The 54,564-nt window shown below is 62.3% G+C and carries 44 protein-coding genes; 20 read left to right on the top strand and 24 right to left on the bottom strand.

Features of this window, described 5'->3' with window-relative positions; all coding sequences use genetic code 11:
- From P3T43_RS32470 to P3T43_RS32460, 3 genes are all read left to right on the top strand, one after another.
- A partial coding sequence (locus P3T43_RS32470; RefSeq protein ID WP_429285095.1) for an AAA family ATPase occupies positions 1-1,108 on the top strand: 1,108 nt, incomplete at its 5' end.
- 1,458 nt (positions 1,109-2,566) lie between these two features.
- Complete coding sequence (locus P3T43_RS32465; RefSeq protein WP_429285094.1) at positions 2,567-3,736, top strand: hypothetical protein; 1,170 nt, start codon at positions 2,567-2,569, stop codon at positions 3,734-3,736.
- Positions 3,737-3,886: 150 nt separating this feature from the next.
- Positions 3,887-5,764, top strand: coding sequence for a hypothetical protein (locus P3T43_RS32460; protein WP_429285093.1), 1,878 nt, complete (start codon positions 3,887-3,889; stop codon positions 5,762-5,764).
- 1,473 nt (positions 5,765-7,237) lie between these two features.
- Here the strand turns inward: P3T43_RS32460 and P3T43_RS32455 are convergent.
- From P3T43_RS32455 to P3T43_RS32445, 3 genes are all read right to left on the bottom strand, one after another.
- Positions 7,238-7,516, bottom strand: coding sequence for a hypothetical protein (locus tag P3T43_RS32455; protein WP_429285092.1), 279 nt, complete (start codon positions 7,514-7,516; stop codon positions 7,238-7,240).
- A 68-nt stretch (positions 7,517-7,584) separates the two neighbouring features.
- Entirely contained in the window at positions 7,585-8,031 is a 447-nt protein-coding gene (locus P3T43_RS32450) for an Ohr family peroxiredoxin (protein ID WP_429285091.1), read from the bottom strand.
- A 491-nt stretch (positions 8,032-8,522) separates the two neighbouring features.
- Positions 8,523-9,335, bottom strand: coding sequence for a mechanosensitive ion channel family protein (locus P3T43_RS32445; protein ID WP_429285090.1), 813 nt, complete (start codon positions 9,333-9,335; stop codon positions 8,523-8,525).
- A 328-nt stretch (positions 9,336-9,663) separates the two neighbouring features.
- Between P3T43_RS32445 and P3T43_RS32440 the strand changes: the two genes are divergently transcribed.
- From P3T43_RS32440 to P3T43_RS32430, 3 genes are read left to right on the top strand one after another with little or no spacing between them, the layout of a single operon-like run.
- The gene (locus P3T43_RS32440) at positions 9,664-10,008 is read left to right on the top strand and encodes a DUF190 domain-containing protein (RefSeq protein ID WP_429285089.1); all 345 of its coding nucleotides are present in this window, start codon (positions 9,664-9,666) and stop codon (positions 10,006-10,008) included.
- The gene (locus P3T43_RS32435) at positions 10,005-10,397 is read left to right on the top strand and encodes a hypothetical protein (RefSeq protein WP_429285088.1); all 393 of its coding nucleotides are present in this window, start codon (positions 10,005-10,007) and stop codon (positions 10,395-10,397) included. The genes P3T43_RS32440 and P3T43_RS32435 overlap by 4 nt, the downstream gene beginning before the upstream one ends.
- 41 nt (positions 10,398-10,438) lie before the next feature.
- Positions 10,439-10,828, top strand: coding sequence for a DUF190 domain-containing protein (locus P3T43_RS32430; RefSeq protein WP_429285087.1), 390 nt, complete (start codon positions 10,439-10,441; stop codon positions 10,826-10,828).
- Between the two features lie 20 nt (positions 10,829-10,848).
- Here P3T43_RS32430 and P3T43_RS32425 read toward each other — a convergent pair whose 3' ends face one another.
- Entirely contained in the window at positions 10,849-12,510 is a 1,662-nt protein-coding gene (locus P3T43_RS32425; RefSeq protein WP_429285086.1) for a hypothetical protein, read from the bottom strand.
- Between P3T43_RS32425 and P3T43_RS32420 the strand changes: the two genes are divergently transcribed.
- The 6 genes from P3T43_RS32420 to P3T43_RS32395 all read left to right on the top strand — a co-directional run bounded on the left by P3T43_RS32420 (position 12,509) and on the right by P3T43_RS32395 (position 20,514).
- Positions 12,509-13,189 carry a hypothetical protein gene (locus P3T43_RS32420; RefSeq protein WP_429285085.1) on the top strand — a complete coding sequence of 227 codons (681 nt, stop codon included), beginning with the start codon at positions 12,509-12,511 and terminating at the stop codon, positions 13,187-13,189. The genes P3T43_RS32425 and P3T43_RS32420 overlap by 2 nt on opposite strands.
- Before the next feature lie 337 nt (positions 13,190-13,526).
- Positions 13,527-14,102 (top strand): TetR/AcrR family transcriptional regulator, encoded by a 576-nt coding sequence (locus P3T43_RS32415; RefSeq protein WP_429285084.1) that lies wholly within the window; start codon positions 13,527-13,529, stop codon positions 14,100-14,102.
- A gap of 59 nt (positions 14,103-14,161) precedes the next feature.
- Positions 14,162-15,028 carry an oxidoreductase gene (locus P3T43_RS32410; RefSeq protein WP_429285083.1) on the top strand — a complete coding sequence of 289 codons (867 nt, stop codon included), beginning with the start codon at positions 14,162-14,164 and terminating at the stop codon, positions 15,026-15,028.
- Positions 15,029-15,487: 459 nt separating this feature from the next.
- Positions 15,488-16,999, top strand: a complete 1,512-nt coding sequence (locus P3T43_RS32405) for a sensor domain-containing diguanylate cyclase (RefSeq protein WP_429285098.1) — start codon at positions 15,488-15,490, stop codon at positions 16,997-16,999.
- 436 nt (positions 17,000-17,435) lie between these two features.
- Positions 17,436-18,986, top strand: coding sequence for a methyl-accepting chemotaxis protein (locus tag P3T43_RS32400; protein ID WP_429285082.1), 1,551 nt, complete (start codon positions 17,436-17,438; stop codon positions 18,984-18,986).
- 220 nt (positions 18,987-19,206) lie between these two features.
- The gene (locus tag P3T43_RS32395) at positions 19,207-20,514 is read left to right on the top strand and encodes a solute carrier family 23 protein (protein ID WP_429285081.1); all 1,308 of its coding nucleotides are present in this window, start codon (positions 19,207-19,209) and stop codon (positions 20,512-20,514) included.
- A gap of 108 nt (positions 20,515-20,622) precedes the next feature.
- Here the strand turns inward: P3T43_RS32395 and P3T43_RS32390 are convergent, their stop codons facing one another.
- Entirely contained in the window at positions 20,623-22,290 is a 1,668-nt protein-coding gene (locus P3T43_RS32390; protein WP_429285080.1) for a Na+/H+ antiporter, read from the bottom strand.
- A 373-nt stretch (positions 22,291-22,663) separates the two neighbouring features.
- On the opposite strand from P3T43_RS32390, the gene P3T43_RS32385 reads away from it, so the two are divergent.
- The gene (locus P3T43_RS32385) at positions 22,664-23,941 is read left to right on the top strand and encodes a sensor domain-containing phosphodiesterase (protein ID WP_429285079.1); all 1,278 of its coding nucleotides are present in this window, start codon (positions 22,664-22,666) and stop codon (positions 23,939-23,941) included.
- A 112-nt stretch (positions 23,942-24,053) separates the two neighbouring features.
- Positions 24,054-24,752 carry a copper homeostasis protein CutC gene (locus P3T43_RS32380; RefSeq protein ID WP_429285078.1) on the top strand — a complete coding sequence of 233 codons (699 nt, stop codon included), beginning with the start codon at positions 24,054-24,056 and terminating at the stop codon, positions 24,750-24,752.
- A 59-nt stretch (positions 24,753-24,811) separates the two neighbouring features.
- Here P3T43_RS32380 and P3T43_RS32375 read toward each other — a convergent pair whose 3' ends face one another.
- From P3T43_RS32375 to P3T43_RS32345, 7 genes are all read right to left on the bottom strand, one after another.
- Positions 24,812-28,405: an indolepyruvate ferredoxin oxidoreductase family protein gene (locus tag P3T43_RS32375; RefSeq protein WP_429285077.1), complete on the bottom strand. Its 3,594-nt coding sequence runs from the start codon at positions 28,403-28,405 to the stop codon at positions 24,812-24,814.
- Positions 28,406-28,603: 198 nt separating this feature from the next.
- A complete protein-coding gene (locus P3T43_RS32370; RefSeq protein ID WP_429285076.1) occupies positions 28,604-29,614 on the bottom strand; it encodes an ion channel in 1,011 nt (336 codons plus the stop codon).
- Between the two features lie 108 nt (positions 29,615-29,722).
- A complete protein-coding gene (locus P3T43_RS32365; RefSeq protein ID WP_429285075.1) occupies positions 29,723-29,944 on the bottom strand; it encodes a hypothetical protein in 222 nt (73 codons plus the stop codon).
- Between the two features lie 77 nt (positions 29,945-30,021).
- Positions 30,022-30,933: a carbohydrate kinase family protein gene (locus P3T43_RS32360; RefSeq protein ID WP_429285074.1), complete on the bottom strand. Its 912-nt coding sequence runs from the start codon at positions 30,931-30,933 to the stop codon at positions 30,022-30,024.
- Positions 30,934-30,938: 5 nt separating this feature from the next.
- Positions 30,939-32,213: an AGE family epimerase/isomerase gene (locus tag P3T43_RS32355; RefSeq protein ID WP_429285073.1), complete on the bottom strand. Its 1,275-nt coding sequence runs from the start codon at positions 32,211-32,213 to the stop codon at positions 30,939-30,941.
- The gene (locus tag P3T43_RS32350) at positions 32,185-33,204 is read right to left on the bottom strand and encodes a LacI family DNA-binding transcriptional regulator (RefSeq protein ID WP_429285072.1); all 1,020 of its coding nucleotides are present in this window, start codon (positions 33,202-33,204) and stop codon (positions 32,185-32,187) included. Before P3T43_RS32350 ends, P3T43_RS32355 begins: the two co-directional genes overlap by 29 nt.
- 189 nt (positions 33,205-33,393) lie before the next feature.
- Positions 33,394-35,241 (bottom strand): EAL domain-containing protein, encoded by a 1,848-nt coding sequence (locus P3T43_RS32345; protein ID WP_429285071.1) that lies wholly within the window; start codon positions 35,239-35,241, stop codon positions 33,394-33,396.
- A 424-nt stretch (positions 35,242-35,665) separates the two neighbouring features.
- Between P3T43_RS32345 and P3T43_RS32340 the strand changes: the two genes are divergently transcribed.
- Entirely contained in the window at positions 35,666-36,685 is a 1,020-nt protein-coding gene (locus tag P3T43_RS32340; RefSeq protein WP_429285070.1) for an IS110 family transposase, read from the top strand.
- A gap of 319 nt (positions 36,686-37,004) precedes the next feature.
- On the opposite strand, the gene P3T43_RS32335 is transcribed toward P3T43_RS32340, so the two are convergent.
- Positions 37,005-38,030 (bottom strand): bile acid:sodium symporter family protein, encoded by a 1,026-nt coding sequence (locus tag P3T43_RS32335; RefSeq protein ID WP_429285069.1) that lies wholly within the window; start codon positions 38,028-38,030, stop codon positions 37,005-37,007.
- A 597-nt stretch (positions 38,031-38,627) separates the two neighbouring features.
- On the opposite strand from P3T43_RS32335, the gene P3T43_RS32330 reads away from it, so the two are divergent.
- From P3T43_RS32330 to P3T43_RS32320, 3 genes are all read left to right on the top strand, one after another.
- Positions 38,628-39,128, top strand: coding sequence for a hypothetical protein (locus tag P3T43_RS32330; RefSeq protein ID WP_429285068.1), 501 nt, complete (start codon positions 38,628-38,630; stop codon positions 39,126-39,128).
- A 568-nt stretch (positions 39,129-39,696) separates the two neighbouring features.
- Entirely contained in the window at positions 39,697-40,788 is a 1,092-nt protein-coding gene (locus P3T43_RS32325; protein ID WP_429285067.1) for a porin, read from the top strand.
- A gap of 164 nt (positions 40,789-40,952) precedes the next feature.
- Complete coding sequence (locus P3T43_RS32320) at positions 40,953-41,891, top strand: LysR family transcriptional regulator (RefSeq protein WP_429285066.1); 939 nt, start codon at positions 40,953-40,955, stop codon at positions 41,889-41,891.
- Positions 41,892-41,937: 46 nt separating this feature from the next.
- Here P3T43_RS32320 and P3T43_RS32315 read toward each other — a convergent pair whose 3' ends face one another.
- Positions 41,938-42,897: an NAD(P)H-dependent flavin oxidoreductase gene (locus P3T43_RS32315; protein ID WP_429285065.1), complete on the bottom strand. Its 960-nt coding sequence runs from the start codon at positions 42,895-42,897 to the stop codon at positions 41,938-41,940.
- A gap of 288 nt (positions 42,898-43,185) precedes the next feature.
- Between P3T43_RS32315 and P3T43_RS32310 the strand changes: the two genes are divergently transcribed.
- Complete coding sequence (locus P3T43_RS32310; RefSeq protein ID WP_429285064.1) at positions 43,186-44,076, top strand: alpha/beta fold hydrolase; 891 nt, start codon at positions 43,186-43,188, stop codon at positions 44,074-44,076.
- Positions 44,077-44,396: 320 nt separating this feature from the next.
- Here the strand turns inward: P3T43_RS32310 and P3T43_RS32305 are convergent, their stop codons facing one another.
- From P3T43_RS32305 to P3T43_RS32280, 6 genes are all read right to left on the bottom strand, one after another.
- A complete protein-coding gene (locus tag P3T43_RS32305) occupies positions 44,397-45,311 on the bottom strand; it encodes an MBL fold metallo-hydrolase (RefSeq protein ID WP_429285097.1) in 915 nt (304 codons plus the stop codon).
- Positions 45,312-45,425: 114 nt separating this feature from the next.
- The gene (locus P3T43_RS32300; RefSeq protein WP_429285063.1) at positions 45,426-45,662 is read right to left on the bottom strand and encodes a DUF1289 domain-containing protein; all 237 of its coding nucleotides are present in this window, start codon (positions 45,660-45,662) and stop codon (positions 45,426-45,428) included.
- Positions 45,659-46,183 (bottom strand): YbaK/EbsC family protein, encoded by a 525-nt coding sequence (locus P3T43_RS32295; protein WP_429285062.1) that lies wholly within the window; start codon positions 46,181-46,183, stop codon positions 45,659-45,661. Before P3T43_RS32295 ends, P3T43_RS32300 begins: the two co-directional genes overlap by 4 nt.
- 25 nt (positions 46,184-46,208) lie before the next feature.
- The gene (locus tag P3T43_RS32290) at positions 46,209-47,135 is read right to left on the bottom strand and encodes a hydroxymethylglutaryl-CoA lyase (RefSeq protein WP_429285061.1); all 927 of its coding nucleotides are present in this window, start codon (positions 47,133-47,135) and stop codon (positions 46,209-46,211) included.
- Between the two features lie 93 nt (positions 47,136-47,228).
- Positions 47,229-48,170, bottom strand: a complete 942-nt coding sequence (locus P3T43_RS32285; RefSeq protein WP_429285060.1) for a 2-hydroxyacid dehydrogenase — start codon at positions 48,168-48,170, stop codon at positions 47,229-47,231.
- A gap of 16 nt (positions 48,171-48,186) precedes the next feature.
- A complete protein-coding gene (locus P3T43_RS32280) occupies positions 48,187-48,633 on the bottom strand; it encodes a VOC family protein (RefSeq protein WP_429285059.1) in 447 nt (148 codons plus the stop codon).
- Positions 48,634-48,863: 230 nt separating this feature from the next.
- Between P3T43_RS32280 and P3T43_RS32275 the strand changes: the two genes are divergently transcribed.
- Positions 48,864-49,469, top strand: a complete 606-nt coding sequence (locus P3T43_RS32275; protein WP_429285058.1) for an RBBP9/YdeN family alpha/beta hydrolase — start codon at positions 48,864-48,866, stop codon at positions 49,467-49,469.
- Between the two features lie 108 nt (positions 49,470-49,577).
- Here the strand turns inward: P3T43_RS32275 and bioB are convergent, their stop codons facing one another.
- From bioB to bioA, 4 genes are read right to left on the bottom strand one after another with little or no spacing between them, the layout of a single operon-like run.
- Positions 49,578-50,660 carry a biotin synthase BioB gene (gene bioB, locus P3T43_RS32270; protein ID WP_429285057.1) on the bottom strand — a complete coding sequence of 361 codons (1,083 nt, stop codon included), beginning with the start codon at positions 50,658-50,660 and terminating at the stop codon, positions 49,578-49,580.
- A 33-nt stretch (positions 50,661-50,693) separates the two neighbouring features.
- A complete protein-coding gene (gene bioD / locus P3T43_RS32265; RefSeq protein ID WP_429285056.1) occupies positions 50,694-51,413 on the bottom strand; it encodes a dethiobiotin synthase in 720 nt (239 codons plus the stop codon).
- Positions 51,410-52,594, bottom strand: a complete 1,185-nt coding sequence (gene bioF / locus P3T43_RS32260; protein ID WP_429285096.1) for an 8-amino-7-oxononanoate synthase — start codon at positions 52,592-52,594, stop codon at positions 51,410-51,412. Before bioF ends, bioD begins: the two co-directional genes overlap by 4 nt.
- Positions 52,594-53,961, bottom strand: a complete 1,368-nt coding sequence (gene bioA, locus P3T43_RS32255; protein ID WP_429285055.1) for an adenosylmethionine--8-amino-7-oxononanoate transaminase — start codon at positions 53,959-53,961, stop codon at positions 52,594-52,596. The genes bioF and bioA overlap by 1 nt, the downstream gene beginning before the upstream one ends.
- Positions 53,962-54,564: the final 603 nt, after the last annotated feature.

Genomic DNA, 54,564 nt, shown 5'->3' with positions numbered 1-54,564 from the left:
CATGAAACGTCCCAGAGTCGCCGGGCTGAACAGCAATCGCGTCGCACGGCTGTCCGACGCCGCCATCCAATGTCGGATTTCGACCGCCATTCACAAGCGGGACCGGCCTTTGAAATACAAGAACGAGAATCGCACCTATGTGCTCGCTTATGGTTCGAGCCGACTCCTCGCGACGCCGAAGCACCGACCCAAACCCGGATTTGTACAGGCGAAAATTGACAACCTGTTTGACCCGTTTTTACCGGTCGGTGATGCTGAGGCGTGGCTTGCTTCAGTGTCTGACGAAGTGTTCGACGATGCGGCAATGACTCTGCGAAGTCTGATGCCTGTTGGCGATGACGTGAGACTGTTGCGCCCAGAAGGACAAGATACCCGTGTTTTGGCGAGCGTCGGTGGGAGCGATTTCCGCACGTTTGCGCAATTGAGTGACGGCTACCAGTCCCTTCTCGGGATTGCGGCCGACATCATGGAGATGATGCATCGCGCAGGCTATCAGTCGATGCAGTCGGCGCAAGGCATCGTGTTGATAGACGAGCTTGGAAACCATTTTCATCCGGCGTGGCGCATGCAGATTGTGACGGCGCTCCGTTCCGCCTTTCCGAGCGTCCAGTTCATTTTCAGCACGCATGAGCCTCTTTGCCTGCGTGGACTCGAACAGAATGAAGTGGCTGCGCTTCGCCGGGACGTCCATAGCCGCGTATATGCACTCGTTGACTTGCCTGACGTGAGCCAGCTTCGGGTCGACCAGCTACTGGCGTCGGAGCATTTCGGGTTGGAGAGTACGGTCGACCCCGACCTGGATGTGGCGATGCGCCGGTACCAGGCCCTCGTGGTCAAACCGTTTCGCACTGAGGACGAGGGACGGGAGCTTGAGCGGCTTCGTTCGGAGCTGACAGGTTCGGCGCTGCTCGGACTGAATCGTCGCGAGCGAATGCTGCTGGAACTGCTTGCCTTTGACGAGGCGAACTTCCCTGCGCCGGAAATACCGTCGGTCAGCGCTGACGTGCTGTCGCAGAATTCCGTCAATCGCATCAAGGAAATCATGACCATCGTGTCGGGTCCTCGTGATACGCCACGCGGCGACGCTGACTCCCAGCGGCGCAATTGACTCCCCTGGCCAACTAGATACCCAATGATTAAAGTCAGTAGAACTTCTGTGCTGACCCCCGGACATCTGGCGGGAGAGGAGAGTCCTGGGTACACCGAAACTCAAGCGAATCTGACCGCTATTGCGGAAGGGCGAAAGCCCAAATTTGCTGCCTACAAGCATGACTCCGTCAAGTCCGCACTGAATGCGCTGTTTGGACGAAAGTGCGCCTACTGCGAGTCGCTGACTCCGGCCAGTGTTGGCCCGCTGCACACATCCACCCGACGCGACTATGACCTACTATCTGCCCAAGTCTTCCCCAAACCGACGGCTAGTGCAGAACTCGGTATCGTTTTACAAGTCGTCGAATCGCAAGGTAGTCTGTCTTGCACTTTCTACTCCACGGCGTAGTAGCGGACTTAGGTTGTGGGCTCTTCAGTCTATATTTCCGCACTAGACTTACGCTCTTTCGAATCAGACCCGGCATCACTGCGTTCGACGAACTATCGCAAAAGTCGGTCGCATTGCGACGTATTGCTTCTGTGGATGAGGCTCTCCGAGTCGTGGGGCGCGACCAGGATGGACGGTTCAGCGGCATGCGTCGGCACGGACCGTAGACTCCCGCAGAAGCAGACCGGGCCTGTTTGCTCAACAACAATATGCCCAAACCCCGGACCCATTTCGTTGCCGCCTGATGAATTTTCCGTCAATAACGAGTCCGCCTCCGATGCCAGAGGAGGGACGACATACGGGAAGCAATCCGAACCGCGTCCTGCGCCCTAGGTCCTCTCGGCAAGCGCGGCCCGTTCGGCGTCGTTTTGGACGGTGACCTGGAGCTCAAGTCGCGCCTTAAGGACCTGTGCGTCAGGCGCGTTTCGCCAAACCCGCGTCCGGCCCGCCGCCCATGGCGCGATGGCGCCGGACAAGCTCTCAACCGGGGGGCATTAGCGATGGACCGCGATTTTTGGGGACTTCCGTGCCAGCCGCGCCATGCAAAATGATTGTCACTACCGTTTACGCTGTGGCCCTATCGTGATGCTCTAGGCTATGTGCGGAGCCGCACATTTGCCCGCTCACGGATTTGGATTCAACCTATAGTCGCACTAAATTGTATGAAAGAAGCCTCGTTATTACGGCTCGCTAGCTCATTACTTCTTAAGTTAAGAAGACACTGAGCCGACGAGCTCCCTACCTATTCCAAGGACGCAGCCAGTGTCGATTATCTCTTCGAGTCTGACTGCGGCTTTGATAGTCTAAGTTTATATGTAATCCTAACAATAAGAATGAAAGGAATCGGGGTAGGAGGTTGGTACTATGCCGTTGTACTTTGCATATTGCACGGGGATAAATGGCTCCGTGGAACCTGATTCGAATCACGAAAGTCAAGCGACCGCTGTGACCGTCGAGCCCATCGGTTACGCCCGTCTCCCGAATGCCGCTCTTGTCTTTCGGAGGTCCAGTGCCCAACGTGAACAACCAGTGCCCGACATTGCGGATGCACCCGGACAATCAGTGTGGGGCGTTCTTCTATGGCTGTCCGACGACGCAATGGCGCGTCTTGGTGAAACGTGGGGGAAGTCACGCGTCCGGGCAGAACGGTCAGTTATTGTTCAATCGGCCCGCCTGCCAAACCCCGAGGAGTCGTGTGTTCCTGCACTCGCGTCCGGCGTGAACGCGGACGTTGTTTGCTTTCTCGCAAAAGACCAAGGCGCGCCACTCGCGCGTCCAGACGAAACAGCGCTTCGCGATTTACTAACGGCAGCCTTGCAGTTTCAATTTCCACTGTCGTACGTGCGGTCCATCGCTTCGGTCGGCCAACAGGGCATATTGTCCGTGGACGATATTCGTGTTGGCGCGATAGATATCTCGGAAAAGAAAATTGATGAGGTTTATTATAAATCGCCGTCCTCATTTGCGGTTTACCGAGCAGGAACTCGCGTACTAATTCAGTACGCCGACGATGCGGCAATTGCCGGCACTCAAAGAGCGAACGTTGCGGAGCTCAATCTTGTTCGAAGCAGGATATCAGCGACTCTTGATTCGTGGAGCCGAGCAATGTGGGAAAGAAAGAAAAGACTAACAACTAACTACCAAAATGATGTCGCAGCTGCTCTAAATCAGTGCCTCGAAGGTGATGCAGACAATGCGCTCAAGTCCTTGAACGAAATTTTAGGCGATATGGCGAAGGAGCGGTCGTCAATGGCGCGATTTAACTATCTATGGCTAACTTTGCTCGTAACCGTTATCTACGTGCTCGTCTTGTTGCTTCTGAAAGTTCTGTTTACTCGGTTGCCCCCAACGCTAGACATCGCCGGGAGCCCGCTATTACTAGCTGCGGGTGCGGGCTCGATTGGCGCATTCTTTTCCATCGCGATTGGGATGCGGCAACGGACCGTTTTGACAGACCTGTCTCTGCTGGACATTCTCGGCGACATATCACTTCGCGTAACAATAGGCGTGATTTCAGCCGGCATACTTCTTTTGTGTTTACGGACGGGCCTGGTACCTGCGATAAAACTCGACGTCGTTTCTTCGGGAGTAGGGTCTCCATCGTTAGATGCGGTAATGCTGTTGGGAATCGTAGCTGGTTTCTTTGAACGATTGGTGCCGGACTTGCTTAGTAAGACGGTTAAGGCAGCAGTTGCTTAGGCCCACGTCCAAGTTGGCCGACCTTTTCTCGAAGTAAAGGAGCTACTCGCTTGCCACTGAAGCGTTGTTATGGTGCGCGTCAGTGACCGCCGAGATGTGGTCGAGGTACCTCCCGAAACCTGACCAGAGAACTCACCATTGGAGATTGCCGTGGCTGATGTGAACACTCCTGCGGAGCAGACACAAGCTTTGCCTCAAAACTGGCCCGTCGCACAAGGACGCCCAGAAGACTATTTTCCGACGCCCAGCGACGAAGCCGGCATATTTGAGCTCGGTCTTGTGCTCGGCGGCACGGTTTCGGCCGGCACCTTCACGGCGGGCGTACTGGACTTCCTGTTCGAGGCGCTTGACGCATGGGATGAGGCGCGCCTGCTGGAGGAGGCGGATAAGCCTTACGACGATGATGACAATCGACCTGTTCCCAAGCACCACGTGCGCATTCGCATCATGACAGGGGCATCTGGAGGCGGCATCAATGCTCTGCTGATGGCGCGCGCTCTGCACTACCGATTCCCTCATGTAACAATGGGTTCTGCGGCAGCGATGTCGACACCCTCGCCCAATCCGTTCTATGAGGTCTGGGTCAATGACATCGACATCACTGGTTTGCTGGACGTGAGCGACCTCGACACGAATCAGCAGATTGTGTCCCTGCTCAATGGAAATATCCTCCAGAGCATTGCCGACGGCGCCTTGCAGTACCCATCTGAGGCTCAAAATGCAGCTGGGAACATAGTCGATTCAGCTTCCAGAAGCTGGATTTATAACCCACTTACTATCGTCGTCACCCACACCAACCTGGCCGGTATTCCGTATGCGCAGGTATTCTCGGGTGTGGGGGTCACCGATGAATATTTCACGAACCACGCGGACTATGCCCGGGTATATGCGGGCTATTCGGCTCCCCCCGGAGCCGCTCCGCTGACTATCAAGTACCTTCCGGACGCAGTGTTTCTGAATGTGCCGGCAACGTTCACGTTGGCCCCCGCCCGTGTTATCGAAGGTCCGACAGTCATTCAGTGGGAAGCTGTTGCCCAGAACGCGCTTGGCACCTCAGCGTTTCCAATCGGTTTGCCGGCACGCGTCATCCAGCGCGGGGCAGCAACCTACGCATACCGGTTCGTATGGAACAACCAGACGGGCAAGTATGACTGGATTGTCCCGAAGTGGGAAAAGATTGCGCCGGACGCCACCGCGTTGCAGCAGTATGCATTTACCTCCCTTGACGGCGGTTGCACGGACAATGAACCTATCATGCTGGCTTCCCAAACCCTGGAGGGGCTGGAGACACAACAGCATGTAAAGTCCGCTGACACGAGTGGAGCATCTGCCCATCGCGCAATTGTGCTCGTGGACCCGCTCTGTGACCCTCCACCTCAGGCTGCACCAAGTGCGGTGCTCGCGTTACAGGCGCTTCTCGGACCCACAATACATATGCTGGTCGGTGCCAACCGTTTTGCTACTGCCGACATGGCTGATTTCCTGAGTCCGAACGTGTACACGCGGTTTCTTATTGCCCCCAAGCGCATAACGGGGATGAACACCATCGCTGGTGGCCAGGCACTGTGCAGCGAGGGCCTCGGGGCGTTTCTGGGTTTCATGAGCAGGAGCTTCAGGGACCATGATTTCATGCTCGGCCGTAGGAACTGCCAGGCGTTTCTGACGGGAACCTTTACCCTATCGCAAAGCAACAAGGGTGTCTTCATCGGCCCCTTTCCACAATTGCCAGGCGGCTATCAAGGACCCACGCCTCGCCCGGGGGAGTGTCCTATCATCCCGCTCTATGGCAGTGCGAAAACCGTGCAACCGCAACCGCCTTGGCCTGTAGGGAAATTCAATCCTGATTCGCTAAACGATGCCCTGATAAGCCGAATTGCCCTCATGCTGGAGCGGTTAGGTGGTTTCCTGGACATGAGCTGGATTGATTCGGAACTCATCACCCCGTTGGCCCGGCATATTGTCGCTCCGAATATGGCAAGGAAAATCATCTCTGTCATCAACAATGAATTGAAACGCAAGCAACTCTGAACCACAAGGTGCTGGCAGTGAAGGACGAAGTGCGAACGTCTCGCGAATGCTGAGTTTTTCAGTGTCAAGGTGCCCTATCGAAGGAGTTCTTATCAGCGGTATTGCTGGAGAGCGTGTCGATGCCCTCCAGTTGCTGACCCTGAGGTTCCGCCAGTTCGCTTTGGTACTTTTGTTGCGGGCGAGTTGATGCGCCGACGCTGTCTCGATTCTTATATTGCTCGCTTTCGGAACGAGGGCTTGCGAGTACCTCCGTCGGCCCCTCTTTGGGGGGGGGCGCCGCACGTATCTCGGGTAGTTTCCCCACAGCCGCCAGCAATCCCGCAACCTCATTAGCCGGCGTAGGTGGTTACGCCCCCTCCTCATCGGCAGGATATGCGTCCTCTGGCACCTAGTCCCGGGCGCATTCACAGCCAACGCCTTCGCCCGACAATTAGCGGAGGCGGCACACCAGCTGGTCAATAGAATCGAAGCAGCATGTGATAGAGCCGAGGTATCAGACCGCGTCCTCGCAACAGGCTCAAGGATACGGTAAGAACCAAGCGTCAAGTCGATTTAAAGAGGAACAGGATTCGACCGGTTGGCATGGTCGGATACAGATGGCTCGCACTGGTCGTAGGTCGCTTCCGGGTCAGCAACTGAATATTGAACGAGACGATTTGACCACCTGGCTTGAGTCGTCCCCATGGCAAAGATGCCTCAAAGTGTCCACCTCCGACAATGCGGGAAGCCGGCGATGGAAGCTTGCAATCGAGTGGGACGACATCCTCTCCGGCGAGCGGTACATACCGGCTCCAACTGGACCCGTGTCGGAAAAGTCCGGCCGCGCACAGTGCTTCAGACTCGCGGCTGCCGGGCAAAGGCGTAGCTGAGAAGGTCGAGCCCGTGACGTCGCACCATTGCTGTATGAAAGATGCGACCTCGACTAGCCACGTTGCTCGTATTCCGAAGTTCAACATTGAGCCATTCACTACGGGCGTCGATGGCACTGTGAAAAATCCGGAGCCGTGGATATTCCGCATCACGGCGGCGGCCGCTGTTCCCGAGACCTCGGCGACCCAACTGAGCGCAAGATGGCCGACGTACTGTCGTCAGAACGCGTGGGTCGCTGAGGTCTCGGGAACTGCGGCTGGCGAACGAGGAAGGGATGAACTAGAGTGGAGTGCAGATGAGTAGTGCGTCGAATTGCCCGTTCCCTTTACGTCGCTGCGCGGTGGCCACGATGGACGTCTTCGAGTTTCGGTGGTCTGAGTTCGAACCCGGAATCCCAGTGCCCGGCAGCGGGGGGCAGGGGAGGGGGCACGCGAAAATGCCCCCGGAAGGATTGGGTTTTTTTTCCTTGAAAAAATCAGAAAATACGGAAGGCCTCCTCCCACCGGAACTTGCGTTGCGTCAGCTGCGCGGGCTTTTGTTTGCTGATGGCACCAACCTACGGACCCAGCCCGCACGCCGGCCGGCGACCACCCAACACCTCGTCTAATGATGCGCAAACAAACCATCACCCGACGTCTTGACAACACGCCCCCCCGCCTCAGTCCCTTCAGCAACAACCCCACCATACCCCCCTTGCACACCCACCGCATTTGCACGCTCACCAGCAACAGTCTGCACATTCTGACCACGCTGCGACGCCGGCGCACCAACTGAAGGTCGATACGAAGGCGCCGGTCCATATCCGCTAGCGAATGCGGGAGCGGCAGCGGATGCCGAAAATGCAACGATCAATGCAGAAATAAAACCAACCTTGGTCTTCATAAAAAATATTCCCAAAAAATATCCAGCAAGTGGCACGTGCCTCCGCAAGAAGCACGCGCCAAACAAAATCAATCCGTCACGACGTTAAGCCCAATCTCGATGTTCCCGAGCACCGCCTTTGAATACGGGCAGATCTGATGAGCCGAGTGCGCGATCGCCTCCACAACTTCCTTATCCAAACCGGGCACGCGAATGTTGAACTGGGCGCCGAGGAACCACGCAGCACCGGTCTGTCCGATGTCCACCTGGATATCCACGGAGTAGTCATCCGGCAGCGCGACCTTCTTCAACTGGGCCGCGATCCCGAATGCCGTGATGTAACAGGCCGACCATGCTCCCGCGAACAGTTGCTCGGCTCTCGGATGCGGCTCGGTGGCGATGAAGTCGACGTTGTCGCCGGCGGACGTCGACAGCCTGAGGTCCACGACACCGTGTTCGCCACGCTGGACTGCGGGGTCGCGGTTGACCGTCGTGTGGGTGTTGCCGGAGAAGAGAACTTTTTCGATCTTGGTCATGATGAATTCCTTGATGGATAGGAGTGTTGTTTCGATTTGTATCGCATGCGATGTAATCGAATGCGTCGAATAATGCAGGGAGATCAAACGAATGTCAAGCGCGAAAGATTTGATCGCATGCGATTTATTGATAGGAGGGATGAACACGCATGACCTGCGCCGCTTCGAATAGAACTTACGGAAGCAGCGCGGCCTCACGCGGCGCTATATCAGCGCTGCAGAAATTGGGCAGACAAATGGGGTAGACCACTTGGCGAGAGCACGGTGGCGAGCTATGGACAACCGACCGACGGGCTAAAGCGGAGCCAACCTGGCGCAGACGCACGGGCAGGTTGGCATCCCCGTATCAACGGTCAACATTGGTACACAGAAAAATAAGCGTGCTACGAAAAACAAGCATTTATAAGCTTGACAGATATTTTCGCAAGGTTACATAAAAAGAACCTCATCCACACAAACCACCCGCGTAAAGCGCCAAAATCAACCCGCTTTCACCCCGCCGCCACCGGACAGCCCGCCTCAGTCAACGCCGCCTTCGCATGACTGCGCAAATCATCACTCGCAAGCGGCGCGTCCGGGCTGCGCACCCACGCCGCAATCCTCAGTTTCGCGCCGCCGGATTTCGGATAGCTGGCCACCGTGACCACTGGTGCCAAGGTCGTGCCACTCAACACGCGCGGCTCGTCCGCCACCAGTTTCTTCAACTCGCCAATCGCCGCGTCCACGTCCTTGCGTTGCGCGAGTTCGACATCCACTTCAATACGCTGCGTGCCGCCGCTGCTGTAGTTGATCACTGGATTGCTCCAGATCAGGCTATTTGGCACGAACACTGCATTGCCGTCGCTGCGTTCGATGCGCGTGGTAAAGAGTCCCACCTCCCGCACGATACCCGCAGCGGCGCCGCTGCCTTCGATCACGTCGCCGGTGCGAAACGGCCGCAGCATCAGCAGCATGATGCCCGCCGCGATGTTCTGCAGCGTGCCCTGCAGTGCCAATCCGATTGCGAGGCCGGCTGCGCCCAGCACCGCCAGCACGCTAGCGGTGGCGATGCCCACCTCGCTCAGCGCGGCGATAAATGCCACCACACGCACCGCCCACGTGCCCATTGCCTTGAGCATCGGGGCAAGCGTGGGATCGGCATGGGTATGTGCAAACGCCTTCGCGAACAGCGTGCCGATGCGATTCGAAAGCCACCAGCCCACCGCGAGGATCAGGGCTGCGACAACCATGTGGAGGACGTCATAAACCACCGTCACCATCAATGAAGGCTGGAAATGCAGGAGTCGTGTCAGGAAGTCGTCCATGGATCGCTCTCGTTATTCTTACGTAGATATATTCCCTGACGTGCTTTGAATGAATATGTTCCCGCCGGTCAAAATACAACGTGAATGAGGGCACCACCATTCGCTTCCCGATGTCGCCGAGTGCTTAAAACAGGGCTTTTTTATGGTCAGGACTACCGGACGGTAAGCGTTGCACGTCAGGTTGACCGGCGCGCGGCAAACGGTCAGGCTTGCCGAATCTCGCTCATGGCGTCGAACAATTTCCTATCCTTAGTTAAGGATCTACGTGCGGGTGTTTCATCGCGCGGCACGACTGTTGCTCCCGCGTAGGTTTTAGCGCGGAGGTCTCGTGAAAGGCAGTCAGCTGACCGTGTTTGCGGACAATCCCAGCCATCGCAAGGCACACAAGACGGTCGTGGAATGGCTTCTGGATCAGGCGACGCTGGCCGGCATCGGGGGCGCGACGGTGATCGAAGTCAGCGAGAGCATCGACGTGCAAGGTAAGTACCACGCCGCGCGTTTTTTCGAACTGGTCGACCAACCGGTCGTGGTGATGGTGGTGTCGGATGAGTCGCGTATCGACACGCTGCTCGGTCAGTTGCGGCGCGGGGGAGTGCGACTGTTCTACACGCGCTGTCCCGTCGAATACGACTTGCTTGGAATGGACGATTCGGCTTCAGGAGAACAATCATGAAGGACGTCCCACGGCTTTTGCATGATCAGGGTTTGTTCGACGTGGCGTTTGCCCAGGTGCGGGACATCGACACGTCTGTCCATAAAGGGGCGATGTTTGGGTGCCCGGCGGCCTTCGTCGGCGCGCATATGGCGTTCTGCGTCTACGGCAGCGGCATTGGCATCAATCTCCCCGCCGAGCGCGCGGCCGCGCTGGTTCACGCGGGCCGCGCCTTCGCATTTCAGCCCTATGGACGCGCGCCGATGCCCGAATGGGTCGAAATTCGCATCACGCGCGACCGCATCGGCGAAATTGCAGGTGTCCTTATCGAAGCCATCGAGCACGCGCGCAGAGACGTCAGAGCGGCGCCGAGCCACGCACGCCGTACGCGGTCGATGCACGCCAGCTAGCCCAGCCAGACGGCGCGTTGACACGAGGTAGGGAGGCCGCAATGAACGGCTATCAACTGACGTTCTATACGGAGAAAAACCGCAGACACGGGCATCGCACGGTGTGCGAGTGGCTACTGCAGCAGATTCGCGAACTGAACATCTGCGGCGCAACCGTGATCAATTGCGCGGAAGGTATCGGTCATGCCGGCGCGCATCACGCGGCGCACGTGCTCAAGCTCACCGACCAGCCGCTGCAGATCATCCTCGCCGTCACCGAAGAGGAGTCTCAGAGGCTGCTCGATATCGTGCGCGCCGAAGGCGTGCATGTTTTCTATGTGCGGGTGCCGGTCGAGTTCGGCCTCATCGTGGGCGACGCGCCGGACAACTCGTCCGGGCACGCGACGCTACTTTCCCGCGCATCGCGCCAGCTACCAGATCCGCACGGCTGACGCGACGGCGCGGATCACGCTCAGTTCCCCACGTACCCGGTCGGCGTGGTCACGTTCGCCTTGGCGACGGTCGCGTTGTTCGACACGACATACACCGGCGCTTCGGTCAGATTGAGGGAGAGCGTGCCGTTGCTGTAGTTCTTCGTCAACGGGTTGCCCATCATGTCGATGACCTTCACGGTGCCGCTCGTGCCCGGCGCATCCACGGCGAGGCTATAAGGCACGCTATACGTCGAGCTGAACCCCGCGCTGGCACTCCACACGTTATTGTTGTGCGTCCACAGCGCCGTGATCACTGAGCCGTTACCGAGTTGCTGGAACGAGTAGGCATAAACCCCCGAAGGCGTGCCGTTAACCGGACCCAGCGTATTGGTGCCATCCAGAACGTGCGTGAGCGCGCTCACTGCCATCGCGGCCGGCTTGGGGCTGATGTTGGTGGCGCCGAAGGCGCCTTGCGCATCGGCCAGATCGAAGAACGTCCCGTAGCCGATTTCGCCCGGATAATCCGCGCCGTAAAACACGTAGTCCTGATCGACGCCTTCGCCCAGCATGATGATGTGGGTCCGCGCCACGACCGCCGCTTGCGCGAACAGCACGTTGGAGGTCGGGTAGTTCGGACCATACGAGCTGCCCAGGTCATAGCTGATGCCCACTTCGGTCTGGAACAGCTTCATGCCCGGCTTGTAGTCCGTCGCCATTTCCGAGCGTAGCGCGCGAAGCTCGTTCGGCAACGCGCTGGAAGCATTGGTCGGATCGTTGACGAGACGTTCAGGCGGATGCGAAGGCGAGGTGCCCGCATCGTAGTAACCGTGCGTCGAAATAGCGTCGACATAGCTGCCGAAGCCCAGCGACGCGATGCGCTGCAGGCGGGTGGTGGTGAGTTCCGGGAAAGCGTCGGTCGGTCCCATCACGACCGCATGCGGGTCGGTCGAGTGAATGCCTTGATACACCGACTGATACATCGCGACGAAATTGGCGTCGGTATCGTTCCAGAACTCGTTCGGCTCCCACGTCACCTGGTAGTAGTTATTCAACTGATTCGGGAAATACGTAGTGCGAATCGTATTGGATTCCGTGCCCACGCGACTCATGTAGTCCTGGTAGTACGAAAGACTGGTCGGCGGATTGGTATCTTCCTCGAACGCGCCGGTCGGGCTGGCCCACGCCGGAATCCCGTCGAGGCGAATCAGGCGCATGACCTGACCCGAGGTATAGAACGGGTCGAGGTTGTTCGCTGCCGGGTTGAAGGTGTTCGGGCCATTCGGCTCCATGGTCGACATCTCGCGGGCGTCGATCGTCGACGAAATGCCGAGGTCGGCCAGCACGGGACCGTTGTCGTTTTCGCCCTGCATACCGAAGCGATGCTCGTCCTGATGTGCATAGGTCACGGCCGGCACGGCGCTGGCGAGGTTCGGCAGCACGCCGAATGTCGCGATACCGGTGGGTCGGGTGCCCAGCGTCGGCAACTGGCCGCCATTCGCTGCCAGCGTCGCAGAGGCTGCAAAATAGCCGGCGAGCGTGGACGTGCAACTGAGCGTCGAGGTGACGGGACCGCTCGCGACCCGGAAGCTGCCGCTAGCCGCCACGTTACCGAGCTGATCGCTGACGGCCCAGTTCACCTTGTCCGCGGTGGGCGCATTGGTGACGAATGCGAGCTGGAAGGTGCTGCCCGAGGCGAACATGCGTGTCGAATCGGCGCTCGGCGTATCGGCGGAAATCAGCGGGCTGCCCGCGGCTGCACTCGAAGTGGCGGGGGACTTGCAGGACATGGCTTCGCCGGCGCTTGCGTTGGCGGCCAGCGTGGCACTGGTGCCACTGGAGCCGCTTGAGCCCTTGCCGTTGTCGGCGGTCGTGGCGCTGGACGCGCTGCCGGATCCGCCACCGCCGCCGCATCCGGCCAGGGCCAATAGCAGTGAAGAGAGCAATAACGATTGGAATTTCATCAATGAGGCGCAAAGTAAAAATACCGGTTCTGCGACGTCTTGCACCAGGTGCGCCGCGGTGAACTCGATATGGGGGTTGTCATCAGGCAGGTGCTGCCGAAGCCGCAGCCTCGAGCTGTCGCTGCCCGCAGATATCGCGGCAGTTCAGAGCGCATGTGCCGGACGCTGGGCGCGTGGTACGGATGCCTGGAAGGCATCGGTACTCAGGGTGGATCTCGCCGCGAGTGACGGCGGCGATCCAGTTGGCCCTGCCGGGAGCGTTGCGCGAATAGTCCGGTGCCGGGCCGCAAAAGAGGTGAGTCTCAACCTCGATGTACAGGCGGCCGCAGTCCTGAACTTACCGATTTGGGAAGCGGTTTGTATTTTGCGAAGTGAATCCTACCGGACGGATTTTCTTAGGTCTGCAGAAAAGACGTAACCAGCTGTAACGTCTGAACAATGAGGCTGTGACGGTGCAAAACATGCACCGGGTGCGTGAAACAGGGGTCAAACTCGATTCTGATCGTGCGCGCTACAAGCTCTTTTGAGGGGAATGTGGTGCGGCACTTTTTATGATGCATACCTAAATAATGAGTAGCAAACATAGCGGCCAATCACCGTATTTCGAATGTCTTTCAAATTGATCGTCAATTCGGTTACCACGAACCGCTTGCGAAAACGGTTCCGAGCACCGCGGAAAACTATTTCTTGAAGAAGCGTTGCGTCGCGTTTATGATTGAGCATTCACTCATTAATGCTTTCGATCGCAAACACGCATGGCTCGTCCGAAAAGCGAAGACAAACGTAACGCCATCCTTGCCGCGGCCACTGAGGTGATCGCCGAGCAGGGGCTCGGTGCGCCGACGGCACGAATCGCGAAGGTCGCCGGCGTGGCGGAAGGCACGCTCTTTACGTATTTCGAAAGCAAAGACGCTTTGCTGAACGAGTTGTATCTCGACATCAAATCGGACATGCGGGAAGTGATGATGGCGTCGTACCCAAAAGCCGCGAGCATTCAGGTCCGGGTGCGGTACGTATGGCAGAAGTACGTGGACTGGGGCGTCGCCTTCCCGCACAAGCGCCGGGCCGTCGCGCAACTGGCCGTTTCCGAGCGTCTGAGCGGCCCAACCCGGGCAGCAGGCATGCAGGCATTCGCCGACGTCAACGAGATGATGCAAACGAGTATCGCCAGCGGTGTGCTGCGCGATCATCCGCCGGCTTTTGTCGTTGCCATCATGGGGGCGTTGGCGGAGACCACGATGGAATTCATCGAACGCGAGCCTGCCCACGCGGAACGGTACCGTGATGCCGGGTTCGAGGCGTTCTGGAATGCAGTCGTCGCCAAACGGTGACGTTTTTTTATGCGGTTAATGAGTGATTACATGCTCATTTAAACTTGAGGGAGTGCATCATGGCAAAAGTCTGGCTGGTGACGGGTAGTGCGCGTGGACTAGGGCGCAAGATTGTCGAAGCGGCGCTGGCAGTCGGGGAGCAGGTCGTCGCGACGGCGCGCAATCCGCGTGATCTCGCGGATCTCGTCGAGCAATACGGCGAGCAGGTCCGCGCGGTCGCATTGGACGTCACGGATGCTGCCGCCGCGCAGGCCGCCGTGCAGGCGACGCTCGAAGCCTTCGGGCGGCTCGATGTGTTGGTCAACAACGCGGGCTTCGGCCATCTCGCGCCGTTCGAGCAGACCCGCGAGAACGATTTCCGCGCGCAGATCGATACCAACTTCTATGGCGTGGTGAACGTCACCCGTGCGGCGTTGCCCACCATGCGCAAACAACGCAGTGGCCACATCATCCAGATATCGTCAGTGGGTGGGCGCATCGGCATGCCGGGGTTCAGCGCCTATCAATCGGCCAAATGGGCGGTTGGGGGCTTCACGGAAGTGCTGAGCAAGGAAGTGGCGCCGTTCGGCATCAAGGTCACGGCGCTCGAACCGGGCAGCATGAAAACAGACTGGGCCAACGAAGCCGGTAGCGCACTGCCCGAACTGCTGGAGGATTACGCTCCGTCCGTCGGGGCCATTGTCACGCTGCTCGGCCAGTACGTGGGCAACGAAACCGGTGATCCGGCAAAGGTGGCGCAGGTCGTGCGAAAGCTCGCGTATCACGAGCAACCGCCGGAACATCTGCTGCTCGGCAGCGATGCGCTGCACTATTTCGGCGAAGCCGAGAAGGCCCGCCAAGCCAGTGCCGCCGCATGGCGTGAGGTCAGTCTCTCGACGGATTTTGCTTCGCCCGTCGTGCCGGTCGCGTCCAATACGTCCAATTAAAGACGACCACCCACCGCTCCTCGCTTGACTCATCCATCACCTGGTTGTAATCGCGATTCGTGCGTGTGAAAGCCGCTCGTCAGCATAACGTTTGCTGACGCGGCTTTTCTTACGGACACCTGAACGACTGCAGTCGTCAGGCATGCCTCGCCGCACGGCCCGCTCACGGGCGCGCTGCAACTATTCGTCAGCTTAATCGGTCAATACAGGTGTGGCTGCTGGCGCTCAAGCAAACCACGAATTTGGCCGATATACCCGACAGGGATCGAAAATCCCGGTTCGCAAAACGCTCTCGGCCGATATGGATCGCGCTTCCGGCGTCTGTTACGCTACCGCATCCAGAATCCCGCGTGCCGAGGCGTGCGCGCACTGACCGGCGCTGCGCCTTCTAACCTGGCCGCGATTGCAGTTCCCCATAACGCGCGTTGGCGAACGCGCATGCTCGACATACCCAGACACATGGTGACGCGCCGACCGAATGCCGTAATTGTGATCAGCCTCGTGCTCGCGGGCGCGATCCTCGCGATCGCCCTCTGGGTGCTGGCGCAAATGCGCGAGGACGCACTGCGGCGGGCCCAGGACTCGGCCGGCAATGTGGCGCTGCTGGTCGAGCGCGATGTCGCGCGCAATCTCGAGCTCTACGATCTGTCGCTACTCGCGGTTATCGCGGGTCTCAAACAGCCGGGCGTGATGGAGTTGCCGCCCACGATCCGTCAATTACTATTTTTCGACGGCGCCGCGAGTGCTCAGGATATGGGTTCGATGCTGGTGCTGGATGCATCAGGCAACGCGATCCTCGATTCCGTGTCGGCCACCCCACGGCACATCAACTCGTCGGATCGCGACTACTTTCAGGTTCATCGCAATTCACCCGACGTCGGGCTGTATGTCAGCCGGCCTTATATGTCGCGCAAGCCCAACGCCGGCATGAGCATCGCGCTGAGCCGGCGCATCTCGCACCCGGACGGCAGTTTCGCCGGCGTCGTGGTCGGCACGCTGCGGCTCACCTATTTCCAGCGGCTCTTTGCCGGCATGAACCTCGGCAATAGTGGTTCGATGGCGCTGATGCTGGCGGACGGCACGGTGCTGATGCGCCGTCCTTACGACCCGAAAATCATCGGCATCAATCTGACCGGCACGGCCAACTTCACGCGCTTCATGCTGCAGGACAACGGCGATTTCTTCGGTACCGCCGCAATCGACGGCGTGGAACGCTGGTACGCATTTCGCCATATCGGGCGCTTTCCGTTGCTGCTCGACGTCGCGATTTCGACGCGCGACATCTACGCCGGCTGGCGGCACCGGGCATGGGTTATCGGCAGCCTGATCGGTGCGCTCGACGTGGCGATCATCGCGCTAGCCTTGCTGTTTTCGCAGCAGCTCAGGCGCCGTCTCGTGGTGGAACAGGCGCTACGCGAGCTGGCGCGCACGGACGGGCTCACTGGGCTGAACAACCGCCGCAGGTTCGAGGAGCAGGCAGACCAGGCGTGGCTTCTGATGCAACGTAGCGGGCGGCCGTTGTCGATGCTGCTGATCGACGTCGACAACTTCAAGGGCTTCAACGATCTCTACGGTCACTCGGCCGGCGACGATGCGCTGGTGGCGGTGGCACGCTGCATCGACGACAACGTGCGGCGGCCCAGCGACGTGGCCGCGCGCTATGGCGGGGAGGAATTCGCCGTGCTGCTGCCCGACACGGACAGCAGCGGCGCGGCGCAGATCGCCGAGCAGATTCGCGCCGCCGTGCAGGCACTGGAGATGCGCCACGTGGCCAGCGCACATCACGTGCTGACCATCAGCATCGGCATTGCCAGTACGGCCAGCCATCGCTTCGCGACCTACCGCGCGTTCGTCAACGCTGCCGATACCGCGCTCTACGAGGCCAAGGATGCGGGCCGCAATAGCGTCCTTTGTTACCCGGTCGCGGTGCGCGAGGATAGTCCGGGGATGGTGACGCAGCCGGGCAGCTAAGCGTAGCTAAGGTTAGCAAGGCAGCCAACGGCAGCAGCGCGACCAGAAAGCACTGCAACGCGCAAGTCGCAGCAGCGAATCGCAGCAAACAGCGAATCAATCGGTCGCGCCATCGAAAAATTAACGGACGAAAAAAAACCGCTCACGCGGGGAGCGTGAGCGGAAAGTCGGAGAGTTACAACATCGCATGCGCAATTCATGGGGTCACGCAGCAAAGTCAGTTTAGCTAGCCAGCACGCCTGGATAAATCAGACAAATCCCAATCCCCACAAGGCTCAGCGCGACGCGATGAGCCCTGCAACATCCTGTGCCGTTTATTCCCATCATCAGCCCGTCAAGTCGCGGACCGAACAGCCGTAAATGGACTGGACGCGCGCTCGCGCGCACGGTCGACGCCGCATCGGCGCGACGGTCCGTCAATGGAGGGGATGGGGATATGAAGTGGTTCGAACGCATGACGGTGTTGCAAAGTCTGTTGTGGGCATTCGCGATCGTGATCGGTTTTTGCGCGGTACTAGGCGCCACCGGTCTGATGACGCTGGCGTCGATGCATGATCTGACCAACGAGATCAGCAGCCGCCACATGGACGGTCTGTACTGGATGGAAGAAGCGAACCGCAACAAGATCGATGCGGACCTCGCCGCGGCCAATCTCGGTTACGCGGAAGACGAGGCGGGCCGTCAGCGACTCGACGCCAACATCGTCGCCTCGCTCAAGAGCCTGCACGACGCCTATGATCGCTATCGCGCCACGCTATCCACCCGCCAGGGCGAGGCGTTGTTCGACGATGTGCTGCGTAGTTCGGCAGTGTGGGAAGACATCGTGCATCAGCAGATCGGCGGAGAGCCGATTCCAGCGGGCGTCGACAACAAGGAATTGGTGCGGCGCGCGATTGCCTCGAGCGAGGCGTTGCGCGACCGGATCGTGCAGGTGATCGACTATCGCCGGCAGCAGGCGAGCGACGCGCAAGCGCAGGCCGCAGCCAGCTACCGGCAGATGCGCATCGTGCTGGCGTCGCTCGTGCTGGGGGCGCTCGTGGCCGGCATGCTGCTCGCGTGGCTGATTGCGCGGCGACTCGCGCGGCAACTCGGCGGCGAACCAGGCTACGCCGCGCAGATCGCCAACCATATCGCGGCTGGCGACCTGAGCGTGCAGGTCGACACGCGCGCCGGGGATACCGGCAGTCTGCTGTTCGCCTTGCGCAATATGCGCGAACGGCTGGCGGGAATCGTCGCGGGAATCAGCACGTCGAGCGAGTCGATCCTGCTCGCCTCCGGTGAAATTGCCCAAGGCAATACCGATCTGTCGCAGCGTACGGAAGAGCAGGCGGCGTCGCTCGAAGAAACCGCCTCGAGCATGGAGCAGTTGACCGCGACCGTGCGGCAGAACGCCGACAACGCGCAGCAGGCGAGCGGCGTCGCGCATGGCGCGTCGGAGGTGGCGGTGCGCGGTAGCGCCCTCGTGGACGATGTGGCCGAGACCATGCGCGAACTGGCGGCCGGTTCGAGGCGCATGACCGACATCATTGCCGTGATTGAAGGCATCGCCTTCCAGACCAATATTCTGGCGCTCAACGCAGCCGTCGAAGCCGCTCGCGCTGGCGAACAAGGTCGCGGCTTCGCGGTGGTGGCGGGCGAGGTGCGCTCGCTCGCGCAGCGAAGCGCGTTGTCGGCCAGAGAGATCAAGGAACTGATCGAAAATTCGACGGCCCGGGTCGGCAGCGGCGCGGCGCTTGCCGAGCGAGCTGGACAGACGATGGCCGAAGTCACCCGGGCCGTGAAGCGCGTCACCGACATCATGGGTGAAATCTCTGCTGCATCGCACGAACAGAGCACGGGCATCGAACAAGTGAACCGCGCGATCGCGCAGATGGACGAGGTCACCCAGCAGAATGCTGCGCTGGTGGAGCAGGCCGCGGCTGCGGCGGCTTCAATGGCGGACCAGGCGCGCGAACTGAAGACGGCGGTCGCGGTGTTCGCCATCTAGGCGCTGCAGGGGCAAGCGGCCCGTGCTTGCCGCAGCGCTTCCATGACGCCGCTTGTCAGGGCCAGGCGCTCTCCGTACACTCGCGCGTAATTTAAACCAAGCGTCGAACAAGGCGTCGAGCAGAGTGCCGGCTTTCACCGCCGCTCTGGCTAAGTAGCGACGCCGCGACAGCGTCGTCCGCGCCGGACGCAAACCACGCCGATAGAGGAGACCCCCCGTCATGGCCGATTCCTATTTCCCACGCTGGCGCACGCAGCCGAGCCCCGCCGAGGGCCGCGTCGTCAATACCGACGAGCGGCTCGCCTGGCCGCAGATGTTGGCGATGGGCATCCAGCACGTCGTCGCCATGTTCGGCTCGACCGTGCTCGCGCCGCTGCTGATGGGCTTCGATCCGAACCTGTGCATTTTCATGTCGGGGATCGGCACGCTGCTGTTCTTCGTGGTGGTGGGCGGCCGCGTGCCGAGCTATCTCGGTTCGAGCTTTTCGTTCATCGGCCTCGTGATTGCCGTGACCGGCTACGCGGGACACGGTCCCAATCTGAACATTCCCGTGGCGTTAGGCGGGATCGTCGCGTGTGGCGTGGTGTACGCGATCATCGGCCTGATCGTCACGGCGGTCGGCACGAAATGGATCGAAACACTGATGCCGCCGCTCGTGACCGGCGCGATCGTCTGCGTGATCGGCCTCAACCTCGCGCCGATCGCCGTAAAGGGCGTGAGCGGCAGCAACTTCGACTCGTGGATGGCGCTCGTCACCGTCCTGTGCGTCGCCGGCGTGGCGGTGTTTGCGCGCGGCATGCTGCAGCGTTTGCTGATTCTGGTGGGCCTCGTTATCGCTTACGTGATCTACGCCATCGTCACGAACGGTCTCGGCATGGGTAAGCCCATCGACTTCTCGATCGTCGCGAATGCTGCGTGGTTCGGCATGCCGCACTTCACCGCACCGGTCTTCAACGCGCAGGCGATGGCGTTGCTTGCGCCGGTTGCCGTGATCCTCGTGGCGGAAAATCTCGGCCATATCAAGGCGGTGAGCGCGATGACCGGCCAGAACCTCGATCGCTACGTGGGCCGTGCCTTCATTGGCGACGGTTTGGCCACCATTGTCTCGGGCTTCTCGGGCGGCACCGGCGTCACGACATACGCGGAAAACATCGGCGTGATGGCGGTGACGAAAATCTATTCGACGCTGGTATTCGTGATCGCCGCCTTGATCGCGCTGGTGCTCGGCTTCTCGCCGAAGTTCGGCGCGGTGATCCAGACGATTCCCGGACCGGTGCTGGGCGGCGTGTCGATCGTGGTGTTCGGGCTGATCGCGGTGACCGGCGCGCGTATCTGGGTCGTCAACAAGGTGGACTTCTCCGATAACCGCAATCTGATCGTCGCCGCCGTCACGCTCGTGCTCGGCGCAGGCGATTTTTCGCTGAAGCTGGGCGGCTTTGGGCTCGGCGGAATCGGCACCGCTACGTTCGGCTCGATCATCCTGTACGCGTTGTTGCGCCGCAAGCCGGCCCAGCAGCCGGCGGTCTGAGCGTACTACCGGGAAAACGGCGGGCGCCATGCGCTGCCAGTCTGTAGCCCTGGCTGGCAGCTAACCGTGTTGCCGTGCAGCGAGTCGCGCACAGGCGCACGCCGAGCTTCAGGCACGCGCCACGCCGCGTGTAATCAACGCGGTCTCCGAGAGATCCACCTCGCGCATCAGCTTGTTGAGCGTCACGTCGTTGATCTTCTGCTCATTGCGCAGCGCGAGCAGCACGGCGCGTTCGGCACGCATCGCGGTCAGCTTCATCTGAAACTCCAGCGCCTCCGCGCGCCGCGCCTGCTCGCTCGGCGCCTTGCTCGCGTCACCGAGGGTGGCGAGGCGCCGGCGGTAAATATCCATCACCCGTGCCGCCACATCCGCGGAATACGCGAAGGACGATTCATCGAGATCGGCGCTCGCGGTTTCATGCAGATCGTCGATAGCGCGGATCGCCGCTTGCGCCGCGAACTTGCGGGCGAGCCGTTCCTCGGCGGCGTGCGGATCGCGTCCGCGCCGCCAGCCGCTCAGCAGAAGCGGCAAGCCGATCACCGCCACCAGCAGCGAGACCAGAATCACGCCCGTGGCGATGAAGATCGCGAGATCCCGGCCTGGCAGCGGAACGCCGTTGGGTAAAACTTCCGGCAGCGACAGCACGCCCGCCATCGTGACCGCGCCACGCACCCCGGCGATGGTCGTGACCGTGACGGTCCGCAGGCCGGGCACCGCGCTGCTCAAGCCCTGTGCGGCTGCCCCGCGGCTCGCGTACCAGCGCAGCAGCCATACCCAGACGAAGCGCAGCGCATACAGCGCGAGCGCCACCGCCGAGATGTAGCTGATGAGCCGCACGACCTGCTCGTCGCCGGTCTCGTGCGCGTCGATCAGCGCCCGGCCGAGAATATGCGGAAATTGCAGCCCGAGCAGGATGAACACCATGCCGTTGAAGACGAACTCGATCATCGACCACGTGTTGTTGGAGCGTACGCGTGCCGACACGGGTGGGGCGTTCGCGATCATGGTGTAGTTCATCATCATCCCGGCGGCCACGGCGGCGAGGATCCCCGACCAGCCGAAATGCTCCGCGAACAGGTAGGCCGCAAACGGGATCAGCAGGGTCATCACGACACCCGGCGCGGGGTCGCCTTCCTCGTTGAGGTTCAGGAAATGCGCGGACGCGTAGCCGAACAGCCAGCTCACCGCGGCACCGGTCGCGAGGCCGCCCAAAGCGATGATCACGAAGCTGATCGACGCATCGCGTAGCGAGAACACGCCGGTCAACGCGGCGGCAATCGCAAACTTCAGCGCGACGAGACCAGACGCGTCGTTCATCAACGCCTCGCCTTCGAGGATGTGCATCAGGTTGGCTGGAATCCGGTTCTTGCCGGCGATGCCGCTCAGCGCGACCGCGTCGGTCGGCGACAGCACGGCGGCCAGCGCAAAGGCGACTGGCAGGGAGATCGCCGGCACCAGCGCATGCACGAAGTAGCCGACTGCCAGCACCGTCATGAACACCAGCCCCAGCGCGAGCAGCAGGATGGCGCGGCGCGCCATGAAGAACTCGCGTTTCGGAATACGCCATCCATCCGCGAACAATAACGGCGGAATGAAGAGCATCATGAAGATTTCCGAATTGAAGGTGACGTGCAGACCGAGCCTTGGCCACGCGAGCAGCGCCCCGACGACGATCTGCACGAGCGGCAGCGGCAGCTTGAAAGGCAGCACGCGAACGCCGACACCGGAGACGGCGACCGCGAGCAGCAGGATCAGAACGGTGAAAACAATTTCCATCGGGCTCGTTTGCTGAGATAGGGCGTGTTTTTGTCCACCGGTATTCGTGCGCGGCTCGGTGGACCCGTCAGGGATGAGTCGAAGTTTAACTTGAGCTTTCAACCTGGCGGAGCGTGACGTGCGACGAGCGGTGAGCGTTGAGTCACGGTGGGCGATCACCCGGGCGGCGTGCACCGATGAGGTGCGTCGTGCGCCCGGACACGACGCAGGCCGCTTTTGTCGGTGCAGCCTTGCATGCAAACTTCGTCGAAATGTGCGGCTGCGTGCGCACGGAGCTTGCTTAAGGGGTAGCGATGACGCACATTTTGAGAACCGGCACCGAGGGTATTCGCCTTCGCGATAGACCGGCTCCGATCTCGCGTGAGAGGAATGCATGACGATTGCGCAACAGGAGAGAACCGCCGCCGCACCGCACGGCTTCGAGGTCAGTGTGTCTTCGGGGCTGCAGCGGTATTCGGTACGGCATGGCGAGTGGGAGCTGACGAGCGTGTTTCAGCCGATCTTCAGCTTGTCGCATATGCGCGCGGTCGGGTACGAGGGTTTGCTGCGGGCTCACGATGCGCTCGACCGGCCGGTATCGCCGCTCGACGTATTCGGCCAGGCCGCGCGGCTCGGTGACGTGCTGCAGGTAGACCTGCTGGCCCAGGCGCTGCATCTGGAAAACTTCAACGTGCTCGGCGCCGAGAAGGAGTGGCTGTTTTTGAACGTCCATCCGGGGGCGTTGACCGATCCGTATCACGCCGCCGCGCTGCTCGCGAATCTGCGGCGGCTCGGTCTGTCGCCGCGGCGCATCGTGCTCGAAGTGCTGGAACAGCGCGCGGAAGATCTGGAGCGTCTCGCGGATGCCGTGCGCAAGTTTCGCGAACTCGGCTTTCTGATTGCGCTCGATGATTTTGGCGCGGGGCATTCGAATGTCGAGCGGATCTGGCAACTGAACCCGGACATCGTCAAGCTCGACCGCATCATGCTCTCGCATGCCGCGCATCGCGCCGACATGGCGACGATCCTGCCGGGCCTGGTCGCGCTGTTGCACGAAGCGGGCAAGCTGGTGCTGATCGAAGGCGTGGAGACCGAACATGAGGCGCAGATGGCGCTCGCCTGCGACGCCGATTTCGTGCAGGGCTTTTTCTTCGGCCGGCCGAATCCGGGGGCGGCGGACAGCGCGCAAGCCTTGACTTGCATCAGCGAAGTCACGGAGCGTTATCGCGATCAGGCCGAAGCGCGCGAGCGGCGCAATGCGAGCCGGCTCGCGCCGTATATCCGCGCTTTCGAACGGGCGGCCGAGCGGCTTGCCGCCGGCGAGCCGCTCGATGAAGTGTGCTGGAATTTCCTCGCGCTCGATCACGCGGCGCGCTGCTTCCTGCTGGATGCAAAGGGCCGTCAGGCCGGCCGCAACGTGGTGCTGCGCGCCGATCGTGCGGCGCACGAGACGCGCTTCCTGCCGCTGGCCGATGCGCAGGGCGCGAACTGGTTGCGTCGACCGTATTTTCGCGCGGCGATCAATGCGCCGGAGCGGGTGCATGTGACGCGGCCGTATCTGTCGATCAACGAGGCGCTGCCGTGCGTCACGCTGTCGGTGGTGACGCATGTCGGCACCCAGACGTGCGTGCTGTGCGGCGATATCGACTGGGTGGATGAAGAGCGGTTCTGAGCAGAAGCCAAGCGGGCGTCGCGCGCGAGATTTCCCGCGGGCGCCAGCAATCCCTGGCACGACTGGGTGCTTTCCTGAGCGATGATGTCGTTTTTAACGACGCTCAGCCGCCATGTCTGAATCTCACGTTTTGCTGGAAGTCATCGCCACCACGGTTGCCGATGCGCGCCTCGCCGCGCAGGCGGGAGCCAACCGGCTCGAATTGATTACCGCTATGGGCGAGGGCGGCCTGACGCCCAGCGTTGGGTTGATCGAGGCGGTAGTGGCGGCGGTGGCGATTCCGGTGAACGTCATCGTGCGGCCGCATAGCCGCTCCTTCGTATTCGATCCGGACGATTACGCCGTGATGCTGCGGGACGTGCGCGCGGTTGCGGCGGCGGGCGCGCATGGGGTGGTAATCGGCATGTTGACGCCGGACGGTGCAATCGACCGCGAAGGTCTGGCGCGCGCCATCGACGCTGCGGATGGTCTCGCGATTACGTTTCATCGCGCCTTCGATGAAACCCGCGATCTGCGCGACGCGCTCGATGTATTGCTGGGGTTCGAGGCCGTCACGAACGTGCTGACCTCAGGCGGCAAGCCATCCGTGTTGCAGGCTGAAGCGACGATTCGCGCGCTGGTGCAGCAGGCGGCGGGTTCGCACTGCACCGTACTGGCGGGCGCGGGTTTGACGGTCGATGCCGTGGCCGGGTTCGTTCAGGCTACCCAGGTGAAGGCCGTGCACTTCGGCTCCGGTGTGCGGACGGGCGGGAATGGACTCGCGCCGGTCGATCCGGTGAGGGTGGCGAGGGTGAGAGCGCTACTTGGATGACTGATGCCGAAACGCCGCCACGAACCAACCCCTTCGCAGCGGCGCCCACCGTCACACACTCACTTCGCCACAACCACCGGGATCCCGCGCAAGGTCCCCACGCCCTTCGCTTCATCCAGCGCCTGCCTGACCGCGGCACTCGTCGCCGCTTCGATCTGCAGACGCGCGGCCAGCTCACGTTCGCTGCGCTTCACCCCGGCCAGATTCGCCAGCTTCACATGCCCATAGCCACGCACACGCGCATGCAGATCCGCCAGTTTGGCAATCTCCTCGACGTTCAGCGCGTCGAGCTTCGCGAACGCGTTCTGCATGGTGACTTCGTAGTCGTCGGCGAGGGCGCGTTCCATGCGGCGCTCGAGCGTGCGGCCAAACGGATCGAGTAGGGTGCCGCGTAATGTGCGGAATTTCGCTATGACGCCGAGTACCGGCCACAGCCACTGACCGAAGGTCTTCTTCACCGGCGTCGCACCCTGCTTCGGACGTGACAACGTGGGCGGCGCGAGATTGAATTTTACGCCGAAGTCCTTGCCGGCCACCCCTTCGAATTGGGCTTCGAGCGAGGCGCGGAAAGCGCTATCCGTATGCAGACGCGCGACTTCATATTCGTCCTTCGCCGCCAGCAGGCGATAGAACGTCGTCGCCACAGCGCGCGCCACACGTTCACTGGCGGCCGCGTCGCCGCTACCCGTTGCCGCGCGGCGCGCCGCATCGACCAGTGCACGATAACGCTTCACATAAGACTCGCCGCCATACACCGCAAGGCGTGCTTCACGATGCGCGATCAGTTCATCCAACGTATCGATCCGCGCGGGTCGCTGCCCCGCATGGCGCTCCTGCCACAGAGCGTCGAGCGCCGCAGGATCAGCCGCTGCAAGACGGCCCACCGAAAACGCCAACTGGTTCATCTGCACGGCGACATTGTTCAGTTCGATCGCCCGCATCATCGCGGCGAACGACACCGGCACGAGGCCGAGTTGCCAGGCAAAACCGAGCATCAGAATATTGGCGCCGATCGTATCGCCGAGAAAGCGTGTCGCCAGTGCCTGGGCGTCGCAACTCGACATGCGTTCATCGCCTGCCGCGTGACGCATCTTGTCGATCAGCGCGTTGGCATGCAGGTTCGCGTCCGGGTTCTGCACAAAAGTCGCATTCGGAATCGCATGCGTATTCACGACGATCCGCGTACGGCCATGGCGCACCGTTTGCAGCGCATCGGAACTCGCGCCGACCACCATGTCGCAGGCAAGCAGCACATCGGCCTGCTGCGTGTCGATGCGCACCTGGTTGAGCCATTCGTCGCGCGCGGCGAAGCGCACGAACGACAACACCGAGCCGCCCTTCTGCGCAAAGCCCATGAAGTCGAGCACCGAAGCGCTCTTGCCCTCCAGATGCGCGGCCATGCTGATCAGCGCGCCCACCGTCACGACGCCTGTGCCGCCGACGCCTGTGACCAGAATGTCGTACGGCGCGGCATCGAGTCGCGTGGACGGCACGGGCAGACCATCCACGCGGGCGGCCAGCGCAGCGGCATCGAATGCCGCGCCGGCGGCTTTCTTGAGCTTGCCGCCTTCGATAGTCACGAAGCTCGGGCAAAAACCGTTCACGCAGGAATAATCCTTGTTGCACGACGACTGATCGATACGGCGTTTGCGGCCCAGCGCCGTCTCGACCGGTTCAACCGACAGGCAGTTCGACTGCACGCCGCAATCGCCGCATCCCTCGCAGACCTCTTCGTTGATGAAGAGGCGCTTGTCCGGGTCGGGGAATTCCCCTTTCTTCCTGCGGCGACGCTTCTCGGCCGCGCAGGTCTGGTCGTAGATCAGGACGGTGACGCCGTCGATATCGCGCAGCACGCGCTGCACCGCATCGAGTTCGCTGCGATGGTGGAACGTGGTGCCTTGCGGAAACAGCCCATGATGGCCGTCGTATTTCTCGGGCTCGTCGCTGACCACCACGAAGCGCGAGACGCCTTCGGCTTCCACCTGACGGGCAATCTGCGGCACCGAGATGCTGCCGTCGACCGGCTGGCCGCCGGTCATCGCCACCGCGTCGTTATAGAGAATCTTATAGGTGATGGTGGCTTTCGCCGCGACCGCCTGGCGGATCGCCAGAATGCCGGAATGGAAGTAGGTGCCGTCGCCGAGATTCTGGAAAACGTGCCGGGTTTTCGTAAACATCGAATGCGAAGCCCAGTCCACGCCTTCGCCGCCCATCTGGATCAGTCCGGTCGTGTCGCGCTCCATCCACGAAGCCATGAAGTGGCAGCCAATCCCGGCTTGCGCGATCGAACCGTCCGGAACTTTCGTCGACGTGTTGTGCGGGCAGCCAGAACAGAAATACGGCGTGCGCTTGACCGCATCCGCGGCGTTCGAAAGGATTTGCGGCGCCACCAGATCGACCACGCGCTCACGGCGGTCGAGCGCGGGCTTGTGCCGCGCGAGCCAGTTCGCGAACACCGGCAGGATGCGCGAGGGCCGCAGTTCGCCGAGCGACGACAACAGCAGCGAACCGTCCTCGGCGTTCTTGCCGACCACGACAGGACGCGCGCCGTCGCGCCGGTTGTACAGGTAGTCCTTGATCTGCTGTTCGATGACCGGGCCTTTTTCCTCGATCACCAGTACTTCCGCGAGGCCCTCGACGAACCGGTCGATGCGCGACATCTCCAGCGGGAACGACAGCCCGACCTTGTAGATCCGCACGCCTGCCGCGTCGAGATCGGCGACGGTGAGGTCGAGCCGGCGCAGCGCTTCCATCAGATCCAGATGCGCCTTGCCGCAGGTGATGATGCCGACATTCGCATGCGGGCTCGGCGCGATCCATTTGTCGATGCTGTTGCTGCGCGCAAATTGGCGCGCGGCGTCGAGTTTGGCGGCGAGCCGCGCTTCGATGGTGAGGCTTGGCAGATCGGGCCAGCGGTTATGCAGACCACCTGCTGGCAGCACGAAATCTTGCGGGACGCTCCACTGTGTTTGCAGCGCGTCGAGGTCGACGGTCGAACCGGATTCGACCGTTTCGGAAATCGCCTTGTAGCCGACCCACGCGCCCGAGAAGCGCGACAGCGCCCAGCCGTACAGGCCGAATTCCAGCATGTCGGCGACGTTCGACGGGTTCACCACCGGCATATGCCAGCCCATCATCGCAAAGTCGCTTTGATGCGGCATCGACGACGACACGCAGCCGTGATCGTCGCCCGCCACCACGAGCACACCGCCATGCTGCGACGAACCGTAGGCGTTGCCGTGCTTGAGCGCATCGCCCGCGCGATCGACGCCGGGGCCCTTGCCGTACCACATCGCAAACACACCTTCGACGGTGCGCTCCGGGTCCGATTCGACCCGCTGCGTGCCGAGCACGGCGGTGCCGCCAAGTTCTTCGTTGATCGCCGGCAGGAAGCGGATTTCACTCGCTGCGAGCAGTTTCTTCGCCTTCCACAATTGCTGGTCGACCATGCCGAGCGGCGAGCCGCGATAGCCGCTGATGAAGCCGGCGGTGTTCATGCCGCGTGCCTGGTCGACGGCGCGTTGCATCAGCGCGAGACGCACCAGCGCCTGCGTGCCGGTGAGAAAAATGCGGCCGCGCGTCGCGGTGAGGTTATCGGACAGCTTGTAATCGGCGAGGGCGGGCGTGCCGTCGATGGGCAGGCGAGCGGTCATGGTGAGTCTCCGTTTTTATGCGTTCGCGCGAAGTGGATGGGGACCACGAAGGCCTCGCGTCGAAAGAGACTCTATTTTTTAACGCCGATCAGAGAATATTTTTGCTGGTTTAGCGGTTTGTTGGCTCACGGGAGTGAAGTACTCCGCGAATTCGCATTGATTTGAGATAGATCTGCCGGGGTGCGGGACAACCCCAGCTCAGGTGCCGGGTACCGCATGCGGGTCGACCTCGGCCGGCCGGAAGGGCTTGGTCAACGGTTCGAGCACCTCGACGTCGTCGAAATGCGAGTAGTCGATATGGCTGATGCCATCCACTTCGCGCATCACGTCGACGTATTTGTGCCCCCAGAGAATATTCTTCGCTTCCCACTCGTGACGATCCTGCATGGTCTGCGAGGTTTCTTCGTCGGCGCCTTCGATGGAAATGAGCAAGGAAGCGTCGCGCGCTTTCATCGACTCCGGCGTTTCGCCGAACAGCGGGCTGGTCTCGTCGATCACGTGCATCAGGGTCCAGCCGAACAGGAAGATGGGATGCTGTTCGCGCACGAGCGTCAGGTCGTAGAGTTTGCGCAGTGTGTAGCCTTCGACGGTTGTTTCGAGGCGCATCATGCGCATTTTGGCGCGCGCTTCGGCAATCACATTCTGGCGCGCGTTGGCGGCGCGCGCCATCAGCGTCATGTGGCCGTCGAGCGGCCGGACCACCGCGTAGCGGGCAAACATGATCTTGGCGCGGGGCCGCGAAAAGCGCGCGAAGATCAGGCCGGTCGCGAGAGCAATGCCTGACATGCCGACGAAGATTTCGAGGGTGGCGATCCAGTGCGCGTAGATCGTCTGCGGATGCATGTCGCCGTAGCCGACCGTGGCGAGCGTTTCGACGCTAAAGAAAAACGCACCGCCGAAGCCAGTGGGAAACTGGTTCGCAATCGACGCCGTGCCGAGCATGTAGAGCGAGGCGAACGTTGCGTTGAGCAGCAGGAACATCATGGCCAGCGAGACGAAGAACACCGGCCACTTGACCGTCAATGCGCGGTGGTAAATGTCCTGCCAGAAGTGAACCGGTATGCCGTGCGCGACGACCATACGCGAGTTGATGCGCATCTCGCGGCTGCCACGAGGCAGGCGCTTGCGCGAGCCCGGCAAGACGGTGTCGTCGCCGGTGCGCATCTCGGCACCGGGGCTGGTGGCGCGGTCTGACGTTTCGGTAGCCATTGCATGTTTTTTCGGCATGAAAACGCGCAAAGCGTAGCATGCCGCGGGGCTCGGGACGAGTATCGCGCACAAGCCATAGAGCAGGCGCGCGGCACCTGCCGGAGCCGCCTAGAATTCGATCTCGCCGAGGATGCGATGAGCCAGTGCCTTCGCTTCCTCGAGCGCTTCTTCTTCGCTCGCCGAGGTGGCCTCGACTTCGTAGACCGTGTTCTCGAGGCCCTCACCTTCATCGCGCGAGAGCGAGACCACGCCCCTGAATTCCCCGCCGTCTAGCGGACGCACTGTGGCGGTGGCCGTGTAGAGTCCTTTGGTGTAGGTGACGTCCTCCATGATGCTTCTCCGGCAAGGGGGAGATTCCATCCTAGCACGCCGTTTCCGGACTCACCGGCCTTCTCTGAAGCCGCCCGTCAGCCTTCCAGCAAGGCCACCACTTCGTCCAGCGACGGTGAGTGCGCACCCGAATGACGGCAGGCTGCGGCGCCAGCTGCCAGCGCGAACGCGAGATGTTCCTGCGACGTACGTTGCGGCGCCGTCATCAGGCTGAACAGGAAGCCGCCAATCGACGCATCGCCCGCGCCGACCGTATCGGCCACTTCGACGCGCGGCGGTTGCGCCTCGACGATCGTGTCGCCTTCGAACAAGGTCGCCTTCTCCGCGCCACGCGTCACCAGCACCGTCGCCTTGGGATTCATGGCGCGCAGTTCGGCGAGCGCCTCGGCTTCGGTGCCTTTGAACAGGAGGCGCAGGTCCTCGTCGGAGACCTTGATCAGGTCGGCGAGGGCAGCCATCTTGCGCAGCGTCGGCTCGTAGCCGTGCGCCATCAGGTTGCGGTAGTTCGGATCGAAGCTGATCTTGACGCCGCTTGCGCGCAGTTCTGCCGCCAGCGCCGCAAGCGTATCGCCGAGCGGCTGACGCACGAGGCTGATACAGCCGAAGTGCGCCCATTTCACATGGCTGATCCAGCCTTCCGGCAGTTGGGTGGGATCGAAGGCGAGGTCGGCGCCGTTCTCACCCATGAAGAAGTACGCCGGCGGATGCGTCTGATGGACGATCGCAAGCAGCGGCGGCCGCTCGACGCGCTGCATGAAGCGCATGTCGAGGCCCGCCGCGACGCTGGCGTTCCACAGTTCGTCGGAGAAGTTGTCGGTGCCGAGCGAGCCGACGCACGCCGTGCGCAGGCCGAGGCGCGCGACCGCGCGGGCCACGTTCCAGCCGGCGCCGCCGGGGCGCGACAGCCATTGCGAATCGCCGGTGCGCACGAGGTCGGTGAGGATGTCGCCGGGCGAAACGAAGAGCGGAAATTCTGTGCTGGCAGTCATGGTGCTCACCCTGCGGATTCGTTCGTGGAGGACGGCGCGTGCGGCAGTGCATGCGTCAGCACTTCGTAGCATGCGCCCATCGTGTGATAGTCGGTCTTGCCAGCGGGACTCTTTTCGTCGCTGTACTTGCGGTTGTCGCAAGTGAGGATGCGATACCACGCGCCGTATTGGTGGTCGACGAAATGTGCCCAGCTATAGCGCCAGATCTCGTCGTACCAGTCCCAGAAACGTTCGTTGCCGGTGCGCTTGCCGAGCAGCGCGGCAGTCGCGAAGGTTTCGGCCTGCACCCAGAAATACTTGTCGTGATCGCAGACCGTGCCGTCCGGGCCGAAGCCGTAGTACAGCCCGCCGTGATCGTCGTCCCAGGCGTGTGTCATGGCTGCGTCGAACAGTTCGATCGCACGCGGCAACAGCCACGGCAACGGACGATGCCGTTCGAGGATCAGCAGCAGCTTCGCCCATTCGGTCTGGTGACCCGGCTGGAAGCCCCACGGACGAAAGATGTTCGAACTGTCTTCCTCGTTGTAGTGCCAGTCCACCGACCAGTCCGCGTGGAAATGCTCCCATACGAGGCCTTGCGAGAGCTTCGCCTGACGCAGCGTAATGTTCGAAGCGACCCGCTCCGCGCGGTCCAGGTACACGAGGTGGCCGGTCGCCTCGTAGGCGGCCAGCAGCGCCTCGGTGGTGTGCATGTTGGCGTTCTGGCCGCGGTACGAACTCACGCGCCAGTCGGGCGTCGCTTCGTCGGCGTAGAGGCCGGCGGCGGCGTCCCAGAAGCGGTGCTCCATCAGCTCGAAGGTGGCGCCGATCATCGGCTTCGCTTCTTCGATACCAGCCATCGCGGCGTGCGAATACGCCAGCAGCACGAAGGCGAGGCCATAACAATGACGGGTGGCGTCGAGCACCTGCTTGCTGCCGTCGCGCCAGTCGAGTTCCCAGTCGTAGCCTTTAAGTTCGGCATCCCAGTGCACGTCGCGCAGGAAGGCGAGGCCGTGGCGCGCGTACTCCAGATGGTGCGGATCGCCGAACTCGCGGTAGGCCATCGCATAGTTGAACACGTAGCGACAACTGCTGACGAGGTGGCGGGTCGCGCGGTTGTAGATCGAACCGTCGTCGCGGAAGAAGTGATAGAAACCGCCGCTCGGATCGAACACGTTCGGCGCGTAGAAGCGCAAGGTGTCCTGGATATGCGAGAGCAGGAATTCGCGCTCGCGGAAGCTGGCGACTGCCGGCACTGGGCCGGTGGCGCGGTCAGGTTGAAGCGTATCGGGTTGCGTCATGGCTTTTTACCGAGGTACTGGCACGGGCAATGAGATGAACGGGCAGATGGACTTCGAGTTCGGCAGGCGACTCTTCGAGCAGCAGCTCGACGCCGCGCCGGCCGAGCGCTTCCTTGTCGACAGAGAGGGTCGATAGCGGCGGCGTGGCGTGGGCGGCGGCGGGGATGTCGTCGAAACCGATGATCGCGATGTCCTGCGGAACGCGCAGGCCGCGCGCAAGGCAGACGCGCAGCGCGGCGAGCGCGGCGGCGTCGTTGTAGGCAAACACGGCGTCGGGACGCTGCCCGGCGCCGCCGGGCGGGTCGAGCAGCCGTTGCATGGCGCGCGCGGCGCCGGTATCCGGATCGAGCCCGGCGTCGATGGTGATTTCCAGCGACGGATCGAACAGCAGACCGGCTTCGAAGAACGCACGGCGGTAACCGAGCGCGCGCTGCGCAATGCTGAAATGCGCGAGCGAACCGCCGATGAAGGCGATGCGCTTGTGCTGGTTGGCGAATAGATGCCGCATCGCAAGAGCGGCGCCGGCGGCGTTGTCGAGGTTCACCGAACGCAGGCCGGGCGCCCACAGGTCGATCAGCACGAGCGGACGCTGCATGGCGACCAGCGTGGTGAGCGTTTCGGGCTCGACAAAACCGGCAATGGCAACCGCGTCCGGCGCATGCAGGCGCAACTGCTGGATGACGTCTTCCGTGGGACCCGCCGTCAGCACCGACGGCACAATGCCGCGTTCGCGGCAGGCATCTTCGACGCCGTGCAGGACGTGCGAGAAGAATGGACTGGCGGCGAAGTTGTTGTGCTGGCGATGCAGGAGAAAGGTGAGCCGGCGGATGCGCGGGCGCAACTGGGCGTGGTCGTAGCCGAGCTGGCGCGCGGCTTCGACGACCCGCAGGCGGGTGGCGTCGGACAGGCCTGGCTGGTTCTTCAGCGCACGGGAGACGGTGCCGATCGACACGCTGGCGGCGCGGGCGACATCGCGGATGGTTGTGGCCATCAGGGTGGGCGGCGAGCGCTCGGCTGACCGCAGGTTAGTTGATTTTCGGCGATTGTATAGTAAAACGGATGCGAAAATCCCCCGGGTAACGCGATTTGATACGCGTAAATACCCGGAGGATGGGGGAATTGGTGATTTGCGGTGTTTAGTAAAACGCGCTAAACATGCGCTTGAAATGAACGCGGCGGGTCAGTCGTGCAGGGCTTGATGTGCCTCGGTATGCCCGCGCAACAGTGCCGCGCTCTCGTGCGCATCGATCAGCACGAAGCCCGACGTGTCGTGCTTGGCCCGCCGCTTGGCAAGCGCCGCGACCGACGCGATCTCCTCACTGCTGTAGAGCGCCGGGCCGCCGGCGGAGTCGACGTGCACGCAGCCGATCGCCATCGTGACAAAAGCGAAGAAGGTCGGATTGCCGCGCCGGTCCTCGCCATGGATGCCGCCCGCCAGGCGGTCGTCCGGTGCGTAGTAGCGTTGCGCGCCTTCGTTGAACACGTGGATGGCGCGCAGCACGCGGTCCTGCCAGTCGTCGCTCTGGAACAGGATCAGGAAGTCGTCGCCGCCCACGTGGCCGAGGAAGTCGCGCGTCGGGTCGCACACGTCGGCCAGCACGGCGGCGGCGAACTTGAGCACCTCGTCGCCTTGCCAGTAACCGTATTGATCGTTGAATGGCTTGAAATGATTCAGGTCGACGTAGCAGGCGTAGAAGCCGGCGTCGTTGCCGAGCAGCCGCGCAATATGTGAACTGATCGGGATGTTGCCGGGCAGGAAGGTCAGCGGGTTCGCATAACGGGCCGCTTCGATGCGCACTTCGGTCACCGCGCGCACCAGTTTCTCGCCGGTGCCGAGGCCCGCGTATTTACCGTTGTCGGTAATCACGAAGCCGTCGGCCAGATAGCGCTGGTCGTCGCTGGCGAGCAGCTTGGCCATCTGCTCGACCGTCATCGACTTCTCAATGGTGACCGGCGACGCGTTCGCGAACAGCAGGCACGGCCGCTTGCCGAACAGTTCGCGGTGATACGGCAGTGCATAGCGGTCCATGAAGCTGCGCCGGTTGATCAACGCCACGGGTTCGTCGTTCTCGACCACCGCTACCGCGTGCAGATCGGGCAAGCGGTTGAAGAGTTCGAGCACGTCGTTGTTGGTGGCGTGGCGCGGCAGGGCGGGCGCATGCACGAGCATCTTTTCCGAGGCCATGCCGCCCGAAGGCGAAGCGCTGACCGAGCGGGTGGTTTCCGGAAACACCGCAATGTGGCCGGCGCGGATCGCCTGGCGCGCGTCGTCGGCAACCACGCGCGCGGGTTGCGCGTGCGGGCGGCCGAAGAAATAGCCTTGCCCGCAACCAATCCCCATGTCGCGCACGACGATCAGGTCCGCCTCGTTTTCGATTCCCTCCGCGACGAGTTTCGCGCCGCTGGCGGTGGCGAAATGCTGCATCGCGCGCACCGCCTCGAATTTCAAGGGGTCGCTCGCGATATCGTGAATAAAGAAGCGGTCGATTTTCACGACGTCCGGTTGCAGCCGCACCCACAGGTTCATGCTGGCGTTCGCCGTGCCGTAGTCGTCGAGCGCGAATTGCGCGCCGGCGGTGCGCAGGGTCGTGAGGACCGGCAGGAAGGTGGCGACGTCGGGAATCGCGCTTTGCTCGGTCAACTCGATCACGATCCGCTCAGGTGCGATACCGGAGTGCCGCAGCATCGTGAAGGTGTCGTCACGCGCCTCGGCGAGCTGCCGCAGCGCGCCCGCGCTGAAGTTGAGGAACAATTTCCCTTCGCACGCGAGCTTCGCGAACGCCTCGATGCAGGTGCGTGCCGCCGCGCGCTCCAGGGCGATGACGCAACCCTCGGCGCTCGCCTGGGCGAACAGCGCGAACGGCGTTTCGAGCGGTGAGCCCGCGGGTCCGCGAATCAGCCCTTCGTAGCCAAGAATCGCGCCGTCATCGAAATCCACGATGGGTTGGAAGACGGCGGACAGATCACGCCGGGCGATCAAATCCTCGACGCTGGATGCCGCGAGTCGAGGGGACGAGCGAAATGACATGGCAGTAGGCCAAAGCGGTGGACCGTCGGCTTATCGGCAGCGGCGCTGATTAATTAAGTGAATCTTTAGTGACAACCTGGGCGTCCCCGCTGCGCTTACGTGTCAGGGTGGCGTGAGCCGCGGCGGTCGTCCCGTGCGTCGCTCGTACGCGTTGGAGTTGATCGCGCGGCGAGGCCGCCGCACGCGCTGTGAGAACCGGGCACTCGAGCCTATGCCATCAGGCCAGGGCGACGGCGCGCGCATTTCGGCGTGAAATAACGAAAAAGCCGCTCGCAGGCGGCTTTCTTCAAACAGGCTCCGGGAGAATGATATGAACGCCTTCCACCACCGCGCGAAGGGATAGAAAAGAGGGCACGGGAGGGCGACATCATTGCGTGGATTCGGAAGAATATGGAGGCCTCAGACGCGAACCGGAGGGTCCGAAATGAAGCTCACACCAGTTGGAATCGACCTCGCGAAAAGTGTTTTCCAGGTGCACTACGTCGATATGGAGACCGGGGAGATTGTGAACAAGCCGCTCAAGAGACCTGCGCTTCTTGAGTATTTTGCCAATCGCGCGCCATGCCTGATCGGTATGGAAGCGTGCGGTGGTGCCCAATATTGGGCGCGCGCGCTAGCGAAGCTGGGACATGAGGTGAAGCTGATGCCCGCGAGATTTGTCAAGGCCTTCAACATCGGCAACAAGAGTGACGCGGCGGACGCACGCGCGATCTGGCTGGCCGTGCAGCAGCCGGGTAAGCCCGTGGCAGTGAAGACCGAGGCCCAACAGGCCGTACTGGCACTTCACCGGATCCGCCAGCAACTCGTGAAATTCCGCACCATGCAGAGCAACAGTCTGCGTGGCCTGCTGACCGAATACGGCGAAGTGATGCCCAAGAGCCGGGCGGCGCTGGACAGCGCCATACCAGGAGTTCTGATGAGGCTCTCGGACCGCTTGCCGCCGGTGTTGATCGACACCTTGCGCGAGCAGTGGAACGGTTTGAGCGGACTTGATGAGCAGATCTGTGGGATCGAGCGGCGACTGCGCCAATGGATGCGTGAGGACGAGGCGGTCAAGGCGATTGCGGATATTCCGGGTGTCGGAGTACTGACCGCTACTGCGGCAGTCGCAACCATGGGCCACGCCCGTTCGTTCCGCTCTGGCCGGGAGTTCGCCGCGTGGATTGGCCTGGTGCCGAAGCAGAAGGGCTCCGGCGGCAAGACAACATTGCTCGGCATCAGCAAAAGAGGTGACGCCTATTTGCGCACGCTGCTCATACATGGCGCACGCAGCGTGCTGGCGCATGCGAAAGAGCCGGCCCCGTGGGTCGAGCAGCTCAGCAGGCGGCGACCAGCCAATGTAGTTATCGTGGCTCTCGCCAACAAGATGGCGCGGACGATCTGGGCGATACTCGCTCACCACCGGCCGTACCAGAAAGGTCACGTGAGCGTGAGACTGGCATAGCAGTCACACGCTACGTAAAAGATTAGCCCTCAAACAGGATGAAACGTCGAAAGGTTGCGTAGGCAGTCGAGTGTGATGACAAAACAGGTCGGACCGGGACTCGCTAAACCTGAATAAGCGTTCGAGCTTCAGGCTCGCCGGGAGAATGAGGTGCGAGTCAGCGGATTTCATAGGGGCCCGCAGCGAATCAGGCTGCAACAAGGCCGGATATAGAGCTGCAATCCATCCCTGTCTGTCACAACACAAGAAAACCCTCGCAAACGGGAGGCGTTCATATAGGGCGCTTATGAATCTCTTGTTCGACTCGCGCAGTAATGCTTTAGCGGCGCGCAACGGCCGCCGCGGGGCGTTCCTCTGCGGCGGCGCCGGTTTCGCCGCTGAGGTCGCGCGCGCCCCAGCGCTGCGCGAGCGCGGCGCACACCATCAACTGGATCTGGTGAAACAGCATCAGCGGCAGCACGACGGCCCCCACTGCATGCGAGGCAAAGATCACCTTCGCCATGGGCACGCCAGCGGCGAGACTCTTCTTCGAGCCGCAGAAGATGATGGTGATCTGGTCCGCCCGGTTAAAGCCGAGCCGCTTGCTGGTGAACATCGTGATGCCCAGTGCGAGCGCCAGCAAGACTCCACTGATCAACACCAGGCCACCCAGTGCGCCAGGCGAGGTGTGATGCCACAGGCCTTCGTTGACGGCTTCGCTGAATGCGCCGTACACGACCAGCAGGATCGAACCCTGATCGACGAACTTCAGCACACCGCGGTTGCGTTCGATCCAGTTGCCGATCGCCGGCCGCAGCAACTGGCCGGCCACGAAAGGCACCAGCAATTGCAGGACGATGTTCCAGACGGTATGCCAGGCGGACGAGCCGCCGGCCGCCTGGTTGGTGACGACCAGACTGACGAGCGCCGGGGTGATGAAAATACCGAGCAGGCTCGAAGCCGACGCGCTGCAGACGGCGGCCGGCACGTTGCCTTTGGCAATCGAAGTGAACGCGATGGACGATTGGACCGTCGATGGCAGCGTACAGAGGAAGAGGACGCCGGCGTAGAGCGCAGGCGTGACAAGGGGCGAAAGGAGCGGTTTGAGCGCGAGTCCGAGCAGTGGAAACAGCGCAAAGGTGCTCAGCAGGACGACCAGATGCAGCCGCCAGTGCGTCGCGCCCGCCACGATCGCTTCGCGTGAGAGCTTGGCGCCGTGCAGGAAAAACAGCAGGCCCACGGCGATGTTCGTCAGCCAGTTGAAGCCGACGGCCGCCTGGCCGTGCACGGGCAGCAGGCTGGCGAGAATCACCGTGCCGATAAGGGACAAGGTGAAGTTATCGGGAAGCAGTTTCGGGCGGGCCATTTCAGAATCTCAATGCGGGGAATGCGGACATACAGAGGCACAAGCGCGTGCGTATTGGCACGGCCATTTGCTGTAAGGGGAGGGACCATTAGTAATGGAAAGCGATTGAAAATGCAAATTCATTTGCGGAATCGATTGATGAGGAGGCTGCATCTCGTGCTGGTTGCGGAGCCGGCGCGGAAGCGTTGCGGAATCGTTGCGTATACGCCGCACAACGTGCCGCGAAAGGAGATCCAACGGTGCTCGTTTGAGTCCTCTTTTACGGGGTATTCGCATTGTGCGAATACAGCCGCCAGGCCGCTAATTTTGGGCTTCTAAGGAAGCCATTAAGAAGCCCTAACGGCGTCTTCGCGCAAGACCTCTGTCGCGGAAAAACGTCGCAGTAACACGGTGTTACAAGGCAGTGTCAGGCCTAACACTTTTTGGCTCGACACCCCTCTGAGCGAACCATAAATTACTGTTCAAAGGCCAATGGGGTGCACCCGCTTCGGAAAGACCGACACGGTTGTTTGAATCCCGGAAAAAGTCTCGCCGCAGCTCGAACGGCAGGCTTCAGGCGGGTCTTCGGGCAGGTAAATCATGGTGGACGCTGGGTTGGTGAAAACGAGGCGATGGGTGCTGGGCGCGGTCCTGACCGCGCTGTGTTCGCTCGCCTACGCGAGGGCGCCGCAGGCACCGCATGGCGGCGGTGGAGGTGGCGGCTTCGCTCACGCCGGTGCTCCGCATGAGATGCGCGGCGCTCGCCCTGAAGGCGGTGCACGTGCGGACCGCCGCGGCTGGGGGGCGCATGACGCAGGCGGTGCCCATGGAGGCTACAACTACGCAGCGCAGCAGCGGGCGATCGCCAACGGCGGTTATCGTGGCGACAGCCGCGTCGATCCGCGCAATGGCTTCCAGTACGCGGGGTCCATCACGCCCGTGAGCACGGAGGCGCGCTCGGTGCCGCGTCCGCCGGAAGACGAATCGATGGTGCGCGCGGGCTCGATCCGGGCCGACGTGGCCCGCTACAACGAGGAGCGGGGTGCGCCGCGTCCTGTGCCCCGTCCGCCTGAGCAGTACATTGGGCGCCCGCCGGGGCCGTCTCCCTACCGCAACTAGCCCCTTTCAGGCATATCGCGCCGACGCTTTCGATCCCCGCCTGATAGCGCCCACGCAAGCCGGTGAGCCCGCGCATCATCATGGTCTGCGGTTCCCGCAAGCCCTTTCCCATTGCTTTCAATCTGTTAGCCGACAGCCCGGCTATGGGATGCCGCTGCCTTCATACAAATAAGTGACGTATGCGCGCCACACTTTTGTGACTACGCAACGTGGCAGCCCCATCCTGTTCGTCAAATTTTGCGTCGGCGGTCTGCACCCGTCATCGGCGCGGCACCTGATCCGTTATCCGTCTTTGCGCAGCAGTCCTGACGGGCCTTCCAGCCCATTGCCCGGGGACGTCGTCCAATGGTGCCGGTGCAAGCCAGGGGTCCGTTAGCAGTCCGATAAACGACAAAACTAATCGGAGCGATATACCGGCAATAACAACCCATATTTTTGTCCATAAAAATGGTCCGCAAAGATGGTCCCGCCCAGATTAGCTCGGTGATCTAACGGACGACAAAACAAACCGTTGGCGCGAGCTCCCCCGCCGCACAGCCATACCCTTTTGACAAAGACAGGAGAACCCATGAATACAAACTACCGCCGTGCGCTCAAAACGACTCTCAAGGCCAGCGTGATCGCCGGCCTGCTGGCGGGGGGCTCGACGGCGTTCGCACAATCGAGCGTGCAGTTGTATGGCCAGGTCGACGAGTGGGTCGGCGCGCAGAAATTTCCGGACGGCAAAAGCGCAGCCGAGGTGTCCGGCGGGGGGATGTCGACGTCCTACTGGGGCTTGAAGGGAGCGGAGGATCTGGGCGGCGGTTACAAGGCGATTTTCACGCTGGAAGGCTTCTTCCTCGCGCAGAACGGCCAGTACGGCCGCTTCACCGGCGACACGTTCTTCTCGCGTAACGCCTACGTGGGTATCGAATCGCCGTACGGCACGGTGACGGCAGGACGCCTGACGACGCCGCTTTTCGTGTCGACCATCCTGTTCAATCCGTTCGTCGACTCGTACGAATTCTCGCCGATGGTATGGCACACGTACCTCGGACTCGGCACCTTCCCGACCTACACGACGGATCAGGGCGCGGTCGGCGATTCGGGCTGGAACAACGCGGTGGAATATTCGTCGCCGAACTTCAACGGCCTGAGCGCCAACGTGATGTACGCGTTCGGTAATACGGCGGGGGAAAACGGCGCGAAGAAATGGAGCGCCCAGTTCCTGTACTTCCACGGTCCGTTCGCGTTGACCGGCGTGTACCAGTACGTGAACTTCAACGACACGCCGGACGACCTTACCGGTCTCGCGCAGAGCGTCGGTCTGCCCAACCTGAAGAGCCAGAGCATTGCCCAGTTCGGTGCGACCTACGATCTGAAGTTCATCAAGTTCTACGGTCAGTACATGTACACGTACAACGACCAGACCATGGGCAGCTGGCATGTGAACACCGCCCAGGGCGGCTTCACGGTTCCGGCGGGTCCGGGTACGATCATGGCCTCCTATGCGTATTCGCGCGACGGCAGCGGTCTGGACCAGACCCGTCAGACAGCGGCGCTCGGCTACGACTATCCGCTCTCCAAGCGCACCGACGTCTATGCCGCGTACATGTACGACCATTTCACCAGCCAGAGTTCTGGCAATACCTACGGCGTGGGCATCCGCACGAAGTTCTGAGCACTGCCCGTCGCATCGGCACATGCTTCGCGAACCCCGTCTTCGAAAGAAGGCGGGGTTTGTCGCTTCTGGAAACGAACCACGGCGAGCGTGGTTGGTTGCTTACGTGTCATTGATAAAAGCGGCAAAATGGCGTCGATTGATTCCTCTTTCGAGCGATTGCCATGGATACCCTCGTCAGCATGAAAGTGTTTCGCCACGTCGTCGAAGTGGGCAGCTTCGTGGGGGCAGCGGAGCGCATGGAGATGTCCGCGGCCATGGCGAGCAAGCACGTGATGCATCTGGAGCAGCAACTCGGCGCGCGTTTGCTGAACCGGACTACCCGGCGCGTGGCGCCGACCGAAGCGGGGCGTGAGTATTACGAACGTCTGAGCCAGGTGCTGAGCGAGCTGGACGAAGCCGAGCAGGCTGTCGGCGCCGCGAGCGTCGTGCCGCAGGGCAAGCTGCGCGTGACGTCGCTGTCGGCCTTCGGTCTCAGCCGCGTGATGAGCGCGGTGGCCGACTACGCCGCGCAATATCCGCAGGTCACGGTGGAAATCACGCTGTCCGACCGTGTGGTCGAACTGATCGAAGAGGGTTTCGACGTCGCGATCCGGGCCTCGCCGTCGGGGCTGAAGTCGTCGTCGCTGATCGCGCGGCAGATTGCGACGGCGCACCTGGTATTGTGCGCGTCACCGGATTATTTGCGGCGCCACGGCACGCCCAGCAAGATCGCCGATCTGTCGCGCCACAACTACCTGCAATATGCGGGCGTCGCCGCACCGGAACTGGGGCCTGCGGGTGCCGAAGGCGCCCCGCGGGTGCGGCTGACCGGCAATCTGATCGTCAATCACCTGGAAGCGCTCCGGGTGATCCTGCTGCAAGGCGCAGGCATCGCGATGCTCGGGACGGAGGTGATCGGCGACGATCTCGCCGCGGGCCGGCTCGTGCCGCTGCTGGTCGAGCAGGTGCCGCCGCGCGAGTTGCCGATCCACGTCGTGTATGCCAGCCGGCGCCATCTGTCGGCGAAAGTCCGCTCGTTCGTCGATTTTCTCGCCGAGCGTTTCGCAGACGAGGCGCTATGGCCATCCCTCGAACAGATCAAGGCGCTGGCCGTGAGCTAGGTGGACGGCCGAACCGGCAATCCGGCGCACGGCCGCCAGCCACGAATTAGCGTGCAATGCCGAGGCGCATCTTCGCTTCGTTGTATTCGCTCTTCAGACGCTCGACCAGTTCGGCCACGCTCGGCACGTCGTCCATCAGGCCCACGCCCTGGCCTGCGCCCCAGATGTCTTTCCACGCCTTGGCCTTGTCGCTGCCGAAATTCATCGCGGTCTTGTCCGACTGCGGCAGCGCGTCCGGGTCGAGCCCCGCGTTGAGGATGCTCTCGCGGATGTAGTTGCCGTGCACGCCCGTAAACAGGTTCGTGTAGATGATGTCCGAGGCGCTCGAATTGACGATCGCATGCTTGTAGCTTTCCACCGCATGCGCCTCATGAGTTGCGATAAAGCGCGTGCCCATATAGGCGAGGTCGGCGCCCATGGCCTGCGCGGCGAGGATCGAGCCGCCGTTGGCAATCGCGCCGGACAGCACGATCGGGCCGTCGAAAATCTTCCGGACTTCACCGACCAGCGCGAACGGCGAGGTCGTGCCGGCGTGGCCGCCCGCACCGGCCGCGACCAGAATCAGCCCGTCGACGCCCGCTTCCAGCGCCTTTTGCGCGTGCCGGATGTTGATGACGTCATGCAGCACGATGCCGCCGTAGCTGTGCACCGCGTCGACGATCTCGCGCGCGGGCGCGCGCAGGCTGGTGATGAAAATCGGCACCTTGTGTTCGACGCATACCCGGACGTCATGCTCGAGCCGTGTATTCGACTGATGAACGATCTGGTTGACGGCAATCGGTCCGATGACCGCGTCCGGATGGGCGGCCTTGTGCTCGGCAAGGGATGACTGGATCTGCGTGAGCCATTCGTCGAGCAGTTCCGCCGGCCGCGCATTGAGGGCGGGAAACGAGCCGACGATGCCGGCCTTGCATTGGGCCAGCACGAGGTCGGGATAGCTGACGATGAACATCGGCGAGGCAACTACGGGCAGCGCGAGCTGCTGCAGGACGGCGGGCAATGCCATGGTGCGAGTCTCCTGAAAAGCGGACCGGTGCGTCGCAAACGCCCGGCATCTATGAGTTTAGCGGGACAGACGGGCGCGAGGCCGACGAACCGGAGGCTCCGGTTTGTCTGTCAGGGCAAGTCGGAAATTTAAGAACGATCGTTCGATTATAGGCGAATGACGGTCAGCGTGCAGAACTTGAGCAGTTGGAAGGAGTGTTCAGTTTCTACAGTTACGTGCCCTGGCCCACCCCGCGTAGACACACAGCGCTTCTACAATGGTTCGACGAACAACGACAAGAGACTCGCTATGCCCTTCGAGGATTTCACGCCCTTTCGCGTCGCTGCGGGCGACGTCGATATTTACGGGGTCAAGGGCGGGGCAGGGCCGCCACTCCTACTGCTGCACGGCCATCCGCAGACGCATCGGATCTGGCATCGGTGCGCGACAGAACTTGCCCGGCATTTCACCGTCATCGCCACGGATCTGCGCGGTTACGGCGCCTCGGCCAAGCCCGCTAGCGACGCGACTCACGCGGCCTATTCGAAACGTGCAATGGCAGCCGACCAGGTTGCCGTCATGCGCCACTTCGGCCACGAACGCTTTCTGGTATGCGCGCACGACCGTGGCGCGCGGGTTGCGCACCGCATGGCGCTCGATCATCCGGATGCAGTCGAGCGTCTGATGCTGCTCGACATCGCGCCGACACTCGCCATGTATGAGGCCACCGACCGCACCTTCGCCACGCTGTATTTCCACTGGTTCTTCCTGATCCAGCCCGAGCCGTTGCCGGAGACACTGATCGGCGCGAACCCGGACGTCTACGTGGATCGCGTGATGGGCAGTCGCCACGCCGGGCTGGCGCCGTTTGCACCGGAGGCGCTCGACGCCTATCGCAGCGCATTGCGGCAACCCGGGGCGGTGCATGCGATGTGCGAGGACTACCGGGCGTCGGCGACGATCGATCTCGAACACGATCGCGCCGATATCGAGCGTGGTCACAAGATCGGCTGCCCGCTGCGTGTGCTGTGGGGTGAGGAAGGCGTGATCGAAAAGTGTTTCGAACCGCTCGCCGAATGGCGCCATGTCGCGCGGGACGTGAGCGGCCGGGCATTGCCATGCGGACACTACATTCCGGAGGAAGCGCCCGCTGACCTCATTACGGAGATGCTGGCTTTCTTCGAGGCCGTCGAACAGTAGAAGAGAAGCGCGGAGTGCGCGGTAAATTCGACCCCTTACGCCAACGGGGGGCGCAGAAAGACCCGCGAGGCGGTGCGTCCACGTGGCGTTCGTGTGACTGAGCCCCATGCAAAGTGTCAAGAATTTGTAGGGAAATCACCGATGCGAGCAAAAATCCCGCACAGGTATCATTTCCGTAGACGATGATCACGTCGACCAAATTCCGCCGCTCGCCAAGTTATCCATGGCGAGCGGCTTTCTTTTTTGGGCGGGGATTTTTTGCGGCGGCGGAAGTGTTGCAAGTAGTGAAGCAGCCGGGATCAGACTCAACGGCCTAACACTCAACGGGCGAGGATTTGCCTGCCGTCGACCGTTAATGGGCCGCCGTTCGATGCCAGTTCCTCGACCAGACCCCGCAGCAGCGCCGGCCATGCGTCGCGCGGCTTGAGCATGGCTGCAGCGGCACGCATGCAACTCGCGGCGTCGAGCATTTGCAGAAGCGCATCGAAGCTCATGGCGCGCACCTCGAGCAGCTTGAAGACAATCAGCACCTTTAGCGCATTCTTCGCATTGCGTGCCGGATCGGCGCGCAGCCAAGCGACGCGCGAAAAAGCCCGTTCGAGTGCGAGCGAAACGTTCGCGAACGGCGCGCCATGCCCCGGAATGACGGTGTGCACGTCGAGCTTTGTAATCGTCTCCAGCACGGCCTGCTGTTCCGCAAAACCGCTGTCGCCTTCGAGTTCCGGAAAGATCACGCCGAAGCCGTTTTCCCACAGCGCGTCCGCACTGATCAGCACGCGTTCTTCCGCGCAATAGAGCATCAGCGAGTGTGGATCGTGGCCCGGTGCGCCGAGCACTTGCCAGTCGAGTGCGCCGAGCGTGAGTTGCTCACCCGGCGCCAGCGTCTCGGTGAAGGTGAACCGCTCGCAGCTTTGGCCAGTCGCGCGAAAGCTCAGGCGCGCCTCGTCCCAGTCCCGCACTGCGGCGGCTTCCGCGGCGGGAATCGCCGCACGGCAACGCCACGCGGCCTGCAGCACGGCATTGCCGCCGCAGTGGTCCGAGTGCAGATGCGTGTTGACGATCAGATCGAGTGGCCGCTTGCCGAGCGCGGCCTGCGCCAGGGCGAGTGTTTGCGGCGCGTGGGTCGCATAACCGGTGTCGACCAACGCGGCGCATGCATCGTCGACGAGCAGCACGTTGTTCGATGACAACCAGCCGCGTTCGAAGACCTGGATCGACGCCGGCAGTCTCATGATGGTTTGGACTCCTGCGCGGGCGCTTGAGCGCGGACCTGCGTGGACGATTGCGCTGGCTTGGGCATCACGAGTATCGTCGATGTGCCGAGCAGCACCGTTTCACCGCTGCCCCTTTCATTGCTGGGTCTGCTTGCTTTGCGCCATCCACTGCGTGTGGCGGGCGTCGAGCGTATCCCAGACGGCGCGCTTTTGCGCATCGTCGTAGGCAGACCAGCCGCGGATTTCGTCGATGGTGCGCAGACATCCTTCGCACCAGCCGCTCGCCTTGTCCATCCGGCATACGTTGATGCAGGGCGAGGGCACAGGCGCGGCGGCCTCTTGTCGCTCCACAGTGATCGCTGTCGTGCTCATACGCCTTCCCGCAAGGCGACGTCGACCACCGGCGCGCCGGTCAGCACGACCAGCTCCTGCGGCGACAGATTGAAGACCGCGTGCGGGTGGCCCGCCGCAGCCCACAGACTGTCGAGTGCCAGCAGATCCGCGTCGATCAGCGTGACGGGCGGCGTGGCGTGACCAACCGGACAAACGCCGCCAATCGCGTAGCCGGTTTTCTCGCGGACGAATTTGGCGTCGGCCCGCGCGATCTCACCGACCTGCGCCGCCACTTTCTTTTCGTCGACGCGATTCGCGCCGCTCGCGACCACCAGCACGGGTGCGTCGTCTTCGCGCCGGCGAAACAGGATCGATTTGGCGATCTGCGCGACCTCGCAGCCGAGGCCGGCTGCGGCTTCCGCAGAGGTCTTGCCGGTCTCCGGCAGCATCACGATCTGGCCGGCGTGACCGCGCTCGCGCAGCAGCAAGGCGACGCGCCGGGCCGAATCCGGCAGCGCGCTGAGATCGTCGGAAGATTGGGAAGGGGTGATGTCCGTCATCAGGCGGTTTCCAGGGGAACAGGGGTTAGACGCACGACGCTTGTTCGCTGCGTGCTTTCGCGAGCAAGGCTTTGCCGGCCCGCGAGACGTTCGGCTTGCCGATCGAACTCGAAATGAAGTCGCCGATCGCGACGACCTGCGCGAGATCGATGCCGGTTTCGATGCCGAGGCCGTGCATCAGATACAGCACGTCTTCGGTCGCGACATTGCCGGTGGCGCCCTTCGCATACGGGCAGCCGCCGAGCCCCGCGACCGACGCGTGGAAAATCTCGATGTCCTCTTGCAGCGCGGCGTAGATATTGGCGAGGGCCTGGCCGTAGGTGTCGTGGAAGTGTCCCGAAAGATGCTCGCGCGGAAACACCTGGGTGACCGCGGCGAATACCTCGCGAGTACGCTTAGGTGTGCCAACACCGATCGTATCGGCGATATCGATCTCGTCGCAGCCGAGCGCAGCAAAACGCTCGACCACGTCGACCACGGCGGCGACCGGCACCTCACCTTGATAAGGACAACCGAGCGCACAGGAGACGCTGCCGCGAATCCGCAGGCCGTGTTCCTTCGCTGCTTGCGCCACGGGTTCGAAGCGGGCAATGCTTTCGGCGATGCTGCAGTTGATGTTCTTCTGCGAAAATGCTTCGCTGGCCGCGCCGAAGATCACGATTTCGTCCGCGCGCGCGGCGAGCGCGCCTTCGAAGCCGCGCAGGTTCGGCGTCAACACCGAGTAGGTCGTGCCGGGGCGGCGCACGATGCCGGCCATCACCTCGGCGCCGTCGGCCATCTGCGGCACCCACTTCGGCGAGACGAACGAAGCGGATTCGACATTGCGAAAGCCCGCAGCGGACAGGCGGTTGATCAGTTCGATCTTGACGTCGGTCGGCACGAACTCTTTTTCATTCTGAAGTCCGTCGCGCGGACCGACTTCGACGATCTTGACGGCTTGGGGCAAGGCCATGATGTGTCTCCTATAGACCGGAGCGAGTGCTTTGGCACTGACTCCGCTCCCATGCAAAAGTGCGGCCGCGCGAAGCAGCGCCGCACCTGAAATTCAGTATCCGCGTTCGATATCGACCACGCCGCTCACCGTCTCACCGCGCATCAGCGCGGTGATTTTCTGCACGACCTGGACGACGCTCTCCGCGCGCAGCGTTTGCGCCGAACTATGCGGGGTAATCGTGATGCGCGGCTCCTGCCAGAACAGATGATCGGCCGGCAACGGTTCCTCGCGGAACACGTCAAGCGTAGCCGCCGCGATCTGGCCGTCGGCGAGCGCTTCGAGCAGATCCTGCTCGACCAGATGCGCGCCGCGCGCCACGTTGACGAGATACGCACCACGCGCGAGTTTCGAAAACGTACGACGGTTCAGCATGTCGTGGGTATCCGGCGTGTGTGGCAGCAGGTTCACCAGCACCTTGACGTCGCTGAGAAATGCTTCGAATTGCGCTTCGCCGGCGAAGCTGGTCACGCCGTCGATCTGCCGCGCCGTGCGGCTATAGCCGCGCACGGGCATGCCGAACGGCACGAGCGCGCGTGCCACGTGCGTGCCGAGCACACCGAGGCCCAACACGCCGACCGTGAAGGTATCGCGCGGATGCGGATCGAGCACCTTCCAGCGCTGTTGCGCCTGCAGGGTTTCGTATTCGTCGAAGCGACGCAGGTAGCGCAGTACCGCGTGCGTCACGTATTCGGCCATCTGCGGCGCCATGCCGGTGTCTTCCAGACGCACGAGTTGCGCCGAGCGCGGCAGCGTGCCGGGATGTGCGCGTTCCAGCGCGAGAATCGCGTCGACGCCCGCGCCCAGATTGAAGATCGCGCGCAGCCCGGCACGCTCCGCAAGCATCTCGCGCGGCGGCCGCCACACGACGGCGAAATCGGCCGGGGCGGTGTCGCCGGGCTGCCATTCGCGCAGTTCGGCCTCGGGCAGCGCGCGGGCGAAATCGTGCAGCCAGCCGGCGGCTTCGTTATGAGGCGTGTAGAAGAGGATTTTCATGCGCAGGGGGCGAACCTTACTTGGCGAAGAGCCGGCTGATGTCTTTGAACGCCTTGAATTCGAGCGCGTTGCCGCATGGGTCGAGGAAAAACAGGGTCGCCTGTTCGCCCACTTCGCCTTTGAAGCGGACATGCGGTTCGATGATGAACGCGGTGCCCGCTGCCTTCAGCTTGTCCGCCAGCACATGCCAGTCGTCCATGGTCAGCACGACGCCGAAATGGCGCACCGGCACGTGATCGCCGTCCACGGCATTGACGCCGGCGCGGCCGGCTTCGTCAGGCGCGAGATGCGCCACCAACTGATGGCCGAAGAAGTCGAAATCGACCCACTCCGGTGAACTGCGGCCTTCGGGGCAGCCAAGCAGGTCGCCATAGAACGCGCGGGCGTTGGCGAGGCTGGTGACAGGAAATGCCAGATGAAACGGCTGCAGCGCGCGTGGCTGGACAGACGACGCTTGCGACATGGGGCCTCCTCCGTTTTACGAATAGGCTTCATTCTACTTTTTCGAGGGCAATCGCGCGCAGTTTGGCGTGGGCGTGCGGTTGAACGCGATTCCGTGACGCCGCTATGGGCGGGGACAGAGCGATACCGTTGCGGCGGCGGGTCGCCAATAAGCAAATCAGAATAAGTTGGTTCGCGGCCACGTAGCCGCGTTTCACAATAGGTTTCCGGATTCGGGCAGCGAGGACAATCATGCTTTCATGCAGCAAATCGACATGGCCGCCGCGGCTCGTGACGGTACCCGGCCTGCACGGTAGCGAAGGCGCGCATTGGCAGACGTGGCTCGAACGGCAATTCGCCCGCTCGTTGCGTGTCGAGCAGGCCGATTGGGATGCACCGGATCTGGCGGGCTGGGCGCGCGCGGTGCGCGAATTGCTGGCGCGCGAACGCGGACCGTTCGTGCTGGCGGCGCACAGCTTCGGCTGCCTGGCGGCGGCGCATGCGCTGCAGCAGGCGTCGTCTGCGGGCGAGGTGGTCGGTGTGCTGTTCGTGGCGCCGGCCAGCCCGGAAAAATTCGCTTTCGCCGGCCCATTCGAGGCGCGTCGGCTGGGTGTGCCGTCGATCATGATCGGCAGTGAAACCGATCCGTGGATGCCGCTGGCCGGCTCGCGCGAGTTGGCGCAACGCCTGGGCAGCGCGTTCGTGAATCTCGGCGATGCGGGCCATATCAACACGGCGGCAGGATTTGGACCGTGGCCGCGAGCGAAGTATTTCGTCGATACGCTGGTGCATTGCGCCGCGCCGCTCCGGTTCCTCGATGAGGAATCGCTGGAGCGGCTGAGTCACGCGGTGGTGTGAGCGCGCGCCATGCGTGCCTGCCTGCATGCCGGATACAAAAAATGGCCGCTTCAAACGAAGCGACCATTTTGCTATCCAGCTCATGCAGACGCGGCTAAACCCACACGCCTAGTTGGTTGCGGCGTGCCCGTCGCAGCCGTGCTCACAACCGCTTTTATCGAGTGGCGTCTGCGGCGCCGCTTCAGCGCGGATACCCAGACGTTCGAGCAGTTTGCGGTCGGCTTCAGCTTGCGGGTTGCTGGTGGTCAGCAACTGGTCGCCGTAGAAAATCGAATTTGCACCAGCGAGGAAACACATCGCCTGCAATGCTTCGTTCATCTGTTCGCGGCCGGCTGACAAACGCACCATGGCGCGCGGCATCGTAATACGCGCGATGGCGATGGTGCGCACGAATTCGAACGGATCGAGCGCCTCGGTGCCCGTGAGCGGCGTGCCTTCGACCTGCACCAGATTGTTGATCGGCACGGATTCCGGATACGGGTCCATGTTCGCGAGCTGGGCGATCAGGCCCGCGCGCTCACGGCGCGATTCACCCAGGCCCACAATGCCGCCGCAGCATACGTTGATGCCCGCGTCGCGCACGCGCTCCAGCGTGTCGAGACGGTCTTGATACGTGCGCGTCGAGATGATCTGACCGTAAAACTCCGGCGAGGTATCGAGGTTGTGGTTGTAGTAATCGAGGCCGGCTTCACGCAATCCCTGCGCCTGATGCGTCTCCAGCATGCCGAGCGTCACGCAGGTTTCGAGGCCCATCGCCTTCACGCCGCGGATCATGTCCTTGATCGGCTCGAGGTGACGATCCTTCGGATTACGCCATGCCGCGCCCATGCAGAAGCGGGTCGCGCCGTTGTCTTTGGCGACCTTGGCGGCGGCGAGCACTTCGTCGACCGGCATCAGCTTGTCGGCCTTCAGGCCGGTGTCGTGATGCACCGACTGCGGGCAGTACGCGCAATCTTCCTCGCAGCCGCCAGTCTTGATGGACAGCAGCGTCGAGAGTTGCACAGTGTTGGCATCGAAGTGTTCGCGATGCACTTGCTGCGCGCGGAACATCAGGTCGCTGAACGGCAGTTCGTACAGGGCCACTACGTCGACCACGCGCCAGCGGGCAGCGCCCGCAGCGGCTGCGTTGGCTGCGTTTGAGCTCGCGACGGGCGATTCGGTTTGGGGGCGATCAAGGTGAAGCTGGGTCATATCGTCAATCCTCGTGGATGGAGATGAAGTGAGTCAGCGCTGCGCAGCGCGCAGCGTCTGCAAAAGCTGGGTGGTGTCGAGACAGTCTGCTGCGGCATCCGCAGACGCGGGGGTTAGATGCGGCACGATGCCGAGCAGCGGCGCGTCGTATTGACGCTTGAGCCGGTCGCGGATGGCGGCGATGTTTTCATCTGCGAAGCTCATGTCCGGATCGACGCGGTTCGCGACCCAACCCGCCAGCTGCAAGCCGCGGGCAGCGATCGCTTCGGCAGTCAGCAACGCATGGCTAATACAACCGAGCCGCATGCCGACCACGAGCACGACCGGCAGATTCAGGGCGAGCGCGAGATCGGCGGTGTCATGCACATCGGTGAGCGGCACGCGAAACCCGCCGACGCCTTCCACGACCACGATGTCGGCAAGCTCAAGCGCCTGAACATGGCAGTCGACGATGTGCGCGATCTCGAGCGTGACGTTTTCCAGCGCCGCGACGATATGCGGCGCGGCGGGCGCCTTCAGCAGATACGGTGTCCGAAGCATAGGCGGCAGCACCACGCTGGACGCCGCGTCGAGCAGGTCCGCGTCTTCGTTGTGCCACACGCCGCTCACTTCGAACGCGCCGGCGGCGATCGGCTTCATGCCGGCGGCGCGTAATCCTGCGCGAGTGAAGCCGCGCAGCAGCGCTGCCGATACCAAAGTCTTGCCGATTTCCGTATCGGTTCCGGTGACGAAAAGCGAGAGCGGTGTCGTCATACAGCATCCTTGCCAAGTTGCTGCAAGCCCGCTTCGAGGCGATCCAGATCGGCGTGCGAATGCGCCGCCGACAGCGAGATGCGCAAGCGAGAGGTGCCGGCCGGCACGGTGGGCGGACGGATTGCGGGCACCCATAGTCCGGCGCGATCGAGCGTGGCTGCAATGGCGAGTGTGGCGTCGTTCGCGCCGATGATGAGCGGCTGGACGGCAGTGTGCGAATCGACCGGCAACCACGGCGTGGCTTCCAGCAACGTGCGGGTGCGTTCGATCAGTTGCTTCAGATGGGCCCGCCGCGCATCGCCCTCGTCACCGCCAATGATGCGCAGGCTGGCCGATACGGCGTGCGCCGCAGCCGGCACTGACGCCGTGGTGAAGATATACGGACGGGCGCGCTGTACGAGCCATTCCACCACGGTCTCATGGGCGACGACGAAGGCGCCCGACACACCCGCAGCCTTGCCGAGCGTGCCGATCGAAATCAGATGCGGCGAACGCAGCGCTTCGTGGGCGATCGCGCCACGGCCTTGCGGGCCGAGCACACCAAAACCGTGAGCATCGTCGAGGATGAGCCATGCGCCGTGCCGCTCCGCGAGTTCGAGCAGGCGCGGCAGGGGCGCGACATCGCCGTCCATGCTGAACACCGTGTCCGAGACGATCAGCTTCACGGCGGCTTCCGACGCTTCGAGCATGGCGCCAAGGGCTTCGGTGTCGGCGTGCGGATAGACCTGCACGTCGGCGCGCGAGAGCCGCGCCCCGTCGATCAATGACGCGTGATTTAGTGCATCCGAGAAGATCAGGGTGCCGCGGCCGGCGAGCGCGGTGAGCGTCGCCAGATTCGCCATGTAACCGGTGCTGAAGTACAAGGCGCGCGGAGCATCGACGAAGCCGCCGACGAAGCTGGCGAGATCGTCTTCGAGTTGCGCATGGGCGCGCGAATGACCGCCCAGCAGATGCGAGCCGCCGCTACCGGCGCCATAGCGCCGCGCGCCTTCGGCGAGCGCGGCGACCAGCAGCGGATGTGCGGCGAGACCGAGGTAATCGTTGCTGGCGAAACCGATCATCTCGCGGCCATCGACGCTCATGTGCGCGGCGCACGGTGTGTCGGCGGTGCGACGATGGCGGCGCAGACCTTTTGCGTCGATCTCTGCCAGGCCTCGTTCGAGTGTTTCGAGCAAGGGCATCATACGGCCTCCGTGAGCGTGACTTCGAAGGTCTCGCGCGTGCGCGCGGCGAGCAACGCAAGTTCTTCGTCGTCGAGGATATATGGCGGCATCAGGTACACGGTGGTCGAAATCGGCCGCAGCAATAGTTCGCGCTGCAAAGCGTTTTCGAAGAAGCGGCGCGAGAACGTCTTTGCTTGTTGCGCATCGGCAATCACGGCATCGAATGCGAGGATCGTTCCACACTGACGCAGATTGCGCACCTGCGGATGCTCGGCAAGCGGTGCGAGCGCTGCGTGCAGCGTGGCGGATTTCTGTGTGTTGACGGCCAGCACGTTGTCGCTCGCAAACAGATCGAGCGTCGCCAGCGCGGCTCGGCAAGCGAGCGGGTTGCCGGTGTACGAATGCGAGTGCAGGAAGCCGCGCGTGGTGTCGTCGTCGTAGAACGCGGCAAAGATTTCATCGCGCGACAGCACGATAGAGAGCGGCAGATAGCCGCCGCTGATACCTTTCGACAGACACAGGAAGTCAGGCCAGATACCGGCTTGTTCGCAGGCGAAGAACGTGCCGGTGCGTCCGCAACCTACCGCGATTTCATCGGCGATCAGATGGATGCCATATTGATCGCACAGCGCACGCAGACCGGCGATATACGATGGATCGTGCATGGCCATGCCGGCTGCGCATTGAACGAGCGGCTCGACGATGAGCGCGGCGATTCTGCTGCTGCGAGCTTCGAACAGGGTGCGTACGGCGTCGAGCGCACGGCGTGCGACATCGGCCGCGCTCTCGCCGGGCTCCGCGAGGCGGGCGTCGGGCGAGGCCACGACGTGGGCGTGACGAATCAACGGATCGTAGGCATCTTTGAACAGGGCGACATCGGTGACGCCGAGCGCGCCGATGGTCTCGCCGTGATAACTGTTGGCAATGCAGACGAATTCCTGCTTGTCGCCGAAGCCGCGATTGCGCCACGAATGGAAGCTCATCTTGAGCGCGATTTCGACGGCGGAGGCACCGTCGGAGGCGAAGAAAGCGTGACCCAGCGTGTGCTGGGTGAGGGCGGCGAGGCGCTCGGCGAGTTCGACGGCGGGCTCGTGGGTGCAGCCGGCGAGCATGGCGTGTTCGAGCGTGTCGAGCTGGCCTTTCAATGCGGCGTTGATGCGCGGGTTGGCGTGGCCGAACAGGTTGACCCACCATGAGCTGATGGCATCGAGATAGCGATGGCCAGCGCGGTCATAGAGCCAGGGGCCGGCGCCGCGGGCGATCGGGATGAGCGGCAGGCGCTCGTGGTGTTTCATCTGGGTGCAGGGATGCCATACGGCACGCAGGCTACGGGCGACCCAGTCGTTGGTTCCGGCGATGGATCCTGCGGTTGCTAGTGTGTTCAAAACAACTCCGGTACGGGGCAGCGCGGATTTTTTTGCGTCGCGATGCGGTGTGCCATTTTCATGCTTGATGGGGTGGTGATTTTTGCGTTCACGTGGGGTGTTTTTCTGTTCCCACAGGAGGGCTTGCGAGGCAGCCAGGCTGCGGCGGGGTTGAGATTAGCGCTTTATTTCGGTTGATGCACTACCCGTTCGGGTGGCGTTTTTTTCTGCTTCTGATGGAGTTTGGAGGGGTTCTCGACAGGTCGAGGCTGTTTCTGGCAGAAGGGTTTAGATCGGTGGAGATGACGACGGCAAAGTTGTGGGCGGTGGTGGGGGGAAATCATAAGGTTTTGCTGCTTTTTTGCTTGCGGCGCTTGGGGGTTTGCGGGTGGGGTTGGTTTTTGGTTGTCTTTCTGGTTTGGGGTGGTTGCCTGCGGTGGGTTGTTTTTTTGTTGTTTTTTTGTTGTTTTATGGCGTTGGCCTTTCCTTGTTTTGTTATCGGTCTATTAGGTCGCCCCTGTGCGGGGCAGCACCTACTTTCTTTGCCGCCGCAAAGAAAGCAACTGTATTGAAGGTCAAGTGCCAGAGGCTCAGTGGATCATGATTTCGGCGGAGTCCAGGGTG

Origin of the sequence: Paraburkholderia sp. GAS41 (genome assembly GCF_050436545.1) — a bacterium.
Lineage (GTDB): Bacteria > Pseudomonadota > Gammaproteobacteria > Burkholderiales > Burkholderiaceae > Paraburkholderia.
Note: the sequence above shows the minus strand (reverse complement) of the source record. Positions and strands in the feature narration are given on the sequence as shown.

Bases quoted from the DNA above. Each gene is read 5' to 3' on its own strand.
- P3T43_RS32455 (WP_429285092.1), bottom strand. From the start codon at position 7,516: ATGAAGACCAAGGTTGGTTTTATTTCTGCATTGATCGTTGCATTTTCG.
- P3T43_RS32450 (WP_429285091.1), bottom strand. From the start codon at position 8,031: ATGACCAAGATCGAAAAAGTTCTCTTCTCCGGCAACACCCACACGACG.
- P3T43_RS32445 (WP_429285090.1), bottom strand. From the start codon at position 9,335: ATGGACGACTTCCTGACACGACTCCTGCATTTCCAGCCTTCATTGATG.
- P3T43_RS32435 (WP_429285088.1), top strand. From the start codon at position 10,005: ATGAAGGACGTCCCACGGCTTTTGCATGATCAGGGTTTGTTCGACGTG.
- P3T43_RS32430 (WP_429285087.1), top strand. From the start codon at position 10,439: ATGAACGGCTATCAACTGACGTTCTATACGGAGAAAAACCGCAGACAC.
- P3T43_RS32420 (WP_429285085.1), top strand. From the start codon at position 12,509: ATGCGTGTCGAATCGGCGCTCGGCGTATCGGCGGAAATCAGCGGGCTG.
- P3T43_RS32425 (WP_429285086.1), bottom strand. From the start codon at position 12,510: ATGTTCGCCTCGGGCAGCACCTTCCAGCTCGCATTCGTCACCAATGCG.
- P3T43_RS32415 (WP_429285084.1), top strand. From the start codon at position 13,527: ATGGCTCGTCCGAAAAGCGAAGACAAACGTAACGCCATCCTTGCCGCG.
- P3T43_RS32410 (WP_429285083.1), top strand. From the start codon at position 14,162: ATGGCAAAAGTCTGGCTGGTGACGGGTAGTGCGCGTGGACTAGGGCGC.
- P3T43_RS32405 (WP_429285098.1), top strand. From the start codon at position 15,488: ATGGTGACGCGCCGACCGAATGCCGTAATTGTGATCAGCCTCGTGCTC.
- P3T43_RS32400 (WP_429285082.1), top strand. From the start codon at position 17,436: ATGAAGTGGTTCGAACGCATGACGGTGTTGCAAAGTCTGTTGTGGGCA.
- P3T43_RS32395 (WP_429285081.1), top strand. From the start codon at position 19,207: ATGGCCGATTCCTATTTCCCACGCTGGCGCACGCAGCCGAGCCCCGCC.
- P3T43_RS32390 (WP_429285080.1), bottom strand. From the start codon at position 22,290: ATGGAAATTGTTTTCACCGTTCTGATCCTGCTGCTCGCGGTCGCCGTC.
- P3T43_RS32385 (WP_429285079.1), top strand. From the start codon at position 22,664: ATGACGATTGCGCAACAGGAGAGAACCGCCGCCGCACCGCACGGCTTC.
- P3T43_RS32380 (WP_429285078.1), top strand. From the start codon at position 24,054: ATGTCTGAATCTCACGTTTTGCTGGAAGTCATCGCCACCACGGTTGCC.
- P3T43_RS32375 (WP_429285077.1), bottom strand. From the start codon at position 28,405: ATGACCGCTCGCCTGCCCATCGACGGCACGCCCGCCCTCGCCGATTAC.
- P3T43_RS32370 (WP_429285076.1), bottom strand. From the start codon at position 29,614: ATGGCTACCGAAACGTCAGACCGCGCCACCAGCCCCGGTGCCGAGATG.
- P3T43_RS32365 (WP_429285075.1), bottom strand. From the start codon at position 29,944: ATGGAGGACGTCACCTACACCAAAGGACTCTACACGGCCACCGCCACA.
- P3T43_RS32360 (WP_429285074.1), bottom strand. From the start codon at position 30,933: ATGACTGCCAGCACAGAATTTCCGCTCTTCGTTTCGCCCGGCGACATC.
- P3T43_RS32355 (WP_429285073.1), bottom strand. From the start codon at position 32,213: ATGACGCAACCCGATACGCTTCAACCTGACCGCGCCACCGGCCCAGTG.
- P3T43_RS32350 (WP_429285072.1), bottom strand. From the start codon at position 33,204: ATGGCCACAACCATCCGCGATGTCGCCCGCGCCGCCAGCGTGTCGATC.
- P3T43_RS32345 (WP_429285071.1), bottom strand. From the start codon at position 35,241: ATGTCATTTCGCTCGTCCCCTCGACTCGCGGCATCCAGCGTCGAGGAT.
- P3T43_RS32340 (WP_429285070.1), top strand. From the start codon at position 35,666: ATGAAGCTCACACCAGTTGGAATCGACCTCGCGAAAAGTGTTTTCCAG.
- P3T43_RS32335 (WP_429285069.1), bottom strand. From the start codon at position 38,030: ATGGCCCGCCCGAAACTGCTTCCCGATAACTTCACCTTGTCCCTTATC.
- P3T43_RS32325 (WP_429285067.1), top strand. From the start codon at position 39,697: ATGAATACAAACTACCGCCGTGCGCTCAAAACGACTCTCAAGGCCAGC.
- P3T43_RS32320 (WP_429285066.1), top strand. From the start codon at position 40,953: ATGGATACCCTCGTCAGCATGAAAGTGTTTCGCCACGTCGTCGAAGTG.
- P3T43_RS32315 (WP_429285065.1), bottom strand. From the start codon at position 42,897: ATGGCATTGCCCGCCGTCCTGCAGCAGCTCGCGCTGCCCGTAGTTGCC.
- P3T43_RS32310 (WP_429285064.1), top strand. From the start codon at position 43,186: ATGCCCTTCGAGGATTTCACGCCCTTTCGCGTCGCTGCGGGCGACGTC.
- P3T43_RS32300 (WP_429285063.1), bottom strand. From the start codon at position 45,662: ATGAGCACGACAGCGATCACTGTGGAGCGACAAGAGGCCGCCGCGCCT.
- P3T43_RS32295 (WP_429285062.1), bottom strand. From the start codon at position 46,183: ATGACGGACATCACCCCTTCCCAATCTTCCGACGATCTCAGCGCGCTG.
- P3T43_RS32290 (WP_429285061.1), bottom strand. From the start codon at position 47,135: ATGGCCTTGCCCCAAGCCGTCAAGATCGTCGAAGTCGGTCCGCGCGAC.
- P3T43_RS32285 (WP_429285060.1), bottom strand. From the start codon at position 48,170: ATGAAAATCCTCTTCTACACGCCTCATAACGAAGCCGCCGGCTGGCTG.
- P3T43_RS32280 (WP_429285059.1), bottom strand. From the start codon at position 48,633: ATGTCGCAAGCGTCGTCTGTCCAGCCACGCGCGCTGCAGCCGTTTCAT.
- P3T43_RS32275 (WP_429285058.1), top strand. From the start codon at position 48,864: ATGCTTTCATGCAGCAAATCGACATGGCCGCCGCGGCTCGTGACGGTA.
- bioB (WP_429285057.1), bottom strand. From the start codon at position 50,660: ATGACCCAGCTTCACCTTGATCGCCCCCAAACCGAATCGCCCGTCGCG.
- bioD (WP_429285056.1), bottom strand. From the start codon at position 51,413: ATGACGACACCGCTCTCGCTTTTCGTCACCGGAACCGATACGGAAATC.
- bioF (WP_429285096.1), bottom strand. From the start codon at position 52,594: ATGCCCTTGCTCGAAACACTCGAACGAGGCCTGGCAGAGATCGACGCA.